The following is a 57,671-nucleotide window of genomic DNA, read 5'->3' on the forward strand; positions in this document are numbered from 1 at the left end:
GGTGGTTCCGGCGGCCGATCTGGGTCCGGTCGCGCAGGGCACGTCGGACCGGGCGGTGGCGGCCTGCCTCCCGGTGGACGCGGTGGTCGCCCGCCCGGGTCACGGGGTGCTGGTGCGGGCCCTGGGGGCGGGCGGCGGCATCGTCGGCAACACGACGTATCTGGTCGGGGACGACGGCATCAAGTACCGGGTGGCGTCGGACGCGGCCCTGTCCGCGCTCGGTTACGCGGACGTCACCGCGCAGACGCTGCCGTCGCCGCTGCTGGCGATGCTGGCCACCGGCCCGGACCTCGCGCCGGAGGCGGCGTCGGGCGCCTCGGCCCCGGTGACGGCGCCGGCCTGCGGCACGGACAAGGGCGGTGAGAACGGCAAGGGGAAGGCCGGCGACGGAGCCGACGGCCGGCAGGCCGCCGGCTCGGCCCGGTCGGTGGCGTTCGCCACGACCGGCGCCGCGCACTAGCGGGACCGACTGCCCGCCGGTCCCGCTCCCGGGCCGGCGGGCAGTCGTATACGAGCCCTCAGAGAACGCTCTCCGGAGCGGAGTTACGGATTCCTCAACAGAAGCTCATATCTTCCACCACCTGTTGCACAGTCAACTTGACGAACTCTAGGCTCCGGGAACCGGAACACCGAGCGACGAAGAGGTGGAGCCATGGCAGGCAATGGGCAGCAGTCCAGTGAACAGTCCACACGGAACGGCATCCAGGCGCTGGAAAGCGCCTTCAGCGGCATCCTGAAGTCGCGTCAGGACGTCGACGCCACCCGCGCCACCCTGTCCTCCGGCTACCAGGGCAGCGACGGCGGCCAGTTCGGCTCGCTGCTCAAGCAGTGGGACGACCAGGCCAACGTCATCCTGAGGAACCTGGAGGACATGGTCGACAAGCTCAACCAGAGCCTGGTCCAGCACAACAAGACCCAGGGTTCCTCGAACGACTCGATCAACCAGGCGTACACGCAGTCCCAGGCGGCCTTCGACCAGCTCGCCGGCTGACACGGTCCGCAGCCGGTACTTCACCCACCCCCACTGAGCAGGAGAAGACTTCCGTGCCCGACAACCTGACCGACGGTTACATCTACGTCGACTACAACCACATGAACAACGCGGCCGACGACATGGTCCACCAGACGAAGGCGATAGCGAACACGCTGGCCTCGCTGGAGGCCGAGCTCGGCGAACTCGTCAAGACCTGGTACGGAAACGACGCCGACACCTACCGCCAGAAGCAGGCCGCGTGGGACCAGGCGGTCAAGAACATGGAAAACCTGCTGACGTCGCACTCCGGTCTCCTGACGGACATCTCCGACAGCTACAAGTACAGCGAGAACTCGCTGACCCAGATGTGGTCCGAGGTCACCATCGGACGCTGACGCGGCCGGGCCGGGCAGGCCCGGTTCGGGCCGGGCCCGGCCCTTCGTCGCGGGGACGCGCACAGGACAGCGGACGTACGGACACGCAGCAGGAGGACGTCGTGGCGGATCTGACCCACCTGGACTCCCAGAGCCTTCAGAGGTTCCGGGACATCGACATCGCCGACTTCATGGCGGACCTGAAGGCCATCACCAAGGACGAGGCCGGAGTGCGGGCGCTGCACAGCCTCGTGAAGGGCATCACCACCTCCGACCACATCGACGAGAACCCGATTCTCGCGATCGGCCTGATGGCCAACGGCGAGGAGGTGGCGGGGGCGGGCCTGGTGACGGCGGTGAAGACGTCGGCCGAGGCGATCGACGGGGTCTTCGACGCGCAGTCCACCCTCTTCAAGGACATCGACCGGGATCTGGGCGAGACGATCCGCACCCTGCTGAAGACGCAGGGCACCTCGCTCACGTCGATCGACGGCGAGGCGCTGCTGGACATCTTCTCCGACGTCGACTCGGACATCGGCGGCGGCTCCACGGAGACCTGACCCTCCCGGCACGGACCGCCGGTCCCGCCCTCCGTACGCCCCCGCTCCCCTCCCCCACACCGAAGGTTCGCGCCATGCCGGCCAACTACGACACCGACGACTACTGGGGCAAGGCCGTCACCCTGTTCACGGGCTACGGCGTGCCCAGCCGCAAGGGCCTCTTCGAGGACCACCTGAGCAGCAAGGAAGGCATTCCGCTGTTCCGGATGGACATCCAGGGGGTGGGCATGCGGGCGGTGACGGCCGACGACTTCTCCGCGCTGAGCGGCTGGATGAAGAGCGGCGGCCAGGACTACGACCTGACCTTCTACCACGCGGGCGGGGACGGCGCGCACAGCGGCGTCTCGATGCGCAAGGCCCGCATCGTCTTCATCGGCGTGCCGGTCGACGAGCACGGGCGGGCCCGGCTGCTGGAGGCCGGCGAGACGATGTCCGGCGGCGAGTTCACCGGGGCATACGGCGACGAGTGGGACTTCGGGCCGCTCGGCCAGTACGTCAGCGGCTCGAAGGGGGCCCTGGACGAACTGCTGGACAGCCGCAGCACCCGCGGGTACGCGTACAACGGGCTGAGCGTGGTGAACGCCGAGGCGGTCGACCTCGACTCGTTCGAGCGGACGGGCCGGGCCTTCGACCGGGCGCTGGCGTTCTTCACCGACCACGCCGAGACGCTGGGCCAGTGGGAGACCTCGCTCGGCAGCGAGCAGTCGGCGTGGCGCGGCAAGGCGGCCGGGCTGTTCTGGCACCTGATCCACCAGTTGCACAAGAACTACGACAGTTACGTCGACCAGCTCGGCGGAGCCACGTACACCGCGCAGAACTCGACCAGCACCGGCTACACCCCGAAGTCGCAGCTCAGCGACGCGCTGATCTCGGCGCAGAAGACCCTGATCACCGAGGCGACCAACCTCCGCAACGCGTGGACGGCCTGGGCGAACACCCGGCAGCACGACCCGCACCGGGCCGTGATGGAGATCCTCGACAGCGTGTCGGCGTGGGTGCTGGAGAACAACATCCCGCACATCCAGCGTCACACGACGTCCGGCGGCTACTACTCCACCACCACCACGACCTACTCCTCGACGGGTGCGTTCAAGCAGGTCCACCCGGAGTACGGCGACCTCAACAACGTGGCCAACTGGAAGAAGATCGGCGAGGCCGCGGTCGCCAAGTGGAACCAGTACATCGAGACCCATCTGATCCCGGTGGCAACGACGGCCCTCACCAACGTCAACAACGCCTGGATCGAGGTGCAGGACGCGTTCGCCGATCCGCTGGAGACGAAGAACACCACGACGCTCTCCGAGGAGTACCAGAGCGACCAGGCCGAACTGGCCCAGGAGCAGGCGGAGCAGAACAGCGAAGACCTCAACAACAGCCTGAACGACCTGAACGACGGCCTGAACGACAGCCTCAACGATCTCGGCGACGGGCTGAACAACCTGGGTGCCGGGCTCAACGACAACCTCAACGAGATCAACGACGGGTTGAACGACAACCTCAACGACGTCACGGACCATCTCAACGACAACCTGAACGACATGAACGACGGGCTGAACGACAGCCTCAACGACGTGACCGACGGGCTGAACGACAGCTTGAACGAGACGACCTCGGGGCTCAACGACAGTCTCAACGGTCTCACCGACGGGCTGGGCGGCGGCACCGACGGGCTCGGCGGCGCGGACGGACTCGGCGGCACCGACGGACTCGGCGGCACCACCACGGACGATCTCAACTCGCTCACCGGTGACGGGGGGACCGGTCCCGCCGGGCTGGGAGTGGGCGGCCTCGGCGGACTGGGCGGCCTCACCACCTCGAACCTGAACGGCGGCAAGCCGGACAAGGACGCGCTGCCGAGCACGATGACCAACCCGGACGGCAGCGTCACCCAGTTGAACGGCGACGGCTCGCTCACCACGACGTACCCGGACGGCACCACGCAGACGGTCGACCCCGACGCGGGCACCCTCACCACCACCGCACCCGACGGCACCGTCACCACGTCCGACCTGAACACCGGCGCCGCCTTCACCAACCCGGACGGCTCCACCACCACGCTCAACCCCGACGGCACGATCACCACCGACTTCCCGGACGGGACGAGCCAGATCCTGAACCCGGACACCGGGGCGGTCTCCACCACCCACCCGGACGGCAGCGTCGTCGACTCCCGGCTCAACCCGGACACCGGTACGTTCACCGACGCCGAGGGCAACCCCGCCCAGCTCAACGGCGACGGCTCGCTCACCACGACGTACCCGGACGGCACCACGCAGACGGTCGACCCCGACGCGGGCACCCTCACCACCACCGCACCCGACGGCACCGTCACCACGACGGACCTCAACACCGGCACCGCCTTCACCAACCCGGACGGCTCCACCACCACGCTCAACCCCGACGGCACCCTCACCACGAAGCACCCCGACGGCACCGTCGAGCAACTCGACCCGGACACCGGCGCGCTCACCACCACCCGTCCGGACGGCAGCATCGTCGAGACCAGTCTCAACCCGGACTCCGGCACCTTCAGCACCGCCGACGGGAACCTGGCCGCGCTCAACGCCGACGGGTCGCTCTCCACGACCTACGCGGACGGCACCAAGCTGACGGTGGACCCCGACGCGGGCACCGTCACCACTTTGAACCCGGACCGCACCTCCACCGTCACCGCCCTCGACCCCGGCGAGCCGTTCACCAACCCGGACGGCTCCACCACCACGCTCAACCCGGACGGCACCCTCACCACGAAGTACCCCGACGGCACGGTGGAGCGCCTGAACCCCGGCACCGGAGCGCTCACCACGACCGACCCGCAGGGGCACACCTCCACCACGGACCTGAACGGCCCCTCCCCCGCGGGGCTGTCCGGAATCCCCGACCTGCCGACGACGAGTTCGGGCTCGCTCAACGGCTCGGTCTCGAACACCGCCGGTTCCGCGTTCGACTCGCTCACCGACCCGTTCACCAGCGGTTCCTCGCTCGACTCGCTCGGCGCGCTGAACGGTTCGGCCGGCGCGACGGCCGGTGGCGGCGGCGGTTCGTTCCTGGACGACTCGGCGGAGTACGAGGAGTACGACAGCTCGCCGTACACCGGCGGGGCACTCGGCGCACCGGGCTCCGGAGGCTCGGCCCTGACCGCGCAGGCGGGCACGTCCGCCGACTCCGCCTCGTCGCCCGGCGGCATGCCGCTGAACCCGGCGGGCATGGGCGGCGGCATGGGCGGTATGGGGGCCGGCGGCGGCGGGGGCAACTCCAACGAGCGGGTGCGCAACGTCCTCACGGAGACCGGTGGCGCCGTCAGCAGGCGCGGCGGGGCGGGCGGAGGGCGCGGCGTCGTGGCGGAGGAGGAAGAGGAGATGCGGGTCACCCGGGGAGGTGCCCCCGCGACCAGTTCGAGCCCGTTCTATCCGATGGGGGGCGGCGCCGGGAACGGTCAGGGCGGCCAGTCCACGGAGAGCGGTGACCGGTCGCGCAACAGCTGGGTGCCGGAGGACGAGGACGTGTGGGGCACCGACGACGGTGGCGCACCCGCGGTGATCGGACGATGAACGGGACTACGGCCGGGAGCCGTCGGGAGGGGCGACGATGAAGGAGTCCATCGAGCAGCGGCTCGCCCAGGCGATGGCCGAACTCGCTCAGACGGAGGCGGCGGTGGCCCGTGCCGAGTCCGAACTGATCGACGCGCACTGCTCCGTACGCTCCCAGGACCGCGCCGTCGAGGTGACGGTCAGCGCGCAGGGCGATCTGACGGAGCTGAAGTTCCTGGACGGCAAGTACCGGACGATGGCGGCCTCGCAGCTCGCGGTCAGTGTGCTGGAGGCGGTGCAGGAGGCCCGCGCGCAGATGGCGCGGCGGGTGATGCGCACCTTCGAGCCGTTCACCGCGGCCAGCCCGTCCGTCCCGGAGCTGACCGGGGTCGACGTGGACTGGAACAAGGTCTTCGGCCCGGGAGTGCTGGAAGGTCCCTCGTCCGGCGGTGCACGCGCGTCGTCGCGGCGGCTGCGGGACGAGATCGGCGAGGAGGACTGAGAGAAGATGCCCGAAGGAAACGCCTACTACGCCGAGCCGGGGCGGCTCCAGGCCGGCGCCCGGCAGATCGACCAGATCAGCGCGCTGGCGCAGGAGATCGTCCACGAGTTCGTGTCGGCGGTCAACCTGACCCGCGACTGGCCGGGTACCGACGACAGCTACGCCAAAGAGGTGCTGCCGCAGGAGAAGAAGGAGCGCGAGGCGGCCCTGGACACGGGCCTCGCGCTGTCGAAGGCCGTCGTGGGCGTCGCCGACGGCACGATGTCCAATTTGAGCAACATCCTCTCCACCCAGAGCGGCGTGCTCGACTCGATCCGGTCCTCCTCGCGCGGCGGCAACGGCAACGGCGGGAAGCACTGACCCCTCGATGACCATCCACGTCTCGCCGCAGCTGAACAACCTGCTCTTCGTGCTCATCGGGGAGCGGATGCTTCAGGCCGACGAGGACAAGGCGTACGCGAGTCACCAGCCGTACCACCGGCTGGGCAAGCGCGTCGTCGACCTGTCCGACCTCATCGAGCAGTCCGTCGTCGGGGTCGGGCGGGCACTGCCGCCGCAGGTCGGCAACAACTACGTCCGCGCGATGAACCTGTTCGTGGACAGCGGCGGGACCAACTACCTGCGCGAGTTCGCCGGGCAGTTGGACACGATCGCGCAGGGCCGGGTCAAGAGCTCCATGGACATCATGGAGTCGAAGTGGCAGATCATCGCGGAGCTGATCCGACTCCTCATCGAACTGGCCATCATCCTGGCCCTGTCCATCTTCACCGGCGGCTCGGCGGCGAGTCAGGCCGCGGTGGCGAAGGCCCGCAGCCGGGTCGCCATCCTGACCGCGCTGGACACACTGCTCAAGCGCACCCACCTCATGCCGAGCCTGTCCGAGGCGTTCGAGGAGGCGTTCACCACGTTCGCGGTGCGCCTGGCGATGATGACGCAGGCGCCGCCCGGCCGCCGGCCCGACGGCTTCGACTGGGGCCAGATCCTGAAGGACGGCGCGTTCGGGGCGCTCGCCGGCGGCTTCCACGAGCTCTTCTCGCACGTCACCAAGACCTTCGGGAAGACCTTCACCAACATCTTCGACAACCCGAACGGAAACCCGTTCAACAAGAACCTCACCGACATCACGACGAAGGTCACCACCCCTCCGCCGCCGCGCAACAAGTGGCTGGACGAGACCGCCGACATCGCGGACAACTTCCTGGTCTCCGGCGCCTCCGAATCGGTCGCCGAGATCTTCGTCAACGGCCTCTTCGACGGCAAGTGGACCACCAGCCTGGACACCTTCCTCGGCTCCGGAATCAGTTCGGTCGTGGAGAAGGGACTCGGCGACGGCACGGAGAAGTTCGGCAGCTCGATCGGCGAGGGCCTCGGATTCCACGACATCAACGTCGATCCGGTGACGATCGACCGGGCGGACACCGGCGGCGGCGACGGCCGCCCCGACACCACCGGCGGCGGACCGGGCGCGTTCGTCGGCCCCGGTGCGTCCGGGGGGAACCGTACGGGGTCGGGTGCGGGGACAGGCACGGGCACGGGTACGGGCGTCGACCGGCCCGGTGCGGACGGTCCGACGGTACGGGGGCCGGGTTCGACGGACCTGCTCGACGGCGCCGGCGGCAGGACGATCGACGTGCCGGGCCTCGACGACGTGCCGTCGCTCGACTCCGTCACGCGCGACGAGGTGACGGTCTCCGGGGGCGGTACGGGGACCGCGGGGCCGGGTACCACGGGGACGGGAACAAGCAGTACAGGCTCGGGCTCGGGCACGGGGACCACGGGCACGGGCACTACGGGCACTACGGCCTCGGGGACCACGGGCACGGGGACCACGGGCACGGGTCCCAAGGGCGCGGGCACGGACGGCGACCGGTTCGAGGACCCCGCAGGCGCTGTCGGCACCGTCGGAACCGGGGACCTGCAAGGGGGTGCGTCCGGGCAGTCCGTGCCGCCGCCGGGGGCGCACACGCCCGGGAACCCGGGCGGCGCGCCTGCACCGTCGGGAACCAATTCGGCGCGAAACAAAGACAGTTCGGATCTCGCTGCGAACGATGACCGGCCGCAGGCGGTCCCGTCGGACGAGACCGACGCCCCGGTCACCGACACCTCGGTCATCAACACTCCGGGCACCGGCACCTCGGACACCGACACCACCGCGACCTCCACCGACGTCACGGCCGGCACCGGGGGCCCGGACACCGCCGGCGGCGCGCCCGTCCCCTCCGAGGGCACCGGGAGCAGCGTCGGCACGGGCATCCCCGGCACCGCCCACGCGCCCGACGGGACCACGGGGACCGGCGGGAGGACGGTCGCGGACGTGGTGGCGGAACTCGGCGGGTCCGACTCGGTCGCGCCGCCGGCCCCGGCCACCCCGGCGCCCTCCCCCACCACCGCGCAGGCCGAGCCGCCCGTGGTCGTCGCCCCGCCGTCGGCGGTCGCGCCGGGCGGGGCCCCTGGCGGAGCCCCGGGAACGGGCACCGCTCCGGCCGCCACCGCCCCTGCCGCCACCGCTCCGGCCGCCGGTACCGGCCAGCCCGGCACCACCCCGTCCGGCGCCCGCCCCGCACCCGGCGCCGGCACGCCGGCGGACCCGGCCGACGACACCTCCGGGAGCGTCCCCGACCCCGCGGCCGACGAGACCCCGACCGACTCCGCGCACCCCCAGGACGGCACGGGCTCCGTCACGGACGGCCCGGCACCCACCGGCACCGCCCCGACCGATGGCCCGCCTCCCACCGGCACCACCCCGGCCGACGCCCCGGTGGCCGGGACCACCCCGGCCACCGTCGCCGCCGCCACCCCGCCGCCCGTCACCCCCCAGCCCCCGCCCGGCTGGTCCGACGCCCGCGACGCGGCGGCCGTGGAGCCGCGCCGGCACACCTGGGTCGACCCCGTGTCGACGCCGCCGACGGCGGACGGGACCGGCACCACCCAGTACGTGGTCGACTCCGCCTTCGACGTCCGCCGCTTCGTCCACGACGGCGAGCCGGTCACGGACCTCACGGTCGAGGTGGCGTTCACCGACGGGCACCTCGTCCCGGAGTCCGTCCGTCAGGACCTCTGGCAGCGGACGGTGGCGGGCGTGGAGCGGGTCTTCAACGCGCCGGGCCACCGCCTGCCCGGCGGCGAGCGGCTGCACGTGACGGTGGTCCCGGCCGCGCCGGGCAGCACGCCGCACCTGGAGGTGCGGCTCACCGCCGATCCCGACGCCGCGATGTCGCAGCACACCTGGGCGACCGACGCGACGGAGAACGACCTCGCCCACGAGATCGGCCACCAGCTCGGGCTGCGCGACGAGTACCGCGACTCCACCGCGCCGCACCGGCCCGCCGTGTCCGGCAGCCTCATGGGCGCGTACGACCGGCCCGTCACCGAGTCGACCGCGGACGCGGGCGAGCCCGCCCCCGTGCTCGTCCCGCCTGCCGTCGGGACGGACGGGCGACCGCTGCCGCCGGTCGGCGCCGGCTACGCCCAGGCGGGACTCCGGCCCCGCCACCTCGCCCTGCTGAACGCCGTGGTGGGCGACCCGTCGCCGCCGGTACGCGGCGCCACCAGCGGTGCCGAAACCTCCGAACCGACCGCGCCGCGGCCTTCCACGACGGCCTCCTCCACGCAGGTGCCCGGCGCCGACCCGCTGATGTACCGCCGGCGCGGCAAGAACGCCAAGCCCGACATGCAGGGGAAGGACGACGAGCGCGCGTCGAGCCGGACCACCGGACACGGCGACGGCACGTCGGGCGGGATACCGCTGAGCACCCTGACTCCTGCCCCGACCACCTCCGACTCCCTCGTCCCACCGCCCCCGAAGTCCTCCCGGACCCTCTCGGCGCCCCCGCCGTCCGACCCGTCGCCGCGGCCGTCCGCCTACGTGCGGGACTACGGCTCGCGGCGGGACGGCATCGTCGGTCTGGTCCACGTGGAGCCGCTGCCCGACCACGTGGTGGACGGACTCCACCGCCAGGTGCTGACCGCGCTCGGCCTGCCGGCGGACACCGCCGACTCCCATCCGGTGCTGGTGCGGGTGCGGGACGTGCTCAGCGCCGAGGCGATGTCCCTGAAGCTGGCGTACCTGCTGTCCACCGCCGGGCATCCGGTCACTGTCACGGTCGACGGACGGCCGAGGACCGTGCACGTACGGCTGACCCTGCACGACCCGCAACCGAACCGGCGGGACGGCGAGCACTACACCGCGGACCCGGACATCCATGTGGAGCGGCGCGGCCAGGGCACCCAGGAGAGCGGGTCCACCGAGGGGTCGGGCAACATCCGGACGATCCCGGTGCCCTGGACCGGCGCGTTCCCGATCATGGCGGCGGGGTCGACGCGCGCGGTGGACCTCACCCCGTCGTTGTCGCTGACGCACAACCAGTACTCCTCCTCCAGCACGGTCACCCAGGTGGTGCAGTCCACCTCGGCGCAGCGCAGCAACGAGGCGTCGCAGGGGTTCACGTTCGACTCGCGGTGGCAGGTGCGGGTGGACGACGGCGCCACGCCCACGGCTCCGCCCCTCTGGGGCACGGCGCAGTCGCACGGCCCGGTGACCGTGTGGTTCCCCGAGCACCTCGCGGCGCCGGACGCGGACGGCAAGAAGCTGCCGGCTCCGGCCGCCCTGGACGACCTGCCGGTGTGGGGCGTGGACTCGGTCGCCGAACCGGGCCGGCTGCTGCGGGAGGCGCACAGCGCGTTCGCCGGGGAACTGAACGACCTCTCGGAGGCGTCGCGGCAGGAACTGGCGGCGTTCCTGTCGGAGCCGGTACTGCGCGGCACGCTGCCGATGCAGCGCGGGCGGGGGGTGTTCTCCCCGGTGCTGCTGGACGGCAGGGGCCGGGCGGTCGGCGTCCTGCGCCTGACGACCGCGGTGCAGCTCCAGACGCCCACGCACGGGAGCCTCGACGGGAAGATCAACCTGGAGAGCCATGTCGTCCACACCGTGAAGGTCGAGGGGCAGGCCAAGTACACCAGCGGCATCGCGGTGGACGTCAACGTGAACCCGGCCTTCACCGGTGACACGTCCGCCGGGCACGCCGCCGCGTCCACCGCCTGGGCGCTCGCCGCGCCGGTGGGCAAGGGCGGGCTGAAGTACGAGACGTCGGACGCGCTGTCGTCCGGCGGTTCGGCCGCGGTCATGCACGCGGTGCGCAGCAACCGCAGCCATCTGCTGACGCCCTCGACGGTCACCCACACGCTGACCCTGTTGAGGCCCGGCGGCGGCGAGATCCGGAAGGCCATGGGGCCGTGGCGGAACGGCATGCAGTTGCGTGTCCTCAGCGCCGCCGACGCGTTGGGCACGAACCCGGCCGAGGTGCGCTCCCTTCCGGCGGAGCTGGACCGGCTGGAGAGCGTCGGGCTCTCCGCCACGCCGCTCGGCGTCACCGGGGCCGACCCGTTGTTCGACCAGGCTGCCCAGTGGCTGCGGACCGAGGGGTATCTGCCCTCCGCGACGCACAGTCGTTCCAGCGTGCTGCCCGACGAGGCGCTGGTGCAGGCGCAGTTGGCGAACCTGCGGCGCTTCGAGACCGCCCGTTCCGACGTGGGGCTGCGGGCGGCGACCGACGGGATGGTGGACGGCGGCCACTCGCTGTGGCTGGACCGGCCCACCCCCACCGGCACGCAACGGGTCCGCCTGCGGCTGGGCGCCACCCGGGACACCGCGGCCCCGGTCGCGCACGTGAAGTCCCTGCCGGGCATCCAGAGCATGGGCCTCGCGGTGCTCGGCGTGCCGGGCGCCGAGCAGCAGGCGTCGTCGTACGGCTTCTCGGTGGGGCTCGGCGCGGGAGGCAGCACCCCGGTGGGCAACGGGGCCTGGTCGCTGGGCGGCGCGGCGGACGCGATGTACGTGGGTCAGGTGACGCACCAGAACACGGTCGGATCGGGCATCGGGCACGAGCAGTTCTTCATCGGTTCGGGCCAGGACGGCGAGGTCTTCGACGTGCCGGCCCGGCTCTCGCTGGACCTCTTCGACGGTCCCGGTGACGTGCCCCGGGTGCGGTTCGCGGCAAAGGTGCCGACCCGAACGCCAGGGCCGCCGCCGACGACCGTCCCCGGCGTGCTGAAGTTCTCCGTGCCGCACCACCGGACGCTGCCGGGTTCCGCCCCCGCGCCGGCGCCCGCACCGCACGTCGTACGCGCGCCGGTCACCGCGCCCGGTCCGCGCAACGACGAGGACCGGATGGCCATGGTCCGTCCGGACGGCACCCCCCGCCCGGACGTGGTCCGCATGCCCGACGACGCCCTGGTGGACGTGGTCAAGGGGTCCGAGGCGCTGATGGACGCCTTCCGGCAGTACACGCGGGGCCCCCTCGGGGCGACCACGGGGACCGGGGTGCTGCCCACGCACAACCGTCCGGCCCCGCGGAACCCCGCCGACGCCGGTCCCGTGGTGGCGGCCGGACGGGCCGCCGCCGGATCGCTGGTGGGCCAGAAGGCGAACGACTCGACCACCGTGGCGCACGAGGTGCTGGCCGCGGCGCTGTCACCCGGCACGCTGACCGCGCGCGCCCACCAGATCTTCAAGGGCGGGTACGTCGTCGAGGGCATCACGCTGCCGGGCCTCGGTGCCGACGAGGAGATCTCGGTGGAGATCCGCGGTGTCCTGCACGACGCCCAGTACCGGCACGACGTCAAGCAGTACCTGGAGACGGGGCTCGGGTCCAACGACTCCGCCACCTCGCAGCGGGCGTACTCCTCCGCGCTGCGGACCGGCGTGGCCGGAACCCTCAGCCAGAACAACCCGAAGTCCCCGGCGCCCGCCCCCGGTACACCGTCCGACGCGCGGAAGCCGGACCGCCCGGACCGCTTCGGCATGTCGGGACGGTACGGCTACGTGCGCAAGGTGGAGAACACCGACAGCGTCGGTTCGATCACGGCGGTCAACCGGACGCCCACGGAGAGCGGCACGCAGCACCGGGTCGCCGCGGACGCCACGTATCTGGTGACGATCCGGCGGGGCTTCCGCAACGGCCCGGCGAACAGTGTGGGATTGGGCGGCCACGCCCCGGTGACACTGGCGGTCGACGTGCCGCAGGGCGTGCAGTTCCTGATGACGGACCACCAGTACCGGCGTGACGCGAGCTGGTTCGGCGGCATGAAGGACGCGCCGGCCGTCCCGGCCGCCCCGGTGAAGGCGCTCGCACCGCCCGGCCACTTCAGCCGGACCGGCGAAGTGGGCCACGGCGCGGTGCTGTCGGTGACCCCGCTCTCCAAGCCCGGCGGCCCGCCCGCCCGACGGGACCGCGTCCGCGCCGAGTTGACGGCACTGGTCGAACGGGAGGCTCCGGGCGCCACCCTGCCCGGACACGCGTCCTACCTGCCGGGGGTGCGGAGCCGGATCGCCGACTACACCTCGCCGACCGGGCTGAGGTCGCTGCCGGGCCGGGGCCCGGCCGGTGTCCAGCGCTTCCACTTCCGGCACGTCGCGCTGGGCGGCGCCCGGCTGGTGGAGGTGACGCTCAGCGCCCGGCCGCGCCCGAACCCCACCCAGCGGGCCGCCCTGCGCGGCGCGGAAGCGGGGGCCGGCACGGGCCTGGAGCAGTGGCACGGCCACACCCCCTCCGTCGTCTCGCACGGCACGACGTCCACGCGCCAGCACACCGTCACCCTCGCCCCGCTCGCCCGCTACCCGCGGCCCGCGTCGGACACCCGCACCGACCGGAACGCCGGTGTGCTGACGGCCTCCACCACGCGTGCGCACGGGGTGAAGACCACGGAGTCCGCCGAGGACCGGTACTGGATGCGCACGGACGGGGCCGCCGACTTCGACGTGGAGTACGACTACGTCATGACGGTCCGGTCCGAGCTGGTCACCGACTGGCCGCCGAACGTGGTGGGCGGACTGCTCACCAACGGGGTCGTCTCCTGGAACGACGCCGACGACGGGCTCGTCGACTGGCTCACCGGCGCCCTGACGGGGCGGCCGGCACGGACCGCCGCCGTGCCCGCCGCCGTCTCGCTGCGGTTCACCGGTGGCGAGGCCGGCGACCGCACCCCGAAGCGCGGCCCGGTGGACCCGGAGGTGAGCACCGAGAGCCCGCGGGGGAAGGGGTCGTTCACCGAGGACACCCTGTTCGAGCCCAGCGGTCCCACGCCGACCTTCGGTTTCAACGCCTGGCAGGAAGTGGCCACCGCACTCGACACGGTGGCCCCCGGCCAGAACACGCCCTGGCGGTCCCTCACCACGTCGACCTCGTCGGAAGCCGCGGCCGTGCGGCTCGGCGAGCTGATCCAGGCCGGTGAGATCGCGCTGGACCGACCGCGCACCACCGGTGGTCTCACCGACCGGATGCCCGGCGCCTGGGTGGGCAACTCCGGTCCGTTCGACGCGCCGACGATCTCCGTGTCGCTGCACGACCCGCGGCTCACCAGCGACACCGGGGACGTGACGCTCGACCGGCTGCGGCTGTACAACTCCGTCACCACCTCGACGTCGTCCGGCGGAACCGGATTCGGACTGTCCTTCCAGGCCGCGTACGCGGCGGACGACCCGAACCGGCACACCGTGGGGGCGACCGTGCCGGTGCTGGTGCGGCAGCCGCAGACGGCGGGCGAGACCGCGACGGCGAGCGGGGCGGGCCGCGACTGGCTGAAGACGGGCACCACGGCGGCGCCCAAGGGCGAGCGCGGCACCCGGACCTACGCGGCGCTCGTCGACGTCCACCTCACGGTGCGCGGACCGGACGGGACGCGGCACGTCACCGGCACGACGACGATGCGGATGACCGAACGCGACGCGCTGGGGTACGGGGTGCTGACCCGGCCCGACCCGGACGCCGAGGGCGGCGAGGCCCTCGAACACCGCCCGCTGCCCGGGGTCTACGACGTTCCCGGCATGCTGGCCGACCAGCCCGCCGGCGACCTGCGCGACTGGACCAGGCACCCGCTGGACACCCTGCCGTCGGCGCTCGCCGACCGGATCCACCCGGACGACGGGGCCGCCGGACTGTGGCTCGCGCTGGGGGCCGATCCCGGCGGCGTCCGTCGGGCGCGGGCGCTGCACGCCGCGTCGGGCGCGGCCCGGATCGCCGGGAAGCCGGTCGAGTTGACGCTGCGGACCGGCGACGGGCTGCGGCGCTGGTCGTTCGCCGCCGACGGCTCGCTGAACTCCGGCCCCACCGCCGCCTCTTCCGTACGGACCGCCTGGACGGCGTTCACGCGGCAGTCGACGGCGCTGACGGAGGCCGCCCGCGCACAGGAGGAGGCCCATCTGCTCGAACTGTCCCTGCGGCCCCCGCAGGCGACCGCGCACCAGGATCTCGCCGACGCGGAGACGACGCTGACCGGGCTGGAGAGCGCCGCGGCGGACGCCCGGCTCGCGCTCGGCAAGGCCACGGCCCGCGCCACGGAGACCGGGCGGCTCGTGACGGAGGCGGACGACACCCTCGCGCAGCGCTCGGGGGACCGGGTGCGGCTGCGGGACGCGCTCGCCGGGACGCGGACCCGGATCGCGGCCGACGTGAAGACGGAGACGAGGCTCGCGGCCGAGGCGCAGCGGGCGGACGACTTCGTCAAGCACGTCGAGCGGATCCGGGGCGCCGCCCGGCGGGCCGCCGCGGCGGCCGAGCGGGGTACCGCCGTGCCCGACGCCGCCACCGTGCCGGACGGGCTGCCGTCCGTCGAGACGGCCCGCACCCGGGCCGCCGAGGCACGCGCGAACCTGACGGCGGTGCGGGAGAAACTGGCAGCCCGGCGCCTGGACGCGGAACGCGCTGCCCAGGATCTGAAAGCCGCCGAGGAGGCGGTCACCGACGCCCGGGGCCTGCTCGACGCCGCCCGGACGGAGCACGCGACGGCGGTGACCGAGCAGGAGCGCGCCGCGTCCCTGGCACGGGCCGCGGACGCCCGGGTGGTGGCGGCGACGACCGCCCGCGACGAGGCCCGCGCGCAGCGGGACGCACGGGACGCCGAAGTCGCCGCCGCCGTCGCGGAGCAGGTGGCGCAGGGGGCCGCCCAGGACGCCGCGGCCGCCCGGCTGCCCGCGCTCGGCACGGCCGTGAGCACCGCGCGCGCCGGGACCGGGGAGGGACGGGTGGACGGGCCGCTCGGCTCGCTGGCCTCGGCCCCGGCCCGGCGACCCGGCTCCGCCACACCGCTGCCGAACGCCGCCCCGCCGCCGGCCTCCGGCGCGCGGAGCGGCAAGCGTTCCGGCTCCACGGACCCGAAGGCGTCCAAGAGCGGGTCGAAGCCCGTCACGGAGGGCACCGGCTCCACGAAGAGCGCGAAGAAGCACACGACCGGGCGCCCCGGGACCGCCCCGGTTCCCCCGCCGAAGGGCTCCACCTCCGCGAAGCCGTCGTCGAAGCCGTCGTCGCCCGGGTCCGTCCCGCCCCAGGGCACCACGCCGCCCGACGACGGGAAGAAACCGGTCGAGGGCACAGGGACGGAGAAGAAGACCACCGGCCCGGACACCGGCACCGGTGGAAAGGGCAAGGAGAAGGCGGCGGCCCCGACCGGGGCCCCGGCGCATCCGGCCGGTTCGCCGGTCCGGACCCCGGGCAACGGCGAGTGCCTGCTCTACGCGTTCATCGGCAGCGATCCCCTGCTGATCCGGGACCGGTTGGCCGGGCGTCCCGACGTCGACGCGGCCACGCTGCGCTGGCTCTCGGACCCCGCACGCGTCCGGGCCGACGTGGCGTGGATCGCGGGCGTCCTGTCCGAGACCGACGTCGCGCCCCCGCACCGCCCCTCGGAGACGGCCGTGGCCGCGCTCAGGGCCTACACGGCGGAGTACCTGCACACGGCGGCGCTCGCCGACGACCTGCCGGACGAGGTGGTCGGCCAGTACCGCCTGACCCGGGCCGACGCGTTCACCGCCTCCCTCCACACCATGAACCGCCCCCGGCTGCTCGCCCTGCTGGACCAGTTGGACGTCGACTCCGTCCGGCACCCGCAGGCGTTCGCACGCGCCGACCTGATCGCCCGCTACGACGCCGCCACCGGGGCGAACACCGACGGGACGGCCCCCGTCCCCCGCCCCACCGACCAGGCGATGGTGGACCGGCTCGGGGCCCTCGGAGTGTTGCCTGCCCCGCACGCGCTGAACACCGAGCGCCTGCGCGCCCTGCTCGCCGCCGCGTACACCGAGAGCCGGGCGCCGCTCACCGACGACGAGCTGACCCGGCTCGGGGACGCGGTGGCGGGCTGGTCGGCGAGCTGGGGCTCGTACGAGGGCGAGGTGTTCCTGCCGCTGCTCGCCCACGCCCTGGACGTGCGCGCGGACGCTCTGCGGGCCCCCGGCGCGGTCCAGGTCACCGCCGTCACCACGGTCGGTCCCGCCGGCGCCACCCGCGGGCTCCAGGTCTTCTACGGCAACAACCACTACAGCGCCGCCACGGCCGGGCCGCTCGTCCTCCCCGAGGCCGAGGGGGCCCCGCACCCCACCTCCCAGGCACCCCGGCCGGTCCCCGCGGACACGGGCCCGCAGGAGGTACGCCCGTCGGCCCGCCGGGGGCCTTCGCCGGTGGCCGCCGACCGCGAGGACTGGGCCCGCCGCAGGGCCGGAGCACCGGCCGGACGGCTGCACACCGAGCGGTTCGACCCGCACGCCGACCCGCTGGCCGCTCCGCCGAGGCCGGGCACCCTGGGCGGCGCGACGACGCTGGTACGCGCGTCGGTCCGCCGCGTGCAGACCAAGGACGGCAGCTGGGTGCGCGACCTCACCGTCACACTGCCCGTCGCCCCCTCGGCGGACATCGGTCCGGAGCGGCTCGACGCGTTCCGCGAACGGATGCGGTCGATCCTCGACGCACACGTCAACCACGGCCATACGCTGCCCGGTTCGGGTGACCATCTGAACATCGGCGTGGAGCTCGTGACGGATCCCTCCCACCCCGAGCACGTCACGCTCACCGACAGCCCGGAGCCGGGCGCGGCGGACCAGCGCACCTGGGACCTCGGGCACCCCGACTCGGTCCTGCTGCACGAGGTGCTGCACTACGTCGGCCTGCCCGACGAGCAGCACGACGAACGGTTCCTGTTCCGGATCGACGCCGCGTCGTCCGCCGTCCACACCTCGGGGGTCATGGCGAGCACCGCGCCGGTGCGGGGACTTCCGGAGCACTATCTGGCCGTGATCGAGCAGGTCGCCGACTCCGGCCCGGTCGTCCGGGACCACCCGTACGACGCCGCCCCCGCCCCGCGGTCCGGCCCCTCGCCCGAACCGGCGACCGCGCTCACGCCGGAGGACGGCCCGGATCCCACCTGGCCCGTCTCGGCGGCCCCCCGCGACGGCAACGACCCCGACGACGCGGACTCCGACGCCGACGCGGACGGGGCCTCGGTGGAGCTGACGTTCGGCGCCGACTTCCTGCTCGGCCCCTCCGCCGCCGGCCCGTCCCGGACGCGGGGCGGCCCCCCGCCGGACACCCTGCGCTTCTCGATGGGGTCGCTGCTGAACGACGACGCGTCCACCGCCTCCGACCCGTACGCGGCCTGGCGGGCCCGGCCGCTGCTCACGGCGGACTACGTCACGGCGCTGCCGGCGCATGACGCCGACCCGCTCTTCCGTACGCTCTATCCGCCGTCCGTAGCGGTGCCGCAGCCCCTGGCGGGCGACGGCCATGCCGAGGACCCCGTCCTCGCGCTGCCGCTGGAGCAGACGCTCGCCGCCCCCCGTCCCGTCCTGCGCGTGTCCGAGGACGGCACGCTGGCCATCGTCGGCGAGGGCGGGCACGTCCAGGAGGCCTACGCGACCCCGGCGGTGCTCGCGCGGGCGGTGACCCGGCTGCGGGCGGCGGGCAGCGGGGTGACGCTGGAGACGGACGGCGCGACGGTGATGGTGCCGGGCCCGGACGGCCCGGTGGCGCTGCTGCGGGTCCGCCCGGTCTTCACCGCCGGCAAGCCGCCGGTGGAGATCTGCCGGGACTTCGCCGCCGGAGCGCTCGGCGGCTTCCCCGCGTACGGCGTGTTCCGCGACCCGTCGACGGGGACGACCGCGCCGGTGCAGCTGAACGCCGAGGACGAGATGGAGCTGACCGGCACCCACCTCCTGGCGCGGGCCATGGCGGAGGTGGCCGACGGATCCGCCGACCCCGAGGAGACCGGACCGGCGTGGGCAGCGCTGCGGATGGGTGAGGACCCGCGCACCAAGGGCGGGCGGGCCCCGTGGTTCCTGCCCGGCGAGGAGTACGGCGGGGCGCTGCGGCTCGACGGCCCCGATCCGGACCGGCTGGACGCGGTGACGGACGTGGCACGGCGCATCGGCGTCAACCAGTTCGCCTGGGCCGCGGTCGGCGAGGGGTACGTCGTGCAGTCGATCGGCGCCCCGGACGCGGAGGGCGGGTACGGTCTGCGCGAGAACCACGCCAAGCCCGACCCCCGGCCCGCGCTCCCGTTCGGCTACCACTTCGCCACCGTGGTGCTGGAGAGCGAGGACGGGCTGTCCCAGGTGAGCCTGGAGAACTTCGCCCGCCGCCGTCACATCCAGGACGCCATGAACGGGGCCATCGAGGACGCGATGGCCCGGTACGGGCCGCGGCTGGAGCAGTTGCTGGCCCAGGTGGACCGGCGTATCGCCGCCTACCCGGACGCGTCCGCGGCGACCGGGCCGCGCCGGCGTCTGGAGGGCGGCCGCCGCTACCTCGACGCCCTGATCCGGGTGCGCGACGGCCGCGGGCGCGTGGCCCGGCTGGCCGCCGACCAGCAGCCGGGACCGGAGACCGCCGAACTCGTCGAGGAGCGCCGGGCGCTGGACATGGCCGAGAAGACCGCCGGCCTGCATCTGATCCAGATGCCGCCCGCCATGGACTCCCGGCGGTGGTGGCACATGAAGATGTACACCCGCCGGCCCGGAGAGTCGTTCCACGAGCAGAACGCCGCGCTGCTGCCGGACGAGCCGGACGCCGTCTCCGCGGTGTACAACCCGCTGACCCTGGTGGTCCTCGGCCAGGAGCCGCCCGGCACCCTGGAGATCGAGTTCCCGGAAGGCACCAAGGCTCTGTCGGAGGAAGGGAGTTACCGCGTGGCGGGAGCCACCCGCGAGGTGGCCCGGCTCAGCCTGTGGAACGAGGAGTACGGGCTGCGTCCGCCGTCGGTGACCCTCACCGGGTACGGCAACGGCACCCGGCTGCCGGGCGTCGACCGGGCCGGCCGGGCGCGGGAGACCGCCGGGGAACGGGTGACGGTGACCGCCCGGGAGTTCGAGCGGGCGCTCGGCGAGAGCCTGGAACGCCTGCTCGCCGACCCGCCCTCGACGGAGCGCACCCGCGCACTGGTGGACGTGCAGCGCAGGGCGGCCGGGCTGGACCTGCCGGCCGACGATCCCGGTGCGGCGCCGGACGCCCCGCGCGAGGTACGGCGGGCCCGCAGGCGCCGGGTCACCCTGAGCGTGGACGCCGGGCGGGCTCCGGGCACCAGCGGCACGGTCCCGCCCACCCCGCGGACCCCCCTGGCCTTCCCGCCGACGGGCAGTGGGCCCGCCCCGCTCCCCTCCCCGGACCCGCGCGGCTCGGGCGGGTTCCCCGGCGAGCGTCCCGAGGACGCCCGGTCCTCCGGCCCGTACGGCCCCGAGGGGGCGGGTTCGTTCTCCGCGGCCTCCGCGACGTCCGCGGCCGGCGACCGGGCGTTCGCCGACGCGCTGCTGGAGTCGCTGCGGCTGACCGCCCCGCCGATGGTGTGGTCGGACGGCTTCGCCGAGGCGATGGGTTTCGGCTGGCTGGTCGCCGACGACGCGCCCACCGCGCTGCGGGCCTGGGCCAGGGACCAGTTGCTCCTGGACGGACCGGTTCCGGGCACCTCGCTCCCCGACGGCGACGATCCGGTCTCGATGGACGAACTCGCGCGCATCGGACACGAACTGACGGGCAGTCAGCACGCACTCGCGGTGATGATGGGCGGGGACATCACGGTCGCGGACGCCGGGCTGACGTCCGACGAGCGGATCGACCTGCTGCTGAACCGCCCCTCCTCCCGCGCCTACGCGGACGTGGTTGCGGCGCTCGTCGCCCGCGGCCTCGCCCAAGCCGTCGTGATCACCGGGCCGGGTACGGAAGTCCGCCGCTTCGGCGCGCCGGGCGGCGACCCGGTGCGGCTGCGCTTCGACGGCACGACGTACACCGTCGCTCCGGCCGAGGAGCCGCGGGAGGAGCCCAGCCTCGCCTGACGTATCGTCACTCACCCCCCGCCGACCGCACCTCGCCGCCCACCGCCGGGCCCGCCCCGCCACCCTCACTCCCCTGGACGCCGCCATGACCCCCCAGACCCCCTCGCCGGACCAGCCGCCGGCCTCCGCCACCACCGCTCCGGACGCCACGGCCTCCCCGGCCGCGGTCGACACCTCCTCGTCGGCCGGCACCTCCTCGTCGGCCCCCGCGCCGGCCGGTGCCTCCGCCGGCGCGGTCCCGGAGCCCGCCACGCCCGCCGCTTCCACGGCCACCGCCGCCACCGCCACCGGTGAGAGCACCGGCTCCGACGGCGCCACCGCGACGGCTGCACCGACCGCGACCGCCGCGGCGACCGGGTCCGGGTCCGACTCCGGCGAGGATGAGAGCGGATCCGTCGCCACCGCCACCGCCACCGCCACCGACGAGGAGGCCGCCACTCCGCTGACCGCGACGGCGACCGCCACCGGTGGGGCGGCGACCGCCGCGGCCGCCACCGATCCCGCCCGTCCGTCCAAGGCGATCCTGGCCGGGGCGGCGCTCGCCGGCGCGTTGCTCATCGCCGTACCGTTCCTGGTCAGCGGCGGGGACGACGACGGAGGCCGCAAGAGCAGCGCCGCGGGCGAGAGTTCGGGCACGGTCCTCGGCAACGCCCGGAACGCGGCCGAACCCGGCGTGTTCGACTCCGCCTCGCCGGACCCGGAGACGTCGCCCAAGGCGTCCCCCGCACCGAAGGCGTCGGCGGGCGCGGGCAAGGCGGAGGCAGGCGCAGGGGCCGCCGCCCCGGCGGCCGGCACCTCGGGCGGCGGCGCGGACGGCACTTCGGGCGGCGGCGCGCCGGCGGAAGCGAAGCCCACGCCGAAGAAGACGACGGCCGCTCCGGCCAGGAACAGTTCCGGCTCGGGCACGTCGTCGTCGTCCGGGAGCAGCACGAGGAAGTCCGCTCCGGTGGTGCCCGGCATCAGGCTCGCCAGCCACCAGTCGGGCCGGTGCATCGACGTGGTCGGCGACAAGGGGACCGACGGGGCGCCGCTGGAGATAGCGAACTGCTCGGGCGCGGCGTGGCAGAAGTGGGACTTCCGCTCCGACGGCACGGTCCGCTCGATGGGCCTGTGCATGGACGTGGCCTGGGGTTCCCGCGAGGACGGCGCGGTCATCCAGCTCGCCTACTGCAGCGGCAATCCCGCCCAGCAGTTCCGTCTCAACGCCGCCCACGACCTGGTCAACCCGCAGGCCGACAAGTGCGTGGACGTGGAGGCCCAGCACACCGCTGCCGGCACCCGTCTCCAGCTGTGGACCTGCAACGGCATCGACAACCAGAAGTGGAGCAGCCGCTGAGCGGGGGCGCGGCGCGGGGCCGCCGTGCCGCCCGCACCGGGTGCGGGGTACGGCGCCCGGCCGGATCAGCCCGTCATCCCTCCGGCCCGCCCTTGTCCCCGAACCAGTCCAGGCAGACCACCAGGGCGTCGTCCTCCGGCTCCGCGTCGCGGTGCTCGGCCAGTGCCTGGAGGACGGCCCTCGGCACGGAGGCGGCGTGCAGGAGGCCGGCCGCCTGGATGGCGCGGGCCAGGGCGCGTTCGCCGTACGCCTCGCCGGCGCGGTTGCCGGCCGCGTAGACGCCGTCGCTGACGAAGACGAGCCGGTCCCCCGGCAGGACCTGGAACTCCTGGACGGTGTACTCCGTCTCGTCGAACATGCCGAGCGGAAGCTGCGCCTCCAGGTCGACGCGTTCCACGGTCTTGCCGCGCCTGCGCCACAGCTGCGGCGAGCCGGCGTCGACCACCTGGACGTTCCCGGTGGCGAGCTCGAAGGTGAGCAGCAGCGTCGAGACGTAGGACGCACCGCGGTACTGGGCGTAGAGCGCCTGGTCGGCGAGGGCCGCCTGGTCCGCTATGCCGATGCCCGCCCGGCGGGCGTTGCGCAGGGCGTTCACCGCCAGGTTGGTGAGGAGGGACGCCTCGATGCCCTCGCCCATGCCGTTGGTGACGGTGAGGGTGAGGGTGTCGGCCGTGGTGGACCAGTCGAAGTTGTCGCCGTGGATGGCGTACGCGGGTTCCAGCTGGGCGCCTATGGCGTACTCGCGGCGCGAGCAGGCCCGGCCGGGGAGCAGTTGCCACTGCATCTCGGCGGCGAGCGTCAGCCGGCTGACCCGGCGGGCCCGGAGGTAGAGGTCGGTGTCGCGTTCGGCGACGATGACCTCGTGGCCGAGGAGCTCGGCGATCCGGGTGAGGTCCTGGACGGCCCCGGTGGTGCGCCGCAGCCGGGGCAGGCGCATCGTCAGGATGCCGAGCCGGTCCCCCCGGACGGTCACCGGCAGGTACAGGGCGACGGAGTCGCCGTCGGGCGCGGGGCGCTCGTAGAGCTTCTGGCTGTCGAAGGCGCGGCCCTCGGGCGAACCGGCGACCGGCAGCGGTCCGGCCGGGCGCTGCGGGGCGTCGACCGGCTGGAGCACCGTCAGGCTGTAGTCGGCCATGAGCAGTTCGATGTCCGTGGCGCCGTAGTGCTCGGCCAGGGCGGCACGCACGGCGTCGACCAGTGCGTGCGGCGCGGCGGTGCGCAGGGCGCGTTCCACAGCGAGGTAGTTCGTCACAGTAGGTCGGCTTTCTTCACCAGAGTGCTGCTCGGGCGGGAGCAGCGTAACGGGGCAGGAGGGGCATCCGGTCGACCGCCTCCGGCGCGGTCACGCCCCTCACACGCAGGCGCGCCCGGAGCCGGAGCGCCGACCGGGTCCGGCTCAGGGGCGGGCCCGGCGGGCGGGGGCGGGGGCCGCCGTCATACGGCGTCCGTCCAGCCGAGGTGGAGCACGGCCACGTCGTCGGCCAGGCCGCCGCTGCTGGCGGCGAGATCCTCGCACCGCTGGATGACGGAGTCCACGAAGGCGTCGGCCCCGAGATGGGCGTGTTCCCGGGCGATCTCCACCAGGCCTTCCTCGCCCACCCGCTCGGAGCCCCGCCCGGTCCGGCCCTCGATGAGGCCGTCGGTGAACAGGACGAGCCGCGTTCCCGGCGGCGCGTCCAGGGCGGTGACGGGCCAGCGGGCGCGTCCGGGCAGCAGGCCCAGCACGGGTCCGCCCGGCACTTCCTCCAGGCGTACCGGTCCGTCCGGAGGCCGCACCAGCAACCCCGGGTGTCCGGCGCGCACGACGTCGACGCGGGCGGAGCCCGGTCCGCGGCTGAGGGTGGTGAGGGTGGCGAAGATCTCGGGTCCGGAGCGTTCGGCGACCAGCATCTGTTCGAGCAGGTCCAGCAGTCGCTGACCGCGGGCGCCGGAGAGGATGAAGGAGCGCCAGGCGACCCGCAGGCACACTCCGAGCGCCGCCTCGTCGGGTCCGTGCCCGGAGACGTCCCCGACCACGGCGTGGGTGGTGCCGTCAGGGGTCTGGACCACGTCGTAGAAGTCTCCGCCGAGCAGGGTCTGGGCGCGGCCGGGCCGGTAGCGGGAGCAGACCTGGGGGCTGTCGTCGAGGAGCAGCGGCGTGGGGAGCAGACCGCGTTCGACGCGGCTGTTCTCCTCCGCCCGCAGGCGGCTCTCCTGGAGGTCGGCGGCGGCGCGCTCGATGCGCTTGCGCTGTATCGCGTACCGGATGGCGCGTACGAAGAGGTCCGCTTCGAGGCGGCCCTTGATGAGGTAGTCCTGGGCGCCGCCGGCGACCGCGGCGAGGCCGGACTCCTCCTCGGCGAGGCCGGTGAGGACGACGACGGCCGCGCCCGGAGCGCGGGACAGCACCGTCTTCAGGGCGCCGAGGCCCTGGGAGTCGGGCAGGTGGAGGTCGAGCAGGACGCACTGGGGCACGGAGTCGTCAAGGCGATCGAGCGCCTCCGCGAGGGTGCGGGCCCACGACAGGTCGATCGCGACACCGCTGTCGGCGACCATCTCCTCGACGAGGAGGGCGTCGCCGGGGTCGTCCTCGATGAGCAGGACACTGGGTCCCTCACCGCTCCACAGGTCGAATCCGGGGTGGTCGCCGCTGCGAGCGGCGGGGAAGAGGAGGCCGGAGGGCGACGGATCGGCGGAACTGTCGTCACGGGGTGCGAATACCGTCGGGGGCAGGGTGCCCATGGCGCTGTGCCTCCTCTCACCATGGACCGGCCGACCATGGGGCCGCACGATGCGTCCGGGACGAGAGTAGAGGGAACAGTTGCCAACTGACAACAATTGCCGAGTGGCCAACGTCCCAGGTCGGGGCGGTGCGGGGCAAAAGGTGAGCTTCCGCACAGCGTGGTCCGCACATCCGTCCGGACGGGTGCCGACCGGCTGCGGCCGGGCTTCCGGAAACCGTGGCCCGGCGCTCCGGCGTCAGGCGGGGTTGGCCAGTCGGGCGGGGGCGTCCCGCTCGTGTCTGTCTCCGTCGATGACCTGTGCGGCGGCGTCGCGGAACGCGCCGAGACCCGCGTGCAACGCCTCGACGGCATCCGGTCCCATGGCGGCCAGGACCAGGGCGACCTGCCGGATCTGGCTCGCCCTGATCTCCTCCAGGAGGGCCCGGCCGGGCCGGCTCAGGTAGAGCTCTATCTCCCGGCGGCTCGCCGCGCTCAGGCGGCGTTCGACGAGTCCGGCCGCTTCGAGGCGGTCGCAGAGCCGGCTGGTGGCGGGCGGGGTCGATCCCAGGGCCTCGCCCAGTGCGCGCATGTTGCCGCCCTCCCGGCGTTCGATCGCCAGCAGCGCGCGCAGCTGCGACGGCGAGCTGGGGCCCGCGGGCGCGTCGGCCTGGGCTCTGCCCCAGAGGACCGCGAGCAGATCCGTCACCTCGGACGCGGTCTGGGCCATTTCTCGGGGGGACGACGGCCGGCTCGGGAACATCGCTCCACTGTGCCACCCCCGCGGCGCCGTTGTCAGCCCGCGCAACCCTCTCGACCCCAGGTCGGAGGGTGCCGGCGAGGGTGGCCCGGGGCCGTCCGGGGGGCCGGTGCGGTCGTTCCCGTCCCCGGTCACGCCGGGCCGTCCGGAGCGGACGGGCGACTCTGCTGCGATGCCGCGCCGCCCACCGGGGGCGTCAGTTCCCGAGCCGCGGCGGTCGCGGCCGGGGTTCCGTCGGACGTGAGCGTCTCGGTCAGGGGCCGGAGGGTCCCGGTCACGGCGAGCATCCGCTCCAGGGCCGGTCCCCGCTCGTCCAGGTGCAGTTGTACGCCCGCCTCGGAGGCGCGACGGCGGATCATGATGAGGACCGAGAGACCGGTCGAGTCGATCGTGCCGAGCCCCGCGCAGTCCAGGTGCAGGTCGCTCAGGCCGGGACGGCCGGCCAGTTCCTCGGTGACCGCGCTCAGCAGCGGGTCGGCACTGTCGTGGTCGAGGTCTCCGTGCAGTTCGACGCGGAGCACACCGGCGCGGCACGACGTGGTGAACCCGAGACTGTCCGGGGGTGTGGTGGTGGTCATACGTGGGGCCGTCCTTTCGCGGCGGTGCTCCGGGGGCCGGCCGGGAGGGCGTCGAGGGCGAGCCGTAGGTGGCGGGTGGAGCGGGGGAAGTCCTTGAGCTCCTCGGACAGGATCTCCAGGACGGGGCGGAGCGAATGCCCGGGGACGCCCCGGGCGGTCAGGATGCCGGTGGTCCAGGCGAGGAACCCGGCGAAGAGGTCGGCGTCGTCGGTGTAGAGGGAGACGCCGAGGTACTCGACGACGTGGGCGACGTCCTCGGCGGTGCGCTCCCGCTGGAAGGCGCTGTAGTCGCGCATCGCCGGAAAGCGGTCCTCCAGCCCGCCCAGCACCGCCTTCACCAGGGCGGCGTGGGTGCGGGCCACCAGGGTGTACTCCTGGTCGTCGAGGTGCGGCAGGTCGTCGTAGGGCTGGTGCGGCCGGGCGGTTCGGGGCAGCGGGCCGCCGGCCAGCAGGTCGGCGGCGGCGCGGGCGTCGGGGGCCCAGGCGTCGGCGCCGAGCAGGCGGGCGTACCGGCCGTCCGCGCCGAAGGCGGCGCCGCCGGCGAGCACCGGGACCCCGGTGGCCTGGCAGGCGGTGATGGTGGCGTGCGCGGTGGGCAGCCGGGTGGCGAGGGAACTGGAGAGCGCGACCAGGTCGGGACCGGTGCGGTGCAGATGGCCTATGAGGTGCGGGGTGGGCACCTGCGCGCCGAGGTAGTCGACGCGCCAGCCGCGCAGCCTCAGGACCTCGGCGAGCAGCCGGGCGGGCAGGGCGTGCCATTCGCCGTCCACGCAGGCGACGGTGATCCGCCCGGCGTCCGGGGCGGCGGCCGGCGCCCGCAGCGCGAGGGCGGCCACCGCGCGGTCGTTGATGGCGGTGGCGGCATGCTCCTGCGCGACGGAGATGCGGTTGGCCGCCCACTCCTCCCCCACCCTGCTCTGCACGGGGACGATCAGGTCGAGCAGGACGTCCTCCGGTTCGGCGCCCGCGTCGAGGGCGGCGAGCACGACGGCCACGGCCGCCGCCTCGTCGCCGTGCAGGACCGCGTCCCAGAGGTCGTCGGTCAGTGTCCCCGCGGGCGCGGTACGGCAGTCGCTCATGCGGTGTACCTGCCCCGTGTGTGGCCGTTCACCGCGCTCAAGTGGTGCGTACGCGGCGCGGAGACCACGACGACCGCCATGTCGTCGTGCCGGCCCGCGCCGACCCACTGGGAGGCGAGCATCTGCACGTGGTCGACGACGGCCTGGGCCGGCATGCCGGCGCAGTCGGCGAGCGCGGCGCGCAGCCGTTCCTCGCCGAAGATCCCGTCGCCGAGCGGCCCCCCGCGGGCTTCGGTGATGCCGTCGGTGAACATCACACAGCTGTCGCCGGGGGCGAGGGTCACCGACGCGGTGTGCGCCTGCGCCTGCGGCAGCGCGCCGACCAGGGTGCCGTGGGTGGGCGCCTCCTCGACCCGGCCGTCAGTGCGGACGATCAACGGCGCGGCGTGGCCGGCGCTGGTCAGCCGCAGCTTGACGGAGCTGGACTCGCGGACGGCGGAGGCGAGCACCAGGGTCGCGAAGCGCGCGTGGTGGGAGTTGAGCAGGGCGCTGTTGAGCAGGCTGATCATCCGCTGGTGGTCGTCGGCCATGGGCAGCAGCGCCTGGAGCGTGTTGCGGATCTTGCCGGTGAGGACCGCGGCGTTCAGGCCCTTGCCGCACACGTCGCCGAGCACGGCCAGCGTCGGGCCGCCCTCCTCGATCGCGGGGTGGACGTCGTAGAAGTCGCCGCCGACGCGCTCGGTGTCGTGCGAGGCGCGGTAGCCGCCCGCGTACTCCACCCCGGCGATCTGCCGCAGCGGCGGGGGCAGCAGTTCCCGCATCAGGGTCTCGGTGATCGAGGCCTGTTCGGCGTAGGTGCGGGCGGCCGACATCGCGGCGCCGGCGCGGGCGGCGAACAGCCGGGCGAAGACCTCCTCCGGGCCGCTGAACGGCTCGCTGCCGCCGTGGCGCAGCAGGATCAGCGCTCCGGCCGGGATGCCGTGGCCGGGCAGCGGGGTGATCACGACCGACCCGAGCGGCGGGCTGCCCGCGGGGGCCACCCAGGCGGGGACGAGCGCCGGGTCGAGCCAGCGGGACGGGACGGGCGGGAAGCCCTGCAACGCCTCGGCGAGGCCGGGCAGCTCGTCCGGGTCGACGGTCTCCCAGGAGAGCGAGGAGGCACCGCCGCGCGTGCACCGGGCGACCCGCAGGGTGCGTCCGGAGGACGGGGCGATCACCAGGGCGGCGTCCGCGAGGTGGGCGGCGGCGAGCGAGACCGTCACGTCCATGCAGCGGTCGAGGTTGAGCGAGGACAGCAGCTGGTTGGACGCCTCGGTGAGGAAAGCGGTGCGGGCGCGCTCGGTGCGCAGCTCCTCCTCGGCGCGGCGGTGCACCGTGTCGTCGAGGAGCCACCAGACGACCCGCCCGTCGTCGTGCCGGTCCGGCCGTGCCTCGAAGACCCGCTCGCCGACGGGGCCGCCGGCGGGGTCCGTGACGCGTTCGTGGTGGGCCTCGGCCAGCCAGGGCGGCACCGCCTCGGCCAGCGGGACTCCGGGCCGGGCCCGCGGGAACAAGGCGACGGCCGCGTCGTTGGCGCGCTCGACCGCACCGTCGGGAGCGACCAGCAGGGCGGGGCAGGGGGCACCGCTCCACGCCAGATCGGCGGGAGTGTGCGCGTGGACAGCGGCGGACCGGTGTGCGGAAGTCACCAAACGAAGAAGGCCCGCGGTGCGGACCCCTCACCTCACAAGCTGGACGACAGAATCATTTGCCTCCGGACAACAATCCTCCGCCGGGGGGCCTCCTGGCAACCCCGTCGCCGTCCGCGGACCGTCACGCTCCGCGAGGACGCGCGGTGGCGGCGCCGGAGCCGGCAGCGTCGGCCCGGGGGGCGGCGGACGGCCCGCCCCACCGCTCCGCCGCAGGTGAGCGGGGTGCGGGCGGAACCTCTGCGTCCGCACCGGCCCGCCCGGCGGTGGCCCGATCCGTTCCGATTTCCCTCTTCGTGACGCGTGTGTTTCGCCACTCTCCGGGAAGACGCACGCCAACCCCGCACGACGGGGTACGACGCGAGAGAGGGAATCGGACGTGACCGACATCTGGTGCGGCCCCGCGGCACAGCACGCCTTCGCCGGGGCGGACCCCACGGAGTTCACGGTGGAGGCCGAGGACGGCGGCATCGGAACCGTGGACCGTCGTTCCCTCGTGCCGGAGTTCGACCACCTCGTGGTGGACGCCGGGGTCTGGAAGTTCGGGCGGAGCATCGCCATCCCGATGGGTCTGGTCGAGTCGGTCGACCAGGAGCGCAGGGTGATCCGGCTGCGCTGCACCAAGGACCAGGTGAAGGACGCCCCGCGCTTCGAGCGCGATCAGGACACCAACGACCCGGCGTACCTCATCCGGCTCGGCGCGTACTACGACTCACTGGCCGTGGCGTGACGGGCACGCCGGCGTCCGGGGACGCCAGGTGCCAGAGGCCGGTCGCGCGCCGTGTCCCGGTCACTGACAGCACCCGCCTGCCGGGCCCCGGCACATGTGCAGCACAATCGGTGACGTGAGCGACCAGGAGAAGACGACCGTGACGTGCACGCCCCATGAGGGGTACACACTCATCGCGGTGCGCGGCGACGCGGACGAGGACGCCGGGGCGCCGGAGCTCGTGCGGGCGCTGAGCGCGGCGGCGGGCGAGGGGCCGGGCCGCACGGTGCTGGACCTGTCGGGAACGACGTTCGCGGACTCGGTGGTGCTGCACGCGCTGCTGGACGGGCGTGAGCAGCACGTACGCGCCGGACGGCGGCTGGTCCTGGCGGGACCGCTGAAGGTGGCGGTCCGGCGGCTGTTCGAGATCACCGGGACGGCGGACGCCTTCGAACTGGCGGAGACCGTCGAGGCGGCGACCACATGCTGAGTCCCGGCCGCGAGCCGGGCACAAGGTCGTGGACACGTCTGTCCCCGGATACGGGGGCGGCGTGAAGAGCGGCCTGTTCGAAGACGGGCGGAGGGGCACGTGAGTACGGAGCGGACCATCGACGGAGCACGGGACGATCTGGGCGAGGGCGGCACGACCGGCCCTTCGCCGAACGTGCCCGCCGACGCGGCGGCGGCGCGCGCCGTCGTACGGACCTTGCTGGACGACGAGTTCTGCACGCTCCGTGACGTGGGGATGGACGACGTGGTCATCTCGGACGCCATGCTGGTGACGTCGGAACTGGTCACCAACGCGATCCGGCACGGCGGCGGCCTGACGGCGTTCTCCGCCGAACTCACGGTCGAGGGGCTGCTGTTGAGCGTCTCGGACGCCAACCCCGCCGTGCCCGTCACCGTCGCCCCCCGGCCGGGGGCGATCCAGATCGGCGGCTACGGCTGGCCGCTGGTGCACCGCCTCTGCAAGCGGGTCACCGTCACGCCGCACTCCGCCGGCAAGCGCGTCAGCGTGCTGGTCGCCCTGTTCTGATCCCTGCCTGATCCGGTTCTGTTGAGGTGTGTTCCGGGGGCGCCGCCCCCGGTTCCTTCCGGGGGCCGCTCGTCGCCCGGTCCCGCTCCCGGCCCGTCGAGCCCCGCATGATCCCTCCACGCGCACGCCCCGGTGCAATCGGCCGCCGGGCGTGCGCCCGCGTGTGCGCCCGCCGCACGGGCACCGGCGCGCGGGGCGCACGCGCATTTCGGTCCCCCGGCACCTCCGCCGCGCCCTCCCGCGGGGCGGCTGTGCCGGGAGAGGCTGACCGTGCCGCCGGTGCGGCGCGCCCACGACCGCGGTGACAGAACCGTCTCCTCCCCGGCGACGCTGTGCCCCGGACGGCGCGCCGGACCGACCGGTGCCGGCGCCCGACCTGGCGCCGGGACCCCCGTCGCCACGGAGGCTCCGATGCAGCTCAGCGATCGCCCGGTACTCGTCCTCGACCCGTCGGCCCGTGACCGGGTGGCCGAGGACGCCGAACTGCGCAGACGCGGGCCGGTGTCCCGCGTCGACGTGCTCGGGGTGGAGGCCTGGGCCGTCAGCCACCCCACCGTGCTCAAGGAGTTACTCGCCGACCCGCGGGTCTCCAAGGACGCCCAGGCGCACTGGCCGGACTTCGAACGCCTGGTGCCCGCCTGGCCGCTGGCCTCCTGGGTGGCGGTACGGAACATGTTCACCACCTACGGCTCCGAGCACCGCCGGCTCCGGGCCCTGGTGCAGGGGGCGTTCACCGCGCGCCGTACCCGTGCCATGGCCCCGGTCGTCGTGGAGACGGCCGAGGCGCTGCTCGACCGGCTGGCCGAGGAGAACCGGGGCCAGGTCGTCGACCTGCGGGCCTCGTTCGCGTACCCGCTGCCGATCCTGGTCATCTGCCGCCTGCTCGGGGTGCCGTCCGCGCTGGAGGGCCGCATGCGCCGGTCGGTGGACAAGGTGTTCTCCACCGCGCTGTCGCCGCAGGAGCAGCAGGAGAACACCGCGCGCCTGTACGGACTGCTGCACGAGCTGATCGCGCTGCGGCGGACGCGGCCGGGCGAGGACCTGATCAGCGTGCTCATCGCGGCCCGCGACGAGGAGGACGGCGCGCTGACCGAGCAGGAGCTCGCCGACACGCTGTTGCTGGTCATCTCCGCGGGCTTCGAGACGACGGTGGCCCTCATCTGCAACGCGGTGCGCAATCTGCTCGCCCATCCCGCGCAGTCGGAACTGGTGGACGCGGGCCGCGCCACGTGGAGCGACGTCGTGGAGGAGACCCTGCGGCGGGACGGGCCGGTGGCCCATCTGCCCATGCGGTTCGCGGTCAGCGACATCGAGCTCGCGGACGGCACCGTCATCAACCGGGGCGAGGCCATCCTCGCGTCCCTGGGCGCGGCGGGCCGTCACCCCGAGTCGCACGGCGGGGACGCGGACCGGTTCGATCTGCTGCGGACCGCCAAGGACCACCTGGCGTTCGGTCACGGCGCCCATCTGTGCCTGGGCGCCCCGCTGGCCCGGCTGGAGACCACCACGGCTCTGGAGCTGCTCTTCGGGCGCTTCCCGGAGCTGAGCGCGGCGGTGCCCGACGCGGAGCTGCGGCCGGTGACCAGCTTCATCTCCAACTGCCCGGACGCCCTGCCGGTGTATTTGGGGCGGCCGAGCACCGCCCGCGGCCCGGTCAGTCGCCGAGGGCCAGCCTGACGCCGAAGGCGCCGATCACGGTCCCGGTGACCCGGTCCAGCAGCCGCCGGTTGCGGGGGCGGCGGAGCCAGCCGTTCAGCAGCCGGGCGCAGCCGATGAGGACGGCCGACCAGACCAGGCCGATCAGGATGTGCACCGAGGTGAGCAGCAGTCCCATGGCCAGGTGGCTGCTGCCGTCGGGGATGAACTGGGGCAGCACGGCGACGTAGAAGGCGCCCATCTTCGGGTTCAGGAGGTTGGTGAGCGTGCCCTGCCGCCAGCCTCCGGCCGTCGAGTCGGGTCCCGCGGGCAGCGGCTCCCCGGCGGTGTCGGCGCCCCGTCCCCGGAAGGTGTCCCGGAGCATGCGGACGCCCATCCACACCAGGTAGACGGCGCCGCACCAGCGCAGCGTCTCGTAGGCGAGGTGCGAGGCGGTGAGGAGGGCGGTCACACCGAGCGAGGTGAGCGCGCCCCACACCAGGGTGCCCGTCTGGATGCCGAGGACGACGCCCCAGGCCCGCCGGCGACGGCCGACGGCGGAGGTCCGCAGGATGAGGGCGGTGTCGAGCCCCGGAGTGAGAGTGAGAAGCCCTACGACGAGGGCGAAGGACCACAGTGCGGTGCTCAATGCCATGGAAGGCCATCCTACCGACGGGGCCCGAGGCTCCCCGAGCGGCCCCGGCGCCGGCACCGGGCGCCGCGTCCCCTCCCCGGCCGGCCGTTCCCTCCGGGCGGTGCGAACGACGGCGGAGACGACGGTGGGTCCGCGACGCCCGCAAAAGGTGACGGGTTCTGTCAGGTCTGGGGTGAACGATGGACGCATGGAGAACCGGAGCAGCACCACCGAGCCCACCGAACAGGCCGCGCAGGACATGCCGGACGCACAGGACGCGGGAGGGACCGCGCGGCCCGCCCGGGACCGTCCGCTCGCGGGGCGGATCGCACTCGTGGCGGGTGCGACCCGCGGGGCGGGGCGGGCCCAGGCCGTGGAACTGGGCCGGGCCGGGGCGCTCGTGTACGTCACCGGCCGTACCACCCGGACCCGGGTCAGCGAGGTCGGCCGGACCACCGAGACCGTCGAGGAGACCGCCGAACTCGTCTCCGCGGCGGGCGGCACCGGGATCGCGGTGCCCACCGACCATCTCGACGAGGCCCAGGTACGCGCCCTCGTCGAACGGATCGACCGGGAGCACGGACGGCTCGACATCCTCGTCAACGACCTGTGGGGCGGCGAACACCTGCTGGTCGCCTCGGTGTTCGGGAAGAAGAGCTGGGAGACGCCGCTCGCCGACGGACTGCGGATTCTGGAACTCGGCGCCCGCTCGCACGTGATCACCGCGGCGCTGCTGCTTCCGCTGCTGATCCGTTCCGACGCGCCGCTGCTCGTGGAAGTCACCGACGGCACCGCGCGCTACAACCGCCGCTACCGGGAGAACATCTACTACGACCTGGCGAAGAACGCCCCGATCCGCCTCGCGTTCGGGCTGGGTCAGGAACTGGCGGAGTACGGAGGCACGGCGGTCGCGGTCTCGCCGGGATTCCTGCGCTCGGAGCAGATGCTCGCCCACTTCGGTGTGAGTGAGGCGAACTGGCGTGATGCGATCGCCCAGGAGCCGGCGTTCGCGATCGCGGAGTCGCCGCGCTACCTGGCCCGGACCGTCGCGGCGCTGGCCGCCGACCCGGACCGCGCGGAGCGGTGGAACGGCAGGTCCACCTCCAGCGCGGAACTCGCCAAGGCGTACGGGGTGACGGACGTGGACGGCAGCCGGCCGGACGCCTGGGCGTACTTCGAGGACGTCGTCCACGGCGGCGGGCAGGGCTCCCCCGACGACTACCGCTGACACCCGGCTCGTTCAGTCTGCGGCCGGCCCGGCTCCCGCTGCCCCGGGGCCGGGCCGGTAGAGGGCCGCCAGGGCCCCGGCCCGCTCACGGAAGCGGGCGCGCAGGCCGGCCGGCGCCAGCACCTCGGCATCCGCGCCGAGCCGGGCCAGTTGGTCGAAGGCGACGTCCTCGGATTCCGCCGGCAGGTCGAGGGTGACCAGGCCCGCGGCGTCCGGGGCGCCCGCGGAGGCGAGGGCGTCGGCCACGGCGGCCCCGTCCACGACGGCGGGCAGCCGCCACAACCCCCGGTCGGTGAGCCGGACCGTGACGGTGGTGCGCAGCAGGGTGCGGGCGAAGGCGGCCGACCGGGCGTCCCAGTGCGCGGCCAGCTCGAAGTCCGGGTCGCGGACGAACGGTTCCTCCGCCCCGGGGGCCGGGCCGAGCGCGGTCACCCGGTCGACCCGGTAGGTACGCCAGCCGCCGTCCTCCCGTTCCTCGGGGACGCGGGCCACGGCGTACCACGTGCCGGCCTTCAGCACGAGCCCGTACGGTTCCACCACCCGCACGACGGTCGACGGAGGTCCGCCGTCCCGGCCCGGTCGCGTGTACGACAGGGCGACGGTCCGGTCCGCCCACACCGCGCGGGCCAGTTCCGGCAGCAGAGCCGGGGCGGAGGGCTCGCGGAACCAGGCCGGGGCGTCGAGGTGGAAGCGGCGGACCGAGGACTCGGCGGCCCGGCGCACCGACGGGAGCAGCGTCGCGGTCAGTTTCAGCCGGGCGGTCCGCGCCGCGTCCGACAGTCCCAGGTCCCGCAGAGCCGAGGGCAGGCCGGACAGGAAGAGCGTCTCCGCCTCGCCCGGCCGGAGGGTGGTGAGCCGGGTCCGGTAGCCCGCGGCCAGGGAGTACCCGCCCGCCCGGCCCCGTGCCGAGCGGACGGGGACGCCCGCCTCCTGCAGCGCCTGGGCGTCGCGGATCACGGTCCGCTCGGAGATCTCCAGCTCGCGGGCGAGTGCGGCCGCGGTCAGGCCGGGGTTCGACTGGATCAGGAGAGCCATACGGATCAGGCGGGCGGCACGCATCCCCCCAGGATGGCGCAGCCGCCGGACGGACGCGGGCCCGGTGGCCGGGATATCCGGAATCCGATGTTTCGGCCTTCGGTTCCGGGACAGGCGGTGGTGTGTCCGCATGGTCGACCAAGACGGGATGTGAGCATCGTGGCAGCCAACGAGAAGTCCGAAGCCAAGACCGAGCAGGCCAAGGGCAAGATCAAGGAAGTCGCCGGCCGGACCGTCGGCAACGAGCGGTTGACCGCCGAGGGCCGGGCCGAGCAGGCCCAGGGCGACGCCCGCCAGGCCAAGGAGAAGGTCAAGGACACGTTCAAGCACTGAACCGTCCGCAGTACGTACCCCGAGGGGCCCGCGCACCGGCCACGTCCGGTCCGCCGGGCCCTTCGGGCGTCCCCGGCCGGGGGGACCGCGGGCCCGTCCCGGCGCGGTGGGCGCCGGGAGGCGGCGGGTGTGCCCGGCGGTGATAGTGAAATGGCCGCTCGGGCGGCTGAGCGAAAGGCACCTCATGTCCGACACCACAGTGGCCGGGGTCCGCCAGGGCCCCGGCGCCGGCGGAGAAGGTATCGACCCCGCGTCCGGGACCGGCCCCGCGGCGGTCCGCGCCGACGCCGCGGCGGGGTTCGCCGCCGTCGTCGAACGGATCGACGCGGGTGAACTCCGCTTCCCCCTCCCCGGGGCCGGCTCCACCGCCGCCCGGTTCGACGCCCTGAGCCGCGTCGCCGAACAGGACGTCTGCGTCGCGCGGCTGGTGGAGGGCCACGTGGACGCGGTCGCCATCCTCGCCGAACTGGACGGTCCCCCGCCCGCCCCCGGCAGCCGCTGGGGCGTGTGGGCCGCGGAGCCGCCCGGCGAGGGGCTGACCTTCGCCCGGTCCGGCGGCTCCTGGTCGGTGACCGGGCTCAAGCGCTACTGCTCCGGCGCGCACAGCTGCACCCACGCCCTGGTCACCGCCGAGGCCGAAGGGGAGCGCCGGCTGTTCGCCGTGGCCGTGGACGGCCCGTCCGTCACCCCGGTGGCGGGGACCTGGCAGGCGGTCGGCATGGCCGGCAGCGACACCCCCGACGTCCGGTTCCGCGCCACCCCGGCCGTCCCGGTCGGCGCACCCGGCGCGTACGTGCACCGGCCCGGCTTCGAGCACGGCGGGGTCGGTGTCGCCGCGTGCTGGTACGGCGGGGCGGTGGGCGTGGCGCGTGCCCTTCGCGCGGCGGCGGCACGTCGCCCGGAACCGCACACCGACGCCCATCTGGGCAGCGTCGACATGCTGCTGCACGCCGCGTCGGCGGTGCTGACGGAGGCGGCCGGGGAGATCGACCGGGATCCGCTCGACAAGGAGGAGGGGGCCCGGCTGCGCGCGATGCGCGTCCGGGCGTTCGTGGAACACGTCTGCGACGAGGTCCTGCGGCACGTGGGCCGGGCCACCGGGGCCGGGCCGCTCTGCCACGACCCGCGTCACGCCCGCGCCGCCGCCGACCTCGCGGTCTACGTCCGGCAGCACCACGCCGAACGCGACCTGGCCGCGCTCGGCGCCGCGGTCGCCCGGCCCGGGGAGGACGCGTGACCCGGCCCGCGCCCACCGACCCGATCCGGGCGGAGAACACCGACGAGGCGCACTGGCGGGCCTGGCGGAGCTGGGACGCCCTGCCGGCGCTGGATCTGCCGGCCGACGGGCACGTCGTCGTGGTGGCGGCCCATCCCGACGACGAGGTGCTGGGGTTCGGCGGCACGATGGCGCTGCTCGCCGCGGCGGGGGTGCGCGTCACGGTGGTGGCGCTGACCGACGGCGAGGGCTCGCACCCGCGCAGCCGGGTGGTGACCCCGGCCGGACTCGCCGGGATACGGGCCGAGGAGACCCGCACCGCGCTCGGCCGGCTGGGCGCAGGCGGGGCCCGGGTGGTGCGGCTGGGTCTGCCGGACACCGGGGTCGCGGACCACGAGGAGGAGGCGGTGCGCCGGCTGGTGCCGCTGCTCGCGGACGCCCGGCTGGTGGCCGCGCCCTGGACCGGGGACGTGCACGCCGACCACGAGGCCGCCGGTCGCGCGGCGACGGAGGCCGCCAGGATCGCCGGAGTGGAGCGCGTGCTCTACCCGGTGTGGATGTGGCACTGGGCCCGGCCCGCCGACCCGCGGGTGCCGTGGGAGAGCGCGGCGCGGATCGCGCTGACCCCGGAGGCCGCCCGGCGCAAGAGGGAGGCGATCGACTGCTTCGTCAGCCAGATCCACCCGCTGGGCCCCGCCCCCGAGGACGCGGCGATCCTGCGGCCGGACGAGATCGCCCACCATCTGCGCGGCGTGGAGGTGGTGTTCCGGTGAGCACCCCCGCGTCGTACTTCGACGACATGTACCGGGGGTCACGGGACCCCTGGCACCTGGCGGAGCGGTGGTACGAGCGGCGCAAGTACGGTCTGACCGTCGCGTCGCTGCCCCGCGAACGGTACCGCCGCGCCTTCGAACCGGCCTGCTCGGTCGGCGAGTTGACGTCCATGCTGGCGCCCCGCTGCGACGCGCTGCTGGCCTGCGACCGGGTGGATTCGGCGGTGGAGACCGCCTCGGCGCGGGTCCGCGACCAGCCGCACGTGCGGGTGCGGAAGCTGGTGCTGCCCGACGAGTGGCCGGACGGCTCCTTCGACCTCGTCGTGCTCTCCGAACTCCTCTACTACTTCGGCACGGAGCAGCTCTACCGGCTGCTGGAGCGGGCGGTCGCCGCACTGGAGCCCGGCGGCACGCTGGTCACCGTGCACTGGAACCACCCGGTGCCCGAACACCTGCGGACCGGTGACGAACTGGCCGGTGTGCTGGGGCGCCTGCCCGGTCTGGCGCTCGCCGTCGACCACCGCGAGGAGGACTTCGCCCTCCAGGTCTTCGTCCGCCTCGGCGCGGACGGCGCACCGGCGCCCTCCCCCGCCCGCGCGGAGGGACTGGCGTGAGGATACGAGGCATGGCCGTGGTGGTGCCCGCCCACGACGAGCAGGCGTCGGTGGGCCGTGCGGTCGAGGCGGTACGGCTCGCCGCCGGGCATCCGTCGCTCGCGGGCGTGGAGGTGCGCACGGTCGTCGTCGCGGACTGGTGCTCGGACGCGACCGCGCGGGTTGCCGAGCGGGCCGGAGCGCGCGTCGTCACGGGCCGTTTCCGCAACGCGGGACGGGCCCGTGCCCACGGGGTCGACGTCGCGCTGCGGGAACTGGGCGCCGACGGGACCGGCACCGGGGACGATGGTCTGTGGATCGCGTCCACCGATGCGGACAGCACGGTGGAGCCGGACTGGCTGGCGCGGCAGGCGGCCCGCGCCCGGCAGGGCTGGGAGGCGTTCGTGGGGACGGTCGAGGTGGACCACTGGCCGCCGCACCGCGCCCGGCTGGCGGCTCTGCACCTGAGTCGGTACGAGGCGTCCAGGCCGGCGACCGGCGTGGAGTGGCGCCATCCGCACGTGCACGGAGCCAACCTGGGGGTGGCCGCGGACGCGTACCGGCACGTGGGCGGTTTCCCGCCGCTGCCGGTGGGTGAGGACCACGCCCTCGTGGGGGCGCTGGAATCGGCCGGGCACCGGGTGCTGCGCACGGCGGAGTGTCCGGTGCTGACGTCGGGCCGGCTGCGGGCGCGGGCGGCGGGCGGGTTTGGGGACCACCTGGCCCGGCTGGCCTCCGAGTGCAGCGGCCCGGCGCCGGCCGTGTGACGGACGGCCGGGTCGCGCCGGGCGGCTCCGGAGCCACGCCGCTTGCGCCATCCGCCGCACACCCCGGTTCCTCATCGGGTGGGCGTCGGGGTCCGGCGGGTGTCATCGGCGAAACAGGGGGAAACCGGATTGCGACAGACAACCGCACCATCAGGCAGGAGCACCATGTCGCCCCTCGACTCGACCCCGCGCTACACCGTCCCCGGCCTCAGCGAGAAGGAGGGCGGCCAGGTCATCGACCTGCTGAGGCTGAGGCTGCACGCGCTCAACGACCTCGCGCTGACGCTCAAGCACATTCACTGGAACGTGGTGGGCCCGCACTTCATCGCGGTGCACGAGATGCTCGACCCGCAGACCGCGGCCGTGCGCGAGATGGCCGACGCGGCGGCCGAGCGCATCTCGGCGCTCGGCGGCGAGCCGCAGGGCACGCCGGGCGTCCTGGTGGCCGAGCGCACCTGGGACGACTACTCGATCGGCCGCGCCGACGCCCTCGCCCACCTCGGCGCGCTCGACCAGGTGTACACGGGGATCATCGAGGACCACCGCAAGGCGACGGAGGAGGTCGGCGAGATCGACCCCGTCACCGAGGACCTGCTCATCGAGCACCTGCGGGGACTGGAGCAGTTCCAGTGGTTCGTCCGGGCCCACCTGGAGACCAGCTCGGGCACGCTGACCACGGAGGGATCGACCACCGAGCAGGGTGCCGCCGCCGCCGCGAAGAAGACCGCGAAGGCCGCTCCGCCCGCCAAGAAGACCGCCGCGAAGAAGGCGGCCAAGGCGGCGCCGCGCAAGAACGCGGCGCCCCGGCGCGGTCGCTGACCGTCCCGCTCCGCCGCAGGGCCTCCCCGGAACACGTCCGGGGAGGCCCTGCGGCGTGCGGGGCGTGTTCAGCCGGGCCGGTCGCGGCCGTCCGGGACCCCGGGTCCCGGTGGCTCGCGGCGGGGACCGGCCGGCCGGTCGGCGGCCCGCTCCGCGACGGTGGTTCCGTCGGCGTGTGCCGGGCGTGCCGGGCCCCCGGCCGGCGCCGGGTCGTCGGGGGCGGCGGCCGGGGCCGGTGTTCCGACGCCGCCGCCCTTCAGCCGCTCCAGGTCCGAGGCGCGCACCTGGATGACGAAGAGGGCGATCACCGCGGCGAGCACGGCGAGGATCGCGGCCACGACGAAGGCCTGCGAGACGCCCGCCGCCAGGACCTCGTCGCCCCAGCGGCCGGGCAGTTCCCCGGTGCTGCGGAACTCGGCGCGTTGCGCCGGGGTGGCCGTCCGCAGGAAGTCCGGCACCTGGTCGGCGGCCTCGTTGCGGCTGGCGGTGCCGAAGACGGTCACCAGGATCGACAGTCCGAGCGAACCGCCCACCTGCTGGGTGGCGTTGAGGACACCGGACGCGGCGCCCGCCTCCCTGGGCCGGACCCCGGAGACCGCCATCAGTGTCAGAGACACGAACTGCATGCCCATGCCGAGGCCGAAGACGAGCATCGGCCCCAGGATGCTTCCCAGGTAGGAGCTGTCCACGTCGGTCAGGGTGAGCCAGCCGAGCCCCGCGGCGGCCAGCAGGGAGCCGGTCACCATGAAGGGTTTCGGGCCGAACCGGGGCAGCAGTTGGGAGGCGATGCCCGCACCGACCGCGATGATCGCGCTGACCGGCAGGAAGGCCAGTCCGGCCCGCAGCGGGCTGAAGCCCAGGATGTTCTGGACGAACAGGGTCAGGAAGAAGAACATGCCGAACATGGCCGCCGCGAGGGCCAGCATCATGCCGTAGGTGCCGGCGCGGTTGCGGTCGCGGAACATCTTCAGCGGTGTGATGGGCTGTCTGGAGCGCTGCTCGACCAGGATGAACAGAGCCAGCAGGACCACGGCCGCCGCGAAGGAGCCGAGGGTCAGCGGGTCCGTCCAGCCGTCCTCGGATGCCCGGATGAAGCCGTAGACCAGCAGCACCATGCCGAGCGTGGAGGTGAGCGCTCCGGCGATGTCGAAATGGCCTGGATGGCGTTCGGACTCCCTGATGAAGCGGGGCGTGGCCAGCGCGATGGCCAGCCCGATGGGGACGTTGACGAAGAGGATCCACCGCCAGTCCAGCCACTCCACGAGCAGGCCGCCGGCGAGCAGGCCGATGGCGCTGCCGCCCGCGGACACGGCGGCGAACACCCCGAACGCCCTGTTGCGTTCGGGCCCCTCGCGGAAGGTGGTGGTGATGAGCGACAGGGCGGTGGGCGAGGCGATGGCCCCGCCGACGCCCTGGAGGGCGCGTGCGGCGAGGAGTTGCCAGGATTCCTGCGAGAGGCCGCCGAGCAGCGAGGCGAAGACGAACAGCAGGACGCCGAACATGAAGACTCTGCGGCGTCCGAGGATGTCGCCCAGCCGGCCGCCGAGCAGCAGCAGCCCGCCGAAGGTCAGGGTGTAGGCGTTGACGACCCAGGACAGGTTCTCGGTCGAGAAGCCGAGCGACGTCTGGATGTGCGGCAGCGCGATGTTGACGATGGTGATGTCGAGGACCACCATCAGCTGGCACGAGGCGATGACGAGCAGCGCGAGCGCTTTGCGCCGGCCGCTCTCGGGGGCGTCGGCGCGTTGCGCCGGTGTCACGGGGGAATGTGTCATCCGATGCGTCATCCGATGCTCACGTGGGGGCGCCGACAGCGTACGCGTCGGCCGTGCGTGCGGGACGGGACGTACTTTTTTGACCGTAGGCCCGAACGGACGGGTCCGCCATTCGGCCCAGCGGGCGCGTGCGACCGGGCACGAGCGGTGGCCGCCACCCGGTGTTCGCCGCCGGTTTTCCGGGCGTCCGCCCCGGGCACTCCCCTTGTTGGCGGCCCGCGCCCTACCATGCGGGAGCCGCCGACAAGGGGAGTGCCCGCCGCGCGGCAGGTCGGCACAGGGGGAGGCGCGATGTCCGGGCATGCCTACGACGGTGTTCCGCGAGCGGTGCGCGGCACGTTGCCGCACGGGGTGGAGATCTACCACCTGCGTCCGGACGGCCGGGTGGTGGTCGGCGACCGCCACCGGGAACACGAGCTGGGACCGGCCGGGGAGCTGCTGCGGTTCATCGACGACGGGCAGTTCGCGCACTACCTGGTGGGGGACGCGGCCACCTCGCCCGAACGCCCGTCGAACGCGACGGTGAAGCTGGGCGTGGTCCGGCCGCGCAGCGCGTTCACCCCGCACGCCCACGGCGGCGAGCACTTCGTGCTGAGTCTCGGGCACGCGGCGTGCGGTCTGTACGACGCCGAGCGCGGCACGACGGCCGAGGTGCCGCTGTCGCCGGGGATGCTCATCCGGATCCCCGAAATGATGCCGCACTCCTTCGCCAACCGGGGCGGGCTTCCGCTGACGATCCTGACCGCCAACACCGGATTCGGCATCGACCACGAGGACTACGCGATCACGGCGGCGGACGCCCGACGGCGGGCCGGGGAGTCCGGCCCCGCCGAAGGCGCCGCCGAAGGCCCGGAAGGCCGGTCTCCGGTGGCCACCGCCGCCCCGCCCACCACCGACTTCCTGACGCTGGCCGCCGCCCTGGAGTCCATCGAGGAGCGCCAGCGGACGGCCGGGATCGCCCGGACCACGGTCCGCGAACGGCTGGCGGCCCGGCTGCGCCGGGTGGCGACCGCGCTGGAGGCCCGGCCATGATCTGTCCGCACTGCGCACGCTCGCTGCTCCGCAAGCAGCGCTCCGGCCAGATCTGCTCCTTCTGCCGGCGGCGGTACGCCCTGGACCCGAAGACCAACCCGCTGCGGCTCCACGACATCCGGGTGCGCAAGGTCCTCGACAGGATCACGGACGAGGGGCGGCACCGGGTGGCCCCCGGCCAGCTCTGGTACGCGCTGTCCCGGCGGTCGCTGCGGGAGAGCCGTTTCGGCGCCGGGTGCCTGGGCGGGGCGTTCCTCGCCGGGGGCTTCCTGACGTTCGGCGGCCTGGTGAGTGAAACGGTCCCGGTGACGGCCGTGGGCGGCGTCCTGGTCCTGGTGGGGCTCGCACTGCTGGTCGCACGCGCCTCGGGGGCGGGCCTCGGCAGACCCCCGGTGCCCCGGGCCGCCTTCCGCCCGCTGGTGCTCGACCCGTGGAAAGGAGTGTACGGCGGGCTGCCGCCCGGGGTGGTCGACGACCGGTCGTATCCGGCGCGCGGGTCCGGCGTACCGCCCGCGCGGTCCGCGACTGCGGGCCCCGCCGGGCCGCGACGGTCCGCGCCCGCCGTGCTGCTGTGCCCCGACCCGTCGGTCGCCGTCTTCCTCACGGCGGCCGGGCTGCCGCAACGGCACGGTCTGGTGCTCGCCCCCTCGCTCGACGAGGTACGGGCCCTGCCGTCCGGTGGCCCGGTGCTCGTCCTGCACGACGCGGACGCGGCGGGCGCTCTCCTCGTGATGCGGGCCAGGGCCGCCCTTCCGGGGCGCCGGGTGGTGGACGCCGGACTCCCGCTGCGCAGATTCCGCGCCCTGCCGCGAGCGGTGCCCTTCCGCGACCCGGCGCACCGGCCGGACGCCGCGGCGCTGGACGAACTGCGGGCCTCCGGGGGGTTCGACGCCTCCGAGCTGGCCTGGCTGGCACGCGGCTGGAGTTACCCGCTGGTGGGGGTGGCCCCGGCCAAGCTGCTGGCGGCCGTGGAACGCGCCGCCGGGCGGGCCGTCGGACCCGGGGACCCCGATCGCCGGCGGGCCGAGGCCGTCGGCTTCCTCACCTGGCCCGGCACCGCCGGGCCGGAACGGAGGGCCGGCCGGTGATCTGTCCTCGCTGCTCGGCCTCGCTCAAGCGCCGGGAACGTACCGGCAGACGCTGTCCCCGCTGTACGTCCCGGTTCGCCCTGGACCCGGGCCTGGACGGACCGGGGATGCACGATCTGCGCGTCCGGCGCCGTGCCGATCGTGCCACCGACGGCGGCAGGCTGAAGGTCACCCTGACGCAGCTCTGGTACGCCTGCGTCAACCACCACTCGGCGTGGGAGGCGGTCGGACGGCGCGGGACACCTCCGATGATCCGCGCCTTCGTGGCGATACCCGTGGTCACCGCCCTGCTGGTGGTGACCGGGCTGACCGCGTGGCCGCTCGCGCTCGTGCCGTCGGGCGCGGCCCTCGGCGTGCTGGTGGCGGCCGTCGCCCTGCGCCACCGCGAGGGCCGTCCCGCCGGGTCCCGGATCACCCCGCCCCGGCTCTCGTTCACCGGGCTGATGCGGAACACCTGGACGCCGGTGTACGGACGGCTGCCGGCGGGCGTCGTGGACGACCCTCCGCCCGCCGCCGCACCGCCCGCGCCGGAACCGCTGCGGCAGCCGCGGGCCGTGCTGCTGTGCACCGACGCGCCGGTCGCGCACTTCCTCCGGGTCAACGGCGTTCCGGCGCGGCTGCGGGCGGTCCTGGTCGAGGTGCGGCCCTCGGTCGGGGCGTCGCGGCGCGGCGCGCGGACCAAGGACGCGCTGGCCCGGCTGGCCCCGTTCCGGCCCGCCGTTCCCCTCGTGCTGGTGCGCGACCAGGACGCCGAGGGGGCGTTGCTGGCGGCGGTGCTGCGGGCGGCGCGGCCCGGACAGATCGTGGTGGACGTGTGTCCGCCGCGGACGGGGCCGGGCGGCCGGGACGCGGTCACCGTCCTGACCGGCGTCCGGGACTTCTCCGTCGAGGAACTGCGGGCGCTCGGCGGACTCTCCGCGGACGAGGCGGCCCGGCTGGCGGCGGGGTTCGTCCGCCCGGTCGCGGCGGTTCCGCCGCCGGTGCTGATGTCCGTCGTCGAGCAGGCGGTCGCCCGTGCCGTGGCGCTCGCCCCGGCCGGCGCACGCGACGCCGGCGGCTTCCTGAGCTGGCCCCCGCGCCCCGACCAGCCTCACGGTCCGGCCCGCGGGAAGGGCGGTGTGTCCTCGTGAGTCCCACTCCCTTCACCGCCGCGTCCTTCACTTCGGCCGGCGACCGGCTGCTCGCCCGTGCCGTCGAGGCCGCCGCCGCCCGCGCGGCGCTCCCCGGCCGCGTGCGATTCACCGAGCGGCAGTTGTACTACGAGACGTGCCGCCTGCTCAGTCCGTCGACGCGATTGCCGGTGCGTCCGGCCCGCTCCGCCCCGCCCGCGCTGCGGCTCACCCGGTTCGCCGGGGTGCTCGCCGCACGGACCGGCCCGGTGCCGGGGCTGCTCGCGCCGGTGGCCCCGGACGCCTTCCGCCCACCCGCCGGAAGCGGTCGGCACGAGTCCGACCTGTACGCGTACGGGGTGCCGCGCCTGCTGCTCTGCCAGGACCGGGACATCGCCGCGATGCTGCTCGCCAACCAGATCCATCTGGAGGCGGCCTGCCCGGTGTTCCCGGTCGCGGACGCTCCCGCACCCGACGGGCCGCTGGTCGCCGCGCTGGTCCGGGCCCGGGGCGCCACCGTCCATGTGCTGCACGACGCGAGCCCGGCCGGGATCGCGCTGCCGCAACGGGTCCGGGCCGCCCTCGGCCCGCTGCCGGGCGTCCGGGTCGCGTCGATGGGCCTGGTTCCCCGGCACGCGGCGGCGCTGCGCCTCCCCTCCGGGCGCGGGCCGTCGTACGCCTCCGGGGTGCGGGACGCCATGGGGCCGTTGCCGGCCGGGCTGCGGCCCGACGAGGCCGCCTGGCTGGACCGGGGCCGGTTCGCGGAGGTGGCCGCCGTGCCGCCGGCCCGGTTGCTGCGGGCCGTACTGCGGATGACCCGCGGCCTGTCGCGCCCCGCGCGCGGGTCCGTCCGGGAGGACCTGCGGGAGCTGCGCGCCGCGGGGTTCCTCAGTTGGCCCGCCCCGTGAGCGCGGCCCCGCCCCTTCGCCGTCCGTCCGACACACCCGAGGTACGCAGACGATGATCAGGCCCGAAGAGACCGGATACACCGACGAGTTGCTGGCCGACGGCAGCGTCCACCGGCGGTACGAGAACGGCCGCGAGGAGTGGCGCCGCCGGGACCCGGCCGGTGGCCCGGTGGTCCACTGGCACGACGACCGGCAGGGGTCCGGCACGGACGAGCCGCTGGGCGACCGGATCATCAAGCGGGTGCTGGCCGACGGCACGGTGATCTACGGCAGGGACATCGGTTACGGCCGCACCCTGTGGGGGGACGGCGGGACGGTGATGGTCAACCGGACGTCGTTCGGCGGCCGGATGGGCGCCCTGCTGGTCGGCCTCGGCGTGGCCGGACTGGCGGTCACCGCCGCGCAGTTGCCACCGCAGGCCCTGAGCGAGGAGGAGGAAGAGGAGTTGCGCCGGCAGGCACAGAGCCAGTCTTCTTCCGGCGGGGACGGGGGCGGCGGGGACAGCGGCGGGGCCGGCGGGGACGGCTCCGGGGACACCGGCGAAGACTGGGACGCCGACTGGGGCGACGACCAGGACGCCTGGAGCGACGACGACTTCGGCTGACCGGCCCCGCCCCCGCGTCACCGTCCCCTCGTGAAAGGAGCCACCGTGGCACGCTTCTGCGCCTGTCTCGCCCCGACGTCCGACCGGGCCCGCGGCCATCTGCTGGCCATGGGAGCGTCCGTCGCCGCCGAAACCGCCCCGGCCCCGGCGGGGTTCGGGCTGATCGCGGCCGAACCGGGCCGTGCGGCGGGACCGTTCGAGGCGTACGGGCGGCGGGCGGTGGGCGAGGTCACCCTGCACAACCGTTCCGCCCTGCGCGCCGCCCTGCGCCGGCACGGGGACCCCGCGCCCGCGGAGTGCGCCGACGGTGAACTGCTGTTGCGCTGCTGGGCGTTGCTCGGTGAGGCGGGAGTGGCGCTCGCCGAGGGGATGTTCGTCCTGGCGGTCGCGGACGGTCCCGACCTGGTGCTGGTGCGCGACCACGTGGGCAGCCGGACGATGTTCTACGCGCGGGCGGGCGACGCCTGGGCGGCGTCCACGTCGCTGCGGGCGCTGCGGCGCTGGCCGGCGCTCGGCGCCTCGCTGAACCTCGCCGCGGTCCGCTCCTTCCTGACGTTCGCCTACCTGCCGGGCGAGGAGACGCTGCTGACCGGGGTGCGCGAGATGCTGCCCGGCAGGATCCTGCGGCTGACGCCCGACGGAACAGCCGTCCCGTCGGTGTTCTGGGAGCCGCGCGAGCGGCTGGAGCAGCCCGCCCCCGACAGTCCCGACGGCCATGTCCGGACCCTGCGGGCACTGCTGGAGACCGCGACGGCCGAGCGGCTGCCGGCCGCCGAGCCAGCGGCGGTGCTGCTGTCCGGCGGCGTCGACAGTTCCCTGGTCACGGCGCTCGCGGCGAAGCTGCACCACCATCCGGTGCACACGTACTCGATCAGCTTCGGCGACGGCCTCCCCAACGAGCTGGGCTACTCGGGGCTGGTCGCGGCGCACTGCCACACCCGCCACCGGGTGCTGAACGTCTCCGGGGCCACCGTCGCGGCCCGGCTGGCGGAGGCCGCGGCCCTGCTGGACAGCCCGGTCGGCGACCCGTTGACGGTCCCCAATCTGATCCTGGCGGAGACGGTCGCCGCGGACGGGGCTTCGGTGGTGCTGAACGGCGAGGGCGGCGACCCCGTCTTCGGCGGCCCGAAGAACCTCCCCATGCTGGTGCAGGAGATGCACCGCTCCCCCGGCGCGCCCTGGGACGAGGACCGGGCGACGGCCTACGTGCGCGCGTACCGCAAGTGCTGGACCGACCTCCCGGAACTGCTGTCGCCGCAAGCGCTGCGGTCCCTGGAGGACGCTCCGCTCCCGCAGCGCCTGGTGGCCCCGTACCTCGTGGAGGGGCCGGAGAGCCCGTACCGGATGGGCGCGTTGCTCAACCAGTTGCTGCACTGCAACCTGCGGACCAAGGGCGCCCATCACATCCTCACCAAGGTCGAGCGGCTCACCTCCTCGCAGGGGGTGGAGGGGCGCTCGCCGCTCTTCGACCGCCGGGTGGTGGACCACGCGTTCGCCACTCCCCCGGAGTTCAAGCTGCGCGGGACCGCGGAGAAGTGGGTGCTGAAGGAGGCGGTGCGCGATCTGCTCCCCGGCACGGTGGTGGACCGCCCGAAGAGCGGGATGCGGGTCCCGGTCCAGCAGTGGCTGACCGGTCCTCTGCGCGAGCTGGGCAACGACCTGCTGCTCGGGCGCGGGGCCCGTCGCCGGGGACTGTTCCGCCAGGACACGGTCCGCACCTGGATGAAGGGGGGCGGCACGCTCCTGCCCCGCCAGGGCGGCAAACTCTGGCTCGTCCTCACCCTGGAGCTGTGGCTGGACTCGTACGACCTGTGAGGCGGAGCCGGTGCGGGAAGATCCACGCGCGGCCTTCACCCGGTCCCGGCGAACTCCCCCACAGGCGGCGGTCGTACCGTATGACCTGTCCCGATGTGACCACGAAGGCGGTTGCCGCATGGCCCTGTTCGACATGTCCCTGGAAGAACTGCGCACGTACCGGAGCCGGTCCGTGGAACCGGAGGACTTCGACGCCTTCTGGTCCACGACGCTGGAGGAGACCGCGAACCACCCCCTGGACGTCCGCTTCACCCCCCGGGAGACCGGGCTGAAGACCGTCGAGGTGTACGACGTGACCTACGCGGGATTCGGCGGCCACCCGGTGAAGGGCTGGTTCGTCCTCCCGGCCGGCACCACCGGACCGGTCCCCGTGGTGGTGGAGTTCATCGGTTACGGCGGCGGGCGCGGCCTGCCGCACACCCATCTGCTGTACGCCTCCGCCGGGTTCGCTCATTTCGTGATGGACACCCGGGGCCAGGGCAGCGGGTGGGCGCCGGGCGCCACGGCCGACCCGGTGGGCAGCGCGCCCGCGTACCCCGGTTTCCTCACCCGGGGGATCGAGGACCCGCGGGAGTACTACTACCGCCGGGTCTACACCGACGCGGTGCGGGCCGTGGAGGCGGCGCGGGCGCATCCGCTGGTCGACGCCGCGCGCACGGCGGCGGTGGGGATCAGCCAGGGCGGCGGGATCACGCTCGCCGTCTCCGGTCTGGTGCCGGATCTCGCGGCGGTGGTGCCGGACGTCCCGTTCCTCTGCGACTTCCCGCGGGCCCTGACGCTGACCGACCGCAACCCCTACCGCGAGGTCGGCAACTACCTCAAGACGCACCGGGGCCGCGCCGAGCAGGCGAGGCGGACGCTCTCGTACTTCGACGGCGTGCACTTCGCCGCGCGGGCGACCGCGCCCGCGCTGTTCTCCACGGCGCTGGAGGACCAGACCTGCCCGCCGTCCACGGTGTACGCCGCGTTCAACGCCTACGCGCACGCCGAGAAGTCGATCGAGGTCTACGACTTCAACGACCACGAGGGCGGCGGCCCGTTCCAGGAGGCGGCCCGGCTCGCCTGGCTGCCGGGGCGGCTGACGGCCTGACGGGCGCGGGCCGGTCCGCCCCACGCGGGGCGACCGGCCCGGACCGGTCAGAAGGTGACGGCGTCGCGGACGAGCGGACTGGTCATGCAGTGGCCGCCGCCGCGCCCCCGGCCGAGCTCCGCGCCGACGATCTCGATGACCTCCACGCCGGCCTTCCGCAGCAGGGCGTTGGTCTGCGTGTTCCGGTCGTAGGTGAAGACGACGCCGGGCTCCAGCGCGACCGCGTTGTTCCCGCTGTCCCACTGCTGGCGCTCGGAGGCGTACTCGTCCCCGCCGGTCTCGATGATCCGCAGCCTTCCGGTCAGGCCGAGGCCGTCGGCGACCACGTCCGTGAACGGGGTGGCGCCCTCGTCGACGATGTCGACCCCCGCCGGCCCGTCGCCGGGGCGCAGCGAGAAGGTGTGGACGGCCTCCATGATCTTCGGGTAGAGCGTCACGATGTCGCGGTCGGCGAAGGTGAAGACGGTGTCCAGGTGCATCGCCGAGCGGAGTTTGGGCATGCCCGCTACGATGACGTGCTCGGCGGCGCCGTGGGCGAACAGCGACGCGGCCACCTGGGTGATCGCCTGCCGGGAGGTGCGCTCACTCATGCCCATGAGGACGACGCCGTTGCCGACCGGCATGATGTCGCCGCCCTCGAAGGTGGCCTGGCCCCAGTCCCGCTCCGGGTCGCCCCACCACACGGTGGCGTCCTGGTAGTCGGGGTGGAAGGTGTAGATCGCCTTCATCAGCAGGGTCTCGCCGTGGCGCGCGGGCCAGAACAGGGGGTTGAGGGTGACCCCGCCGTACAGCCAGCAGGTGGTGTCCCGGGTGTAGAGGGTGTTCGGCAGCGGCGGCATCAGGTACTCGCGGGACGCCGTGGACTCGCGGGCCAGCGCGAGGTAACCGGAGCGGAACTCGTCGGGGAGGTCCGAGGTGGACAGTCCGCCGATGAGGTGATCGGCGAGCGGGCGCAGCTCCAGCGTCTCCAGGAAGGCGCGGGTTCCGTCGACGAGCCCGAGGCCGACCTCGTTGGCGGTGATCTTGCGGTCCAGCAGCCAGTCCCGGGCGCCGGGGACGGCCATGGTCTCGGCGAGCAGTTCGTGCAGTTCGACGACCTCCACGCCGGCCCCGCGCATCTTGGCGACGAAGTCGGCGTGGTCGCGCTGGGCGTTCTCCACCCACATCACGTCGTCGAACAGCAGGTCGGCGGAGTTGGTCGGGGTGAGCCTGCGGTGCGCCATGCCGGGCGCGCAGACCAGGACCTTGCGCAGCTTGCCGACCTCGGAGTGGACGCCGAGCGCCGGTCGGGGGGTGGGGAGGTCGGTCACGGCAGGAGCCTTTCGGAAGGGTGTGGACGCCGGTGGGTGCCTGCGGGCGGACGGGTCACAGCTCGATCCAGCCCGCGGCCAGCGCGATCACGCCGAGGACGGCGCCGACCACGGAGAGCCCGCAGAGCACGGCCTCGGCGGGCGAGAACGCGCGGCGGTTCTGCTCCTGGCGGGCCTTGACGAACAGGATGGTGGAGGGCGCGTAGAGGATGAACGAGACCAGGACGGACTTCAGCCCGGCCGCGTACAGCAGGAAGGCGGTGTAGAGGACGGCCAGGGCGGCGATCACGAGTTCGCTCCGGGTGGAGCGCCCCACCGCTCCCTCCTGTTCGGGCCGCAGCGCGAGCTTGACCGCGAACGCCGCCGCCAGCAGGAACGGGATCAGGCTCAGCGCGCTCGTCAGGTCGAGAGCGAAGTTGAAGGCGTCGTCCGAGAACAGCGTGATGACGAGCACGATCTGGCTGAGCGCGGTCGTCATCAGGAGGGCGGGCACGGGCACGTCCTCGGAGGTGGCGCGCCGCAGGAAGCGGGGCATGTCGTCGTCCTTGGCGGCGACGAAGAGCACCTCCGCCGCCATCAGCGTCCACGCCAGATAGGCGCCGAGGACGGAGACGATGAGTCCGATGCTGACGAACCAGGTGCCCCAGGGGCCGACCGCCGCTTCCAGGACGCCGGCCATGGACGGCTGGCGCAGTTCGGCGATCTCGCCCATCGGCATGAGGCCGTAGGAGACGATGGTGACCGAGGCGAAGACGGCGAAGACACTGAGGAAGCCGAGCAGGGTGGCGCGTCCGACGTCCTCGCGGCGCTTGGCGTGCCGGGAGTAGACGCTGGCCCCCTCGACGCCGAGGAAGACGAAGACGGTGGCGAGCATCGTGCCGCGCACCTGTTCGAAGAGGGAGCCCGCGTAGTCGGCGCCGCCGAAGTTGTCCGCGAACGCGGACGGGTCGAAGTAGAAGAGCGCCAGGACCACGAAGAACAGGATCGGGACGATCTTCGCCACGGTGACGATGCGGTTGATCGCCGCCGCTTCCTTCACGCCGCGCCGGATGAGCAGGAAGAACCCCCACAGCCCCACGGAGGACAGCACGATGGCGAGCAGCGTGTCGCCGTCGCCGAGCGCGGGCCAGATCGCCCCCACCGTCGACATGATGAGCACCCAGTAGGTGACGTTGCCGACGCAGGCGCTGGCCCAGTAGCCGAAGGCGGAGAAGAAGCCGAGGTATTCGCCGAACCCCGCCTTGGCGTAGGCGTACACACCCGCGTCCAGGTCGGGTCTGCGGACGGCGAGCGCCTGGAAGACGAAGGCGAGCATCAGCATGCCGACGCCCGCGACGGTCCAGGAGATCAGGGCGCCGGCGACGCCCGTCTCGGCGGCGAACCTGCCGGGCAGCGAAAAGACGCCTGCGCCCACCATGGACCCGACGACCATCGCGGTCAGGGTCAGCAGTGTCAGTTTGACGGCGGGCCGCTCGGTGGCGCTTCCGGTGTCCGTCGCGGAGGCGCTCATCGCGCACCGCCTCCGTGCCGGTGGGCCGTCAAGGGCCTCGCAGCGGTGCGTCGTTCCCGCCCCCGGTCCGCGGATCCGTTCTTCGCCGGACTGTCGTCGGCCACATCAACTCCGGTTCATATGCGCGATCTGTCCGTATGTGAGCGCAATATCACGATAAAGAGGAAACGGCATTCACAGGCTTTTTGCGGTCTATATTCCGTGTGTCATCTTATGGTGCCCCCTGAGTGGTGCGCGCCACAGGTGCCCTCGGGCCCCGGCCGACGGGACGGAGGCCCCGCGCCCGAGGGGCCCGCCGGTGCGACCCGTGTTTACGTGGAAGAGGCCGGTCCGCCCCGGCGGCCGCCGCCTCCCCCGTCCCCGGCCCGCGGAGCACACCGTGCGGAAGAACCCCCGCCTTCACGACCGACTCGCCGTCGTCACCGGAGCCGCGCGCGGGCTCGGCGCCGGCCTCGCCCACGAACTGGCCGGGCGGGGCATGCGGCTGGCCCTGCTCGGCAGGGAGTCCGAGACGCTCGCCACCGTCGCCGCCTCGCTGCCCACCGAGGCGCACTGCTTCGAGGTGGACGTCACCGACGACGCGGCGATGGCGCGGACCGCGCGCGAGATCACCGAACGGATGGGGCCCGCCTCGGTGGTGGTGGCCAACGCCGGGGTCGCCGAGGGCGGGCCGTTCGCCGGCTCGGACCCGGTGACCTGGCGGCGCGTCGTCGAGGTGAACCTGGTGGGCAGCGCCGTCACCGCCCGGTCCTTCCTCCCCGGTCTGCTCGCCACCCGCGGCTACTTCCTCCAGATCGCCTCGACGGCGGCCTTCGGCGCGGCCCCGATGATGAGCGCGTACTGCGCCTCCAAGGCGGGGGCCGAGTCCTTCGCCCAGTCGCTGCGGGCCGAACTCGGACCGCAGGGAGTCGCCGTGGGGATCGCCTACCTGAGCTGGACCGGCACCGACATGATCCGCGACGCCGACCAGTACGGGGTGCTGCGCGAGCTGCGCCGCCACATGCCCGCGCCGGCCCGCAAGGTGTTCCCGGTGGAGACCGTCGCCCGCTGGGTCGCCCGCGGCGTCGACCACCGCTCCCCCACCGTCTACGCCCCGCCGTGGCTCCGTGCGGTCCAGCCGGTCCGGCCCTTCCTGCCGCCGCTGGTCGCCCTCGTCTCGCGGCGGGAGCTGCCCCGACTGGCCCAACACACCGACTTCTCCCCGACCGGCCTGCTGGGCAGGGGCGGCGACGCCGACCGGCGGGGCGCCGGCATCGGAGGCCGGCCGGACTGAACGGGCGGGCACCGGGCAGGCGGAGGGGGTGCCCGGGTGGCCGGACCCCCCGGCCGGGTGTCCAGTGGAAAGCCGGGGCAGACCGCCCCCCGCGCGCATCGGGGGACCACCGGCCTGCGCGTCCGTCCCCTCCGCAGCGAAAGACCGGGAGTACTCACATGGCCGTCCGACACCACCTCGTCGCCCGCCCGCCGGAAGCCGTGTGGGCGTTCCTCAGCGACCCGTCGCGGTACGGCGAATGGGTCGTCGGCACCTCCGACTCGCAGCCCGACGAGGGCCGCTGGCCCGAGGTGGGAGCCTCCCTCACCTACACGGTGCGGATCGGGCCGGTGGAACTGCGAGGCCACACGGTGGTCCGCCGCAGCGAAGCGCCGGGCATCCTCGAACTGGAGGCGTACAGCGGCCCGCTGGGCAGCGCCCGGATCGCCTTCGACATCCGCCCCTGGGGGGAGGGCACCCTGGTGGTTCTGGACGAGCACCCGCTGCGCGGGATGGGCGCCCGGGTCCACAACGCCGTCGCCGACGCCCTGATCCAGGTGCGGCACCGCAAGATGCTCAGCCGCCTCGGCGAACAGGTGGAAGCGATGACCACCCGGACCGGGGCCCGCCATGGCTGACGCGGTGGTGGTGGGCAGCGGCCCCAACGGGCTGGTCGCGGCCAACCTGCTGGCCGATGCCGGCTGGGACGTCGAAGTCCTGGAGGCACAGGACACCCACGGCGGCGCGGTCCGCAGCGACCGCGGCGTGCACCCGGACTACGTCTCCGACCTCTTCAGCTCCTTCTATCCGCTCGCCGCCGCCTCCCCCGTCATCGCGTCGCTGGGCCTGGACCGTGACGGACTGGAGTGGAGCCACGCCGGTCACGTGCTGGCCCATCCGCTGCTCGACGGCCGCTGCGCGGTCCTCGACCGGGACCACGACGTGACCGCGGCGTCGCTGGACGCCTTCGCGCCCGGCGACGGGCAGGCCTGGCAGGAACTCTGCCGCACCTGGGACGGGCTGCGCGAGGGCATCCTCGACGCCCTGTTCACCCCCTTCCCGCCGGTCCTCGCGGCGGGAAAGCTGGCGCTGCGCCTGCACGACACGGACGCGTTGCGGCTGGCCCGCTCCCTGGTGCTGCCGGTGCGGCGGTTCGGACAGGAGGAGTTCGGCGGCGAGGGCGGCGGCCTGCTCCTCGCCGGCAACGCGCTGCACGCGGACCTGGCCCCCGAGGCGGCGGGCAGCGGCGGCTTCGGCTGGCTGATGTCGATGCTGGGCCAGACCTACGGCTTTCCCGTCCCGGTCGGCGGCGCGGGCGCGCTCACCGACGCCCTGGTGCGCCGGCTGGAGCGGCTCGGCGGGACCGTGCGGTGCGGGCAGCGGGTCAGCGAGATCGTGGTGCGCGGCGGCCGCGCGGTCGGCGTCCGCACCGCCGACGGCGGCGCGGTGCGCGCCCGCAGGGCGGTCCTGGCGGACGTGTCCGCACCCGAGCTGTACGGCTCGCTGGTGGCGCCCGAACACCTGCCGGGCAAGGTGCTGGACGACGTACGCCGGTTCCAGTGGGATTTCGCCACCTTCAAGGTGGACTGGGCGCTGGACGGCCCGGTCCCCTGGACCGCGCCTCAGGCGTCCGGGGCGGGCACGGTGCACCTGGCGGAGGGCGTCGACGCCCTGACGCTGTTCGCGGCCCACATCGCCATGGGCCTGGTCCCCGAGCGGCCGTTCGCGCTGGTGGGACAGATGACGACGGCCGACCGCACCCGCTCCCCCGAGGGCACCGAGTCGGCCTGGGCCTATACGCACGTCCCGCACACCGTCAAGGGCGACGCCGGCCCCGACGGGCTGACCGGCCGCTGGGACCAGCGGGAACGCGAGGCGATGGCCGACCGCGTCGAGGAACAGGTGGAGCGGTACGCCCCCGGCTTCCGCGACCGGGTACGCGCCCGCCGGATCCTGTCCCCGCCGGACCTGCAGGCCGCCGACGCCAACCTCCACGGCGGCGCCATCAACGGCGGCACCGCGGGGCTGCACCAGCAACTGGTGTTCCGTCCGGTGCCCGGCACGGGGCGTCCCACCACCGCGGTCACGGGCCTGTACCTGGCGTCGGCCTCCGCCCATCCGGGAGGCGGGGTGCACGGCGCTCCCGGCGCCAACGCGGCCCGCGCCGCGCTGCACTCCGACCGCCTCGCCCGCCGGGTCTTCTCCTCCGCCCGGAGGGCGCTCGGGCACCGCGGCGGCGACGCCGAGAGCGGAGCCCTCGGCGCGGTCCGCCGGATCTGACGCGGTCCCCGCACGCGGGCGTGGCGCGCGGTGCGCCGCCCCCGCGTGCGGGCGGCCGCCGTCGGAGGGACGGTTGAAGCATGACAACGGCACTGAACCCCCCGACCGAGACCCCGCAGGGCGAAGGCTGCACCAGCGAGGCGCACCAGGAACGGGCCGACGGAGGCATGTGGGAACACCCCGTGCTGTGGGCGGCCCTGATCGTCGTCGGCGCGGCCGTGGTGGCCGGCTACTTCGCCGCGCGCGTCTTCGGATTCACATGAGCGCCCGGTCCACCGCCGCGGCACTGCTCGACGCACACGGCACCACCTACGCCCAGGAGGCCGGCATCCGGCTGCGCGACACCCCGCAGCCGCTCTACCAACTCCTCGTCCTGAGCCTGCTGCTGAGCACCCGGATCCGGGCCTCCGTCGCGGTCGCCGCCGCCCGCGCCCTGTACGCCCACGGGATGCGCACCCCCCGCCGGACGGCGGACGCCACCTGGCAGCAGCGCGTCGACGCGCTCGGCGAAGGCGGCTACCGCCGCTACGACGAACGCACCGCGACCCAGCTCGGCGAGGGCGCGACGCTGCTCCTGGAGACGTACGGCGGCGACCTGCGGAGGCTGCGCCGGCGTGCGGACGGCGATCTCGACGTGCTCCGCGACGGGTTGCGCCGCACCCCCGGCATCGGTCCGGTGGGCGCGGACATCTTCCTCCGCGAGGCGCAGGACGTCTGGCCGGAGGCGGCCCCGTACTTCGACGCCAAGGCCCGGCAGGGCGCGGAACGGCTGGGCCTGCCCACGGATCCCGCCGCCCTCGCGCGGCTGTCGGGCGGTCACGGTCCGTCGGTCCTCGCCGCCGCGCTGGTGCGCGCCGCTCTGGACCGGACATCGTCCGGTCCGTGACCGGCGGTTGATCTCCGGAGTTCAGGCAGGCAGCGGACGGCCTCGGGCGGCAGACCGCCCCGCCGCACGGCCGCCGTGCGGCGGGGCGCCCGTGCGTCGGGGCGGGTGACTCACGACGGGGACGGCGGCTCCGTCCGGCACGTCACCAGTAGTGACGCCTTCCACCGACGGCGCGGCCGGTGGCGCCGAGGATCCACAGGACGGCGCCGATCACCAGCAGCACGATCCCGATGGTCCACAGGACGGAGATCCCGGCGATCAGTCCGATGACCAGCAGGATGATTCCGAGAACGATCATGACGCTCTCCCCTCTGTCCGAGCGATTCCATTATGCGCCCGTATGTCCGTATTCGGGTTGTCGACCGCCGGAACGTTTCCGGATGGGCCTTCCCGAGATGCGCGACACGCCGAGTGGCACAAGCCTGGTGCCATGGCAGAACAGCGTCGCAAACGAGCCGGAGACTCCTCGACCGCCACCGCTCGGCGCCCCCGCGCGGGCGGCCCCGAGCACGCGGCGCGCTCCGCCTCCCAGAGCCTCGAAGGCCTCATCGGCCACCCCGCGGAGGGCGTGTCCGCGGTCCGCCGCGCGGACGACGGGTGGTGCGTCGTCGTGGACGTCCTGGAAGTTCCCCGGATTCCCGACACCACCAGCCTGCTCGCCTCCTACGAGGTGCAGCTGGACAAGGACGGCGAACTCCTGGAGTACCGGCGGGTGCGCCGGTACCGACGGGGTGCCGCCGACGAGTGACGCCGCGCCCCCAACGGAAGGACCCCCATGACCACCACCGAATACTCCGACGAAGTGATCTGCCGTCCACGGGCCGGCACGTTGTACGACGTGCTCGAACTCATCCTGGACCGGGGCATGGTGATCGACGTCTTCGTCCGGGTGTCCCTGGTCGGTATCGAGATCCTCAAAATCGACGCCCGGATCGTGGTGGCGAGCGTGGACACGTACCTGCGGTTCGCGGAGGCGTGCAACCGGCTCGACCTGGAGCGCGATTCGGGCAGCACCACCATCCCCGAACTGCTCGGCGGCACCGCCGCCAAGTCGATCGGCAAGCGCAAGGTCCGCAAGGCCGCCTCGAGCGTCGGCGACACCGTCCGCAAGGCGGTGGGAGCCGACG

46 protein-coding genes (2 of these 46 cut by a window edge) are annotated in these 57,671 nt (G+C 74.1%); 34 read left to right on the plus strand and 12 right to left on the minus strand.

What is annotated here, in order from left to right; all coding sequences use genetic code 11:
• The 9 genes from eccB to Q0994_RS09410 form a co-directional block, all read left to right on the plus strand.
• Window positions 1–460 carry the 3' portion of a type VII secretion protein EccB gene (gene eccB / locus Q0994_RS09370; RefSeq protein ID WP_299531505.1) on the plus strand. The gene continues 1,124 nt to the left of window position 1, outside the view, so only the last 460 of its 1,584 coding nucleotides appear in the window; its start codon lies off the left edge, out of view; it ends in the stop codon at window positions 458–460.
• A gap of 192 nt (window positions 461–652) precedes the next feature.
• The gene (locus Q0994_RS09375; RefSeq protein WP_299531507.1) at window positions 653–991 is read left to right on the plus strand and encodes a hypothetical protein; all 339 of its coding nucleotides are present in this window, start codon (window positions 653–655) and stop codon (window positions 989–991) included.
• A gap of 53 nt (window positions 992–1,044) precedes the next feature.
• Window positions 1,045–1,368, plus strand: a complete 324-nt coding sequence (locus tag Q0994_RS09380) for a WXG100 family type VII secretion target (protein ID WP_299531509.1) — start codon at window positions 1,045–1,047, stop codon at window positions 1,366–1,368.
• Between the two features lie 101 nt (window positions 1,369–1,469).
• Window positions 1,470–1,907, plus strand: a complete 438-nt coding sequence (locus Q0994_RS09385; RefSeq protein ID WP_299531512.1) for a type VII secretion system-associated protein — start codon at window positions 1,470–1,472, stop codon at window positions 1,905–1,907.
• Window positions 1,908–1,981: 74 nt separating this feature from the next.
• On the plus strand, window positions 1,982–5,458 hold the full coding sequence (locus tag Q0994_RS09390; protein ID WP_299531515.1) for an AAWKG family protein: 3,477 nt from the start codon (window positions 1,982–1,984) through the stop codon (window positions 5,456–5,458).
• Window positions 5,459–5,495: 37 nt separating this feature from the next.
• Window positions 5,496–5,939, plus strand: a complete 444-nt coding sequence (locus Q0994_RS09395; RefSeq protein ID WP_299531518.1) for a YbaB/EbfC family nucleoid-associated protein — start codon at window positions 5,496–5,498, stop codon at window positions 5,937–5,939.
• A gap of 6 nt (window positions 5,940–5,945) precedes the next feature.
• On the plus strand, window positions 5,946–6,299 hold the full coding sequence (locus Q0994_RS09400) for a hypothetical protein (protein ID WP_299531521.1): 354 nt from the start codon (window positions 5,946–5,948) through the stop codon (window positions 6,297–6,299).
• Window positions 6,300–6,306: 7 nt separating this feature from the next.
• Window positions 6,307–21,027, plus strand: coding sequence for a hypothetical protein (locus Q0994_RS09405; RefSeq protein ID WP_299531524.1), 14,721 nt, complete (start codon window positions 6,307–6,309; stop codon window positions 21,025–21,027).
• Between the two features lie 85 nt (window positions 21,028–21,112).
• Entirely contained in the window at window positions 21,113–22,363 is a 1,251-nt protein-coding gene (locus Q0994_RS09410; protein WP_299531527.1) for an RICIN domain-containing protein, read from the plus strand.
• Window positions 22,364–22,436: 73 nt separating this feature from the next.
• Here Q0994_RS09410 and Q0994_RS09415 read toward each other — a convergent pair whose 3' ends face one another.
• From Q0994_RS09415 to Q0994_RS09440, 6 genes are all read right to left on the minus strand, one after another.
• Entirely contained in the window at window positions 22,437–23,615 is a 1,179-nt protein-coding gene (locus Q0994_RS09415; RefSeq protein WP_299531530.1) for a PP2C family protein-serine/threonine phosphatase, read from the minus strand.
• Between the two features lie 182 nt (window positions 23,616–23,797).
• The gene (locus Q0994_RS09420; protein WP_299531532.1) at window positions 23,798–25,084 is read right to left on the minus strand and encodes a PP2C family protein-serine/threonine phosphatase; all 1,287 of its coding nucleotides are present in this window, start codon (window positions 25,082–25,084) and stop codon (window positions 23,798–23,800) included.
• Between the two features lie 237 nt (window positions 25,085–25,321).
• Window positions 25,322–25,792, minus strand: a complete 471-nt coding sequence (locus tag Q0994_RS09425) for a MarR family winged helix-turn-helix transcriptional regulator (protein ID WP_299531534.1) — start codon at window positions 25,790–25,792, stop codon at window positions 25,322–25,324.
• A gap of 161 nt (window positions 25,793–25,953) precedes the next feature.
• Complete coding sequence (locus tag Q0994_RS09430) at window positions 25,954–26,400, minus strand: STAS domain-containing protein (RefSeq protein ID WP_299531537.1); 447 nt, start codon at window positions 26,398–26,400, stop codon at window positions 25,954–25,956.
• A complete protein-coding gene (locus Q0994_RS09435; RefSeq protein ID WP_299531540.1) occupies window positions 26,397–27,479 on the minus strand; it encodes a B12-binding domain-containing protein in 1,083 nt (360 codons plus the stop codon). Before Q0994_RS09435 ends, Q0994_RS09430 begins: the two co-directional genes overlap by 4 nt.
• Window positions 27,476–29,026 carry a PP2C family protein-serine/threonine phosphatase gene (locus Q0994_RS09440; RefSeq protein ID WP_299532126.1) on the minus strand — a complete coding sequence of 517 codons (1,551 nt, stop codon included), beginning with the start codon at window positions 29,024–29,026 and terminating at the stop codon, window positions 27,476–27,478. The genes Q0994_RS09435 and Q0994_RS09440 overlap by 4 nt, the downstream gene beginning before the upstream one ends.
• 460 nt (window positions 29,027–29,486) lie before the next feature.
• On the opposite strand from Q0994_RS09440, the gene Q0994_RS09445 reads away from it, so the two are divergent.
• The 4 genes from Q0994_RS09445 to Q0994_RS09460 all read left to right on the plus strand — a co-directional run bounded on the left by Q0994_RS09445 (window position 29,487) and on the right by Q0994_RS09460 (window position 32,529).
• The gene (locus tag Q0994_RS09445; protein WP_299531544.1) at window positions 29,487–29,837 is read left to right on the plus strand and encodes a PRC-barrel domain containing protein; all 351 of its coding nucleotides are present in this window, start codon (window positions 29,487–29,489) and stop codon (window positions 29,835–29,837) included.
• Window positions 29,838–29,952: 115 nt separating this feature from the next.
• Window positions 29,953–30,306 (plus strand): STAS domain-containing protein, encoded by a 354-nt coding sequence (locus Q0994_RS09450; protein ID WP_299531546.1) that lies wholly within the window; start codon window positions 29,953–29,955, stop codon window positions 30,304–30,306.
• A 99-nt stretch (window positions 30,307–30,405) separates the two neighbouring features.
• The gene (locus Q0994_RS09455; protein ID WP_299531548.1) at window positions 30,406–30,852 is read left to right on the plus strand and encodes an ATP-binding protein; all 447 of its coding nucleotides are present in this window, start codon (window positions 30,406–30,408) and stop codon (window positions 30,850–30,852) included.
• Between the two features lie 411 nt (window positions 30,853–31,263).
• Window positions 31,264–32,529, plus strand: coding sequence for a cytochrome P450 (locus Q0994_RS09460; RefSeq protein WP_299531550.1), 1,266 nt, complete (start codon window positions 31,264–31,266; stop codon window positions 32,527–32,529).
• On the opposite strand, the gene Q0994_RS09465 is transcribed toward Q0994_RS09460, so the two are convergent.
• Complete coding sequence (locus Q0994_RS09465; RefSeq protein ID WP_299531552.1) at window positions 32,507–33,142, minus strand: LysE family translocator; 636 nt, start codon at window positions 33,140–33,142, stop codon at window positions 32,507–32,509. The two genes, Q0994_RS09460 and Q0994_RS09465, sit on opposite strands and share 23 nt — an antisense overlap.
• Before the next feature lie 238 nt (window positions 33,143–33,380).
• On the opposite strand from Q0994_RS09465, the gene Q0994_RS09470 reads away from it, so the two are divergent.
• Window positions 33,381–34,349, plus strand: a complete 969-nt coding sequence (locus Q0994_RS09470; RefSeq protein ID WP_299532128.1) for an SDR family oxidoreductase — start codon at window positions 33,381–33,383, stop codon at window positions 34,347–34,349.
• 12 nt (window positions 34,350–34,361) lie between these two features.
• Here the strand turns inward: Q0994_RS09470 and Q0994_RS09475 are convergent, their stop codons facing one another.
• Window positions 34,362–35,408 carry a YafY family protein gene (locus Q0994_RS09475; protein WP_299531554.1) on the minus strand — a complete coding sequence of 349 codons (1,047 nt, stop codon included), beginning with the start codon at window positions 35,406–35,408 and terminating at the stop codon, window positions 34,362–34,364.
• Window positions 35,409–35,543: 135 nt separating this feature from the next.
• Here Q0994_RS09475 and Q0994_RS09480 point away from each other — a divergent pair, with 135 nt between their 5' ends.
• The 6 genes from Q0994_RS09480 (at window position 35,544) to Q0994_RS09505 (ending at window position 39,885) form a co-directional block, all read left to right on the plus strand.
• Window positions 35,544–35,717: a CsbD family protein gene (locus tag Q0994_RS09480; protein WP_299532130.1), complete on the plus strand. Its 174-nt coding sequence runs from the start codon at window positions 35,544–35,546 to the stop codon at window positions 35,715–35,717.
• 184 nt (window positions 35,718–35,901) lie between these two features.
• Window positions 35,902–36,954 (plus strand): acyl-CoA dehydrogenase, encoded by a 1,053-nt coding sequence (locus Q0994_RS09485; RefSeq protein WP_299531556.1) that lies wholly within the window; start codon window positions 35,902–35,904, stop codon window positions 36,952–36,954.
• Window positions 36,951–37,706, plus strand: coding sequence for a PIG-L deacetylase family protein (locus Q0994_RS09490; RefSeq protein ID WP_299531558.1), 756 nt, complete (start codon window positions 36,951–36,953; stop codon window positions 37,704–37,706). The genes Q0994_RS09485 and Q0994_RS09490 overlap by 4 nt, the downstream gene beginning before the upstream one ends.
• Window positions 37,703–38,320: an SAM-dependent methyltransferase gene (locus Q0994_RS09495; RefSeq protein WP_299531560.1), complete on the plus strand. Its 618-nt coding sequence runs from the start codon at window positions 37,703–37,705 to the stop codon at window positions 38,318–38,320. The genes Q0994_RS09490 and Q0994_RS09495 overlap by 4 nt, the downstream gene beginning before the upstream one ends.
• Window positions 38,321–38,331: 11 nt before the next feature.
• A complete protein-coding gene (locus tag Q0994_RS09500; protein ID WP_299531562.1) occupies window positions 38,332–39,066 on the plus strand; it encodes a glycosyltransferase family 2 protein in 735 nt (244 codons plus the stop codon).
• A 165-nt stretch (window positions 39,067–39,231) separates the two neighbouring features.
• Complete coding sequence (locus Q0994_RS09505; protein ID WP_299531564.1) at window positions 39,232–39,885, plus strand: Dps family protein; 654 nt, start codon at window positions 39,232–39,234, stop codon at window positions 39,883–39,885.
• 68 nt (window positions 39,886–39,953) lie between these two features.
• Here the strand turns inward: Q0994_RS09505 and Q0994_RS09510 are convergent, their stop codons facing one another.
• Complete coding sequence (locus tag Q0994_RS09510) at window positions 39,954–41,645, minus strand: MFS transporter (RefSeq protein WP_299531566.1); 1,692 nt, start codon at window positions 41,643–41,645, stop codon at window positions 39,954–39,956.
• A gap of 306 nt (window positions 41,646–41,951) precedes the next feature.
• Here Q0994_RS09510 and Q0994_RS09515 point away from each other — a divergent pair, with 306 nt between their 5' ends.
• The 7 genes from Q0994_RS09515 (at window position 41,952) to Q0994_RS09545 (ending at window position 49,306) form a co-directional block, all read left to right on the plus strand.
• The gene (locus Q0994_RS09515; protein ID WP_299531568.1) at window positions 41,952–42,692 is read left to right on the plus strand and encodes a cupin domain-containing protein; all 741 of its coding nucleotides are present in this window, start codon (window positions 41,952–41,954) and stop codon (window positions 42,690–42,692) included.
• The gene (locus Q0994_RS09520; RefSeq protein ID WP_299531571.1) at window positions 42,689–43,780 is read left to right on the plus strand and encodes a hypothetical protein; all 1,092 of its coding nucleotides are present in this window, start codon (window positions 42,689–42,691) and stop codon (window positions 43,778–43,780) included. Before Q0994_RS09515 ends, Q0994_RS09520 begins: the two co-directional genes overlap by 4 nt.
• A 107-nt stretch (window positions 43,781–43,887) precedes the next feature.
• Window positions 43,888–44,910: a hypothetical protein gene (locus Q0994_RS09525; protein ID WP_299531574.1), complete on the plus strand. Its 1,023-nt coding sequence runs from the start codon at window positions 43,888–43,890 to the stop codon at window positions 44,908–44,910.
• Window positions 44,907–45,797 carry a hypothetical protein gene (locus Q0994_RS09530; protein WP_299531577.1) on the plus strand — a complete coding sequence of 297 codons (891 nt, stop codon included), beginning with the start codon at window positions 44,907–44,909 and terminating at the stop codon, window positions 45,795–45,797. The genes Q0994_RS09525 and Q0994_RS09530 overlap by 4 nt, the downstream gene beginning before the upstream one ends.
• A 52-nt stretch (window positions 45,798–45,849) precedes the next feature.
• Window positions 45,850–46,401 carry a hypothetical protein gene (locus Q0994_RS09535; protein ID WP_299531579.1) on the plus strand — a complete coding sequence of 184 codons (552 nt, stop codon included), beginning with the start codon at window positions 45,850–45,852 and terminating at the stop codon, window positions 46,399–46,401.
• 45 nt (window positions 46,402–46,446) lie between these two features.
• The gene (locus Q0994_RS09540; protein WP_299531581.1) at window positions 46,447–48,216 is read left to right on the plus strand and encodes an asparagine synthetase B; all 1,770 of its coding nucleotides are present in this window, start codon (window positions 46,447–46,449) and stop codon (window positions 48,214–48,216) included.
• Between the two features lie 118 nt (window positions 48,217–48,334).
• Window positions 48,335–49,306, plus strand: coding sequence for an acetylxylan esterase (locus Q0994_RS09545; protein ID WP_299531583.1), 972 nt, complete (start codon window positions 48,335–48,337; stop codon window positions 49,304–49,306).
• Window positions 49,307–49,353: 47 nt separating this feature from the next.
• Here the strand turns inward: Q0994_RS09545 and Q0994_RS09550 are convergent, their stop codons facing one another.
• Together Q0994_RS09550 and Q0994_RS09555 are read right to left on the minus strand one after the other, a co-directional pair.
• On the minus strand, window positions 49,354–50,616 hold the full coding sequence (locus Q0994_RS09550; RefSeq protein WP_299531585.1) for an arginine deiminase: 1,263 nt from the start codon (window positions 50,614–50,616) through the stop codon (window positions 49,354–49,356).
• 55 nt (window positions 50,617–50,671) lie between these two features.
• Window positions 50,672–52,126: a basic amino acid/polyamine antiporter gene (locus Q0994_RS09555; protein ID WP_299531588.1), complete on the minus strand. Its 1,455-nt coding sequence runs from the start codon at window positions 52,124–52,126 to the stop codon at window positions 50,672–50,674.
• Between the two features lie 379 nt (window positions 52,127–52,505).
• Here Q0994_RS09555 and Q0994_RS09560 point away from each other — a divergent pair, with 379 nt between their 5' ends.
• The 5 genes from Q0994_RS09560 to Q0994_RS09580 all read left to right on the plus strand — a co-directional run bounded on the left by Q0994_RS09560 (window position 52,506) and on the right by Q0994_RS09580 (window position 56,544).
• Window positions 52,506–53,399 carry an SDR family oxidoreductase gene (locus Q0994_RS09560; RefSeq protein WP_299531590.1) on the plus strand — a complete coding sequence of 298 codons (894 nt, stop codon included), beginning with the start codon at window positions 52,506–52,508 and terminating at the stop codon, window positions 53,397–53,399.
• 158 nt (window positions 53,400–53,557) lie between these two features.
• Window positions 53,558–54,016, plus strand: a complete 459-nt coding sequence (locus Q0994_RS09565) for an SRPBCC family protein (RefSeq protein WP_299531592.1) — start codon at window positions 53,558–53,560, stop codon at window positions 54,014–54,016.
• A complete protein-coding gene (locus tag Q0994_RS09570) occupies window positions 54,009–55,658 on the plus strand; it encodes an NAD(P)/FAD-dependent oxidoreductase (RefSeq protein ID WP_299531593.1) in 1,650 nt (549 codons plus the stop codon). The genes Q0994_RS09565 and Q0994_RS09570 overlap by 8 nt, the downstream gene beginning before the upstream one ends.
• Before the next feature lie 80 nt (window positions 55,659–55,738).
• Window positions 55,739–55,921, plus strand: a complete 183-nt coding sequence (locus Q0994_RS09575) for a hypothetical protein (RefSeq protein ID WP_299531594.1) — start codon at window positions 55,739–55,741, stop codon at window positions 55,919–55,921.
• Window positions 55,918–56,544 carry an endonuclease gene (locus Q0994_RS09580; protein ID WP_299531596.1) on the plus strand — a complete coding sequence of 209 codons (627 nt, stop codon included), beginning with the start codon at window positions 55,918–55,920 and terminating at the stop codon, window positions 56,542–56,544. Before Q0994_RS09575 ends, Q0994_RS09580 begins: the two co-directional genes overlap by 4 nt.
• Before the next feature lie 142 nt (window positions 56,545–56,686).
• Here the strand turns inward: Q0994_RS09580 and Q0994_RS09585 are convergent, their stop codons facing one another.
• Window positions 56,687–56,842 carry a DUF6131 family protein gene (locus Q0994_RS09585; protein ID WP_299531597.1) on the minus strand — a complete coding sequence of 52 codons (156 nt, stop codon included), beginning with the start codon at window positions 56,840–56,842 and terminating at the stop codon, window positions 56,687–56,689.
• Window positions 56,843–56,974: 132 nt separating this feature from the next.
• On the opposite strand from Q0994_RS09585, the gene Q0994_RS09590 reads away from it, so the two are divergent.
• Window positions 56,975–57,292 carry a gas vesicle protein gene (locus tag Q0994_RS09590; RefSeq protein WP_299531598.1) on the plus strand — a complete coding sequence of 106 codons (318 nt, stop codon included), beginning with the start codon at window positions 56,975–56,977 and terminating at the stop codon, window positions 57,290–57,292.
• A gap of 27 nt (window positions 57,293–57,319) precedes the next feature.
• Window positions 57,320–57,671: the 5' portion of a gas vesicle protein GvpJ gene (gene gvpJ, locus Q0994_RS09595; RefSeq protein ID WP_299531600.1), read on the plus strand. 119 nt of this gene lie beyond the right edge of the window; only the first 352 of its 471 coding nucleotides appear in the window; its start codon is at window positions 57,320–57,322; its stop codon lies beyond the right edge, outside the window.

The sequence above is a fragment of the uncultured Streptomyces sp. genome, from assembly GCF_947488945.1.
Lineage (GTDB): Bacteria > Actinomycetota > Actinomycetes > Streptomycetales > Streptomycetaceae > Streptomyces.

Excerpts from the sequence above, each read along its gene's own strand:
- Q0994_RS09545 (WP_299531583.1), top strand. The coding sequence starts at position 48,335 with ATGGCCCTGTTCGACATGTCCCTGGAAGAACTGCGCACGTACCGGAGC.
- Q0994_RS09590 (WP_299531598.1), top strand. The coding sequence starts at position 56,975 with ATGGCAGAACAGCGTCGCAAACGAGCCGGAGACTCCTCGACCGCCACC.
- Q0994_RS09525 (WP_299531574.1), top strand. The coding sequence starts at position 43,888 with ATGCACGATCTGCGCGTCCGGCGCCGTGCCGATCGTGCCACCGACGGC.
- Q0994_RS09465 (WP_299531552.1), bottom strand. The coding sequence starts at position 33,142 with ATGGCATTGAGCACCGCACTGTGGTCCTTCGCCCTCGTCGTAGGGCTT.
- Q0994_RS09430 (WP_299531537.1), bottom strand. The coding sequence starts at position 26,400 with ATGACCACCACCACACCCCCGGACAGTCTCGGGTTCACCACGTCGTGC.
- Q0994_RS09420 (WP_299531532.1), bottom strand. The coding sequence starts at position 25,084 with ATGGGCACCCTGCCCCCGACGGTATTCGCACCCCGTGACGACAGTTCC.
- Q0994_RS09375 (WP_299531507.1), top strand. The coding sequence starts at position 653 with ATGGCAGGCAATGGGCAGCAGTCCAGTGAACAGTCCACACGGAACGGC.
- Q0994_RS09405 (WP_299531524.1), top strand. The coding sequence starts at position 6,307 with ATGACCATCCACGTCTCGCCGCAGCTGAACAACCTGCTCTTCGTGCTC.
- Q0994_RS09460 (WP_299531550.1), top strand. The coding sequence starts at position 31,264 with ATGCAGCTCAGCGATCGCCCGGTACTCGTCCTCGACCCGTCGGCCCGT.
- Q0994_RS09435 (WP_299531540.1), bottom strand. The coding sequence starts at position 27,479 with ATGAGCGACTGCCGTACCGCGCCCGCGGGGACACTGACCGACGACCTC.
- Q0994_RS09535 (WP_299531579.1), top strand. The coding sequence starts at position 45,850 with ATGATCAGGCCCGAAGAGACCGGATACACCGACGAGTTGCTGGCCGAC.
- Q0994_RS09570 (WP_299531593.1), top strand. The coding sequence starts at position 54,009 with ATGGCTGACGCGGTGGTGGTGGGCAGCGGCCCCAACGGGCTGGTCGCG.
- Q0994_RS09390 (WP_299531515.1), top strand. The coding sequence starts at position 1,982 with ATGCCGGCCAACTACGACACCGACGACTACTGGGGCAAGGCCGTCACC.
- Q0994_RS09485 (WP_299531556.1), top strand. The coding sequence starts at position 35,902 with ATGTCCGACACCACAGTGGCCGGGGTCCGCCAGGGCCCCGGCGCCGGC.
- Q0994_RS09580 (WP_299531596.1), top strand. The coding sequence starts at position 55,918 with ATGAGCGCCCGGTCCACCGCCGCGGCACTGCTCGACGCACACGGCACC.
- Q0994_RS09475 (WP_299531554.1), bottom strand. The coding sequence starts at position 35,408 with ATGCGTGCCGCCCGCCTGATCCGTATGGCTCTCCTGATCCAGTCGAAC.
- Q0994_RS09575 (WP_299531594.1), top strand. The coding sequence starts at position 55,739 with ATGACAACGGCACTGAACCCCCCGACCGAGACCCCGCAGGGCGAAGGC.
- Q0994_RS09585 (WP_299531597.1), bottom strand. The coding sequence starts at position 56,842 with ATGATCGTTCTCGGAATCATCCTGCTGGTCATCGGACTGATCGCCGGG.
- Q0994_RS09470 (WP_299532128.1), top strand. The coding sequence starts at position 33,381 with ATGCCGGACGCACAGGACGCGGGAGGGACCGCGCGGCCCGCCCGGGAC.
- Q0994_RS09425 (WP_299531534.1), bottom strand. The coding sequence starts at position 25,792 with ATGGCCCAGACCGCGTCCGAGGTGACGGATCTGCTCGCGGTCCTCTGG.
- Q0994_RS09500 (WP_299531562.1), top strand. The coding sequence starts at position 38,332 with ATGGCCGTGGTGGTGCCCGCCCACGACGAGCAGGCGTCGGTGGGCCGT.
- Q0994_RS09505 (WP_299531564.1), top strand. The coding sequence starts at position 39,232 with ATGTCGCCCCTCGACTCGACCCCGCGCTACACCGTCCCCGGCCTCAGC.
- Q0994_RS09395 (WP_299531518.1), top strand. The coding sequence starts at position 5,496 with ATGAAGGAGTCCATCGAGCAGCGGCTCGCCCAGGCGATGGCCGAACTC.
- Q0994_RS09520 (WP_299531571.1), top strand. The coding sequence starts at position 42,689 with ATGATCTGTCCGCACTGCGCACGCTCGCTGCTCCGCAAGCAGCGCTCC.
- Q0994_RS09410 (WP_299531527.1), top strand. The coding sequence starts at position 21,113 with ATGACCCCCCAGACCCCCTCGCCGGACCAGCCGCCGGCCTCCGCCACC.
- Q0994_RS09555 (WP_299531588.1), bottom strand. The coding sequence starts at position 52,126 with ATGAGCGCCTCCGCGACGGACACCGGAAGCGCCACCGAGCGGCCCGCC.
- Q0994_RS09515 (WP_299531568.1), top strand. The coding sequence starts at position 41,952 with ATGTCCGGGCATGCCTACGACGGTGTTCCGCGAGCGGTGCGCGGCACG.
- Q0994_RS09565 (WP_299531592.1), top strand. The coding sequence starts at position 53,558 with ATGGCCGTCCGACACCACCTCGTCGCCCGCCCGCCGGAAGCCGTGTGG.
- Q0994_RS09400 (WP_299531521.1), top strand. The coding sequence starts at position 5,946 with ATGCCCGAAGGAAACGCCTACTACGCCGAGCCGGGGCGGCTCCAGGCC.